Genomic DNA, 57,211 nt, shown 5'->3' on the forward strand with positions numbered 1-57,211 from the left:
TACGCCGCTCATGCGGCGCTCCTGCCGAATAGAAGCGCGATCACGACCAGCCCTCACGCGACAGCCATCGTCGCCTCCGTATAACCGAAGCCCGATACCACGCCGCATGAACAAGACGCTCGCAGGCTGCCTGCTCGCCATGACCCTGTCCGCCGCCACGTCCCCCGCTGCCGCCCGGACATCCGCCGCCGCACCGCAGAAGCTGACCCTGGAGGCGCTGGCCGGCGACGCGCCGCTGTCCGGGCCGAGCCTGACCAAGCCGAAGATCGCACCGGACGGCTCGAAGGTGACTTTCCTGCGCGGCAAGCCCGACGACCGCAACCGCCTCGATCTGTGGGCCTACGACATCGCCAGCGGCGAGACCGTGCGCCTGGTCGATGCCGACGACGTGCTGCCGCCGGGGCAGGAGGTGCTCAGCGACGAGGAGAAGGCCCGCCGCGAGCGGCAGCGCATCGCCGCGCTGAGCGGCATCGTCGACTACCAGTGGTCGCCCGACGGCCGCCAGCTGCTGTTTCCGCTCGGCGGCGAACTGTATCTGTACGACCTGGCCGCCGCCGCGAGCGGTTCCGGCAAGGACGCGGTGCGCCAGCTGACCCGCGGCGAGGGTTTTGCGACCGATCCGAAGATCTCGCCGAAGGGCGGCTACGTCAGCTTCATCCGCGACCGCAACCTGTGGGTGATCGACCTGGCCAGCGGCAAGGCCGCGCAGCTGACCCGCGACGGCAGTGACGTCATCGGCAACGGCGTCGCCGAGTTCGTCGCCGACGAGGAAATGGCCCGCCATACCGGCTACTGGTGGGCGCCGGACGACTCGGCGATCGCGTTCGCGCGCATCGACGAATCGCCGGTACCGGTGCAGAAGCGCTACGAGGTCTACCCGGACCGCACCGAGGTCGTCGAGCAGCGCTACCCCGCGGCCGGCGATCCCAACGTGCTGGTCCAGCTCGGCGTGATCGCGCCGAAGGCCGGCACCGCGCCGCGCTGGATCGACCTCGGTGCCGATCCGGACATCTATCTCGCCCGGGTCGACTGGCGCGATGCCCGTCACCTGGGTTTCCAGCGCCAGTCGCGCGACCAGAAGACGCTGGAACTGGTCGAGGTCGACCTCGACAGCGGCCGCGAACGCGTGCTGGTCACAGAGACCTCGAAGACCTGGGTGCCGCTGCACGACAACCTGCGCTTCCTCGACGACGGCCGGCTGCTGTGGTCGAGCGAACGCAGCGGTTACGAGCACCTCTACCTGATCGGTACCGGCGGCGACGCCGTCGCGCTGACCTCCGGCGACTGGGCGATCGACAGCGTGCTGTCGGTCGACGAGACGGCCGGCCTGGTCTACTTCGCTGCCGGCAAGGACTCGCCGACCGAGAGCGCGGTCTACCGCGTGCCGCTGGCCGGCGGCGCGATCGAACGCCTGTCCGATGTCGAGGGCTGGCATTCGGCGACCTTCGCGAAGAACGCCAGCGTCTACGTCGACAACTGGTCGAACCCGACCACGCCGCCGCAGCTGAGCCTGCACCGCAACGACGGCACCCGCATCGCCGACCTGGTCGCGAACGACCTCGACGACGCCGACCACCCGTACGCGCCGTACCGCGCCGCGCACCGGCCGATCGAGTACGGCACCCTGACCGCCGCCGACGGCAAGACCACCCTGCACTACAGCGTGCTCAAGCCGGCCGGCTTCGACCCGGGCCGACGCCATCCGGTCGTGGTCTTCGTCTATGGCGGCCCGGCCGCGCAGACGGTCAAGCGGATCTGGGCGCCGGACTTCAACCAGTATCTGGCCCAGCACGGCTACGTGGTGTTCTCGATCGACAACCGCGGCACCCCGCGTCGCGGCGCGGCCTTCGGCGGCGCGCTGTACGGCCGCCAGGGCACGGTCGAAGTCGAGGACCAGGTCGCCGGCGTGGAATGGCTGAAGACGCAGCCGTGGGTCGACGGCGACCGCATCGGCGTCCACGGCTGGTCCAATGGCGGCTACATGACCCTGATGCTGCTGGCCAAGGCATCCGAACATTACGCCTGCGGCGTTGCCGGTGCGCCGGTCACCGACTGGGCGCTGTACGACACCCACTACACCGAGCGCTACATGAACCTGCCCGACGCCAACCCGGACGGCTACCGCGAGGCGCGCGTGATCGAACACATCGACGGACTGGTCGGCGAACAGGCAGCTCCGCTGCTGCTGATCCACGGCATGGCCGACGACAACGTGCTGTTCAGCAACTCCACCGCACTGATGAGCGCCTTGCAGCAGCGCGGACAGCCGTTCGAGATGATGACCTATCCGGGCGCCAAGCACGGCTTGAAGGGTGCCGACCTGCTGCACCGGCTGCGGATCACCGAAGACTTCTTCGCCCACTGCCTGAAGCCGTCGGAGTAGGCCTTGCGCCCGCGCTCATGGCCGCTGGGACTGGCGCTGCTGCTGACGTCCATCGATACCGCCGCAACTCAGCCGATCGCGACCGATCAGGAAGCCCGTCGCTGGGCGCAGGCCTTGAGCGTGGCCTCGCCGTACAAGATCGGGGCGGCCGCACTGGCCGGTCAGATCCGCTACCGGATCGCCTTCGACGGCATTGATGGCGACCTGCCGGAAACCGGCGAACAGCGAATCGGAGGCACCGACGGTACCGGACACGAGTTGATCGTCTGTGTCGACTGCGGGCGGGAAGCTGCACCGACGCCGCGGGTACTGGCCGGCTACACCCGTGCCAATGCCTGGATTGAGAGCGAGGATCCGCGACTGCGCCGTTTCGCCGCACGCAACGACCGCGGCCGCAGCGTCGAGCAACGGATGAAGCGGCTGGCCGATGCGGTCCGCCGTCACCTGGACGCGGGCATCGACTTCCGCCACTACGACTCGGCCGCGACCGCGTGGGAAAAGCGCAGCGGCGACTGCACCGAGGCCGCACTGCTGCTGGCGGCGCTGGCGCGCGCCCGCGGCATCCCGACACGGGTCGCATCGGGACTGGCCTACTCCAGCCGCTTCACCGGCCGCTCGCACGTGTTCAGCCCGCACGTCTGGGTGCAGGCTTGGGATGGCGAGCGCTGGCGCAGCTACGACGCCGGCCTGTCGGGTTTCGATGCCGGCCACATCGCGGTGCACATCGGCGACGGTACCCCGGCCGACTTCCCGCGGATCATCGCGTCATTACGCGCACTGCGGATCGTGGATGCCACCGGCGTCCGCGCGCGGCCGGCGACGGCGGACTAGCCGGTCGTCTCCGGCGTCGGATCGATCATCGGCAGCTCCGGCAAATCGCTGTCGTCGACCCAGTCGACATCGCCCGGATCATCGACTCCCCCGACCAGGATGTACTCCAGCTCGAGCGACTGTACCGCCTCCCCATTCGGCTCGACCGGGGAACTGGCCGCGCTGGGTACCGCCGGCAAGGTCAGCGCTGGGTGCTGCTCGCCGGCCATCGCCGTGCCCGCGACCAGGGTCAGCGCGATCGCGGCGAGGCCTGCCGTGCGGCGCGGCACCCGATAGGCGATGCAGACCGGTCCTTGCTGACGTGACAGCAACGCACGACGGCCCGCTTCATCGAGACCGTCGAGCGAATGCATCCGCGATCCGCAGTGACCGCAATGCCCACCTATTCCTTCCTGCTCCTGCCGCGACAACGGACAGGGCCTGTCGATCCTCGGAAACTTCGCCATGATCGGGCTCCCCTTCTGTCTGTCGACGGTTCTAGCACGCACCGGGGCGGCCCGGTACTTTTGTCGCTTGGTTTCCTCCGCGGGGCGGATCGATGATGGCCACCCCGACCGTCAATGGAACCGACATGACCAAGCCCCTCGTCCTCGCCATCGCCCTCGCTTTCGCCGTCCCGTCGCCGGCGCTGGCCCAGCAAGCGCCCGCCGGCGCCGCGCAGCCGTCCAGCCCGGCCTGGGTTGAGCGCAGCAACGAACTGGCGCAGATCCTGGTCAGGGCGCAGGCTGGGTTCGCCCCTGAGGGCTTCTCGTACATGGGCATCCCGGGCTACGACGAGAAGGTATCCGACCTCGGCCCGGACGTCGGCGAGCGCTTCCGCAAGGCGATGGCCGACGCGCGTACGCAGCTGCAGGGCAAGCTGCGGCTCGAACGCGACCCGCAGGTCCGCCAGGATCTGGAGCTGCTGGTGAAAGCCGCCGACGAAGCCGCCGAATCCTCGCGCGTGTACGAAACCTTGACCCTGCCATGGACCGACGTCGCCCAGTTGGAGTTCAGCGGTCTGCAGAGCCTGCTGTCCGATCAGGTGCAGCCGGAGCGCCGGCAGCACGCGCTGGGGCGGCTCAAGGCCTACGTCGGCATGACCGAAGGCCACGTGCCGATCACCGAGCAGGCGATGGCGCGCTACACCGCACGTACCGGCGACGGGACGCTGCTGCGGCCGACGAAGCTCGAGGTCGAGCAGGCGCTGGGCAACAGCGAGACCTACGTCGAAGGCATCCGCAAGCTGTTCGCAAAGTACGAAATCGCCGATGCGGGCCCCGCGCTGGACGAGATGGAACGCCAGCTCGATGCCTACGCCGACTGGATGCGCGAGACTGTGCTGCCGGAAGCGCGCACCGACACCGTGTTGCCGCCCGAGCTGTACGCGCTCAACCTCAAGCAGGTCGGCATCGACATCGATCCGAACGTGCTGATCCAGCGTGCGCAGCTGGAATTCATGGAGACCCGCGCCGCGATGCAGGCGCTGGCGCCGCGGGTGGTGGAGGCGCGCGGCCTGAAGGTCGCCGATCCCGGCGACTACGTGGCGGTGATCGATGCGCTGAAGCAGGACGTGATCCCGAACGACCAGCTGGAGGCGCGCTATCGCACGGTGATCGACGCGATCGACCCGATCATCCGCAGGGAAGGCATCGTCGACGTGCCGAACCGGCCGATGGTGATGCGGCTGGGCACCGAGGCCGAATCCGCCGCCCAGCCGGCGCCGCACTTCAAGCCCGCACCGCTGGTCGGCAACACCGGCCAGCAGGGCCAGTTCGTGCTACCGGTGACGGTGCCGACCGCCGACGGCGAGGGGCTGGCCTACGACGACTTCAACTTCGACGCGGTGCGCTGGACGCTGTCGGCTCACGAGGGCCGGCCGGGCCACGAGCTGCAGTTCACCGCGATGGTCGAGCGCGGCGTGTCGCTGGCGCGCTCGATATTCGCGTTCAACTCGGTCAACGTCGAAGGCTGGGCGCTGTACGCGGAGGCCGAGATGGTCCCGTACGAGCCGGTCGACGGCCAGCTGATCGCCTTGCAGTTCCGCCTGCTGCGCGCCGCGCGCGCGATCCTCGACCCGATGCTGAACCTGGGCCTGATCGACCGCGAGCGTGCCGGCGAGGTGCTGCGCGAGAAGGTCGGGCTGTCGGAGGCGATGACCAAGCAGGAGCTGGACCGGTATACCTTCAACGCGCCGGGCCAGGCGGGCAGCTATTTCTACGGCTACTCGCGGATCCTCGAGCTGCGGATGGCGACCGAGCTCGCGCTGGGCGACCGCTTCGACCGCCTCGCCTTCAACAACTTCCTGCTCGACCAGGGCCTGCTGCCGCCGGACCTGCTGGCCGATGCGGTCAACCGGACCTTCATCCCGGCCCAGCGCAGCAGTCGCTAGGCCCGCGCCGCGACGGAGCGGGGCCGGGGCCGGGGCCGGGACGGCACCGTTGCGGCGGCGTAAAGGGCCTGCGGGACTGCTCGCTATACTCGTCCTCCATGCCCGCGCCGGCCCCGCCCTTGCGAACCGATCCACGCCCCGTGCCGTCCCTGGCGATCCTCGCCTACACCGCCACCACGGCATTGGGCCGCGGATGCGGGGCCCAGGCGGACGCGCTGGCGGCCGGCCGCAGTGGGCTGCGCCACAACGACTTCCCCACCACCGCCCCTGGCGAGCCGCCGCTGGACTGCTGGATCGGCCGCGTCGATGGCCTGGAATCGGCGCCGCTACCGGCGCAGCTCGCGCAGTGGGAGTGCCGCAACAACCGGCTCGCCTGGATGACCCTGCAGCAGGACGGCGTCGCCGCCGCGGTCGAGGAGGCGATTGCCCGCCACGGCCCCGCGCGCGTCGCGCTGGTGGTCGGCACCTCGACCGCGAGCATCGGCGCCAGCGAGGAGGCCTATGCGCGGCTGCAACCCGGCATCGACGGCGCCCTGCACTTTCCCGACGACCTCGCCCGCCCCCAGATCCACACGCCGCATTCGCTGGGCGCGTTCCTGCAGGAAGCCACCGGCGCGCGCGGGCCGTGCCTGACCGTCGCCACCGCCTGTTCTTCGAGCGCCAAGGTGTTCGCGCTGGCCGCGCGGCTGGTCCAGGCCGATCTGGTCGACGCCGCGCTGGTCGGGGGCGTCGACACCCTGTGCGGCAGCGTGCTGTTCGGCTTCAACGCGTTGCAGCTGGTGTCGCCGACGCCGTGCCGGCCGTTCGATCTCCACCGCGACGGCCTGTCGCTGGGCGAGGCCGGCGGCTTCGCCCTGCTCGAACGTGGTCCTGACGCCGCGGCGCTGAGCCTGCGCGGCTACGGAGAGTCCAGCGACGCACACCACATGTCCGCACCGCATCCCGACGGCCTGGGCGCACGCATGGCCATGCACGACGCGATCGCCCGTGCCGGCATCGACGCCGGCGAGATCGGCTATCTGAACCTGCACGGCACCGCCACGCCGGCCAACGACCGTGTCGAGGCCGCCGCCGTCGCGGCACTGTTCCCCGACACCCTGCATGCGAGCTCGACCAAGGGCTGGACCGGACACACGCTGGGCGCGGCCGGCGTCGTCGAATCGGTGTTCGCCCTGCTCGCGCTCGAGCGCGGCCTGCTGCCGGGCACGCTCAACAGCGACAGCCCGGATCCGACCTGCGGCCCACAGATCCGCTTTAACAACGTGGAGCGCCCGATCCGCTACGCGATGAACAATTCCTTCGGCTTCGGCGGCAACAACGCCTCGCTGGTGTTCGCACGCGCATGAAGACACTGGCCGCCCGCATCGAGGGGATCGGCTTCTGGACCGACGGGCTGCCGTCCTGGCAGGCCGCGCGCACGTATGCACGCACCGGCATGCTGCCTGGATCGGCACCGGCGCGTCCGTCGCCGCAGCTGCTGGCCGCCAACGAGCGCAGGCGCGCGCCGCAGACCGTCGCGATCGCGCTGGAAGCGGGGCTGGCGGCCTGCATCGCTGCCGGCCGCGATCCGGCGACACTGCCGTCGGTGTTCGCTTCCAGCTACGGCGATCTCGCGATCACCGACTACATGTGCAGCACGCTGGCGACCCAGCCGCGCTCCGTGTCGCCGACCCGCTTCCACAACTCGGTCCACAACGCCGCCGCCGGCTACTGGACGATCGGTACCGGCGCGATGCAGCCGGCCTCCGCGATCTGTGCAGCGAGGGCGACCTTCGCGCTCGGCCTGGTGGAGGCGCTGGCGCAGCTGGCCACCGGCGAGGAGGCCGTACTGCTGGTCGCCTACGATGCCGATGCATCCGGCCCGATCGGCGAGCAGGCGCGCAGTGCCGGCCTGCTCGGCGGCGCGCTGGTGCTGTCGGAGGAGGGCCCGGAAACCGGACCGGTGCTGCAGGCCACGCTGACCGACGGCTCGCCGTCGCCCCCGGACGGTCCACTCGCCCGGCATGCTGCGGCCAACGCGATGGCGCCGATGCTGCCGCTGTTCGACGCGCTGGCCTGCGGCGTTCCCGGAACGACCGCTTCGGTTCCGATCAGGCTCGATGCCGGCGCCGGCCGGGTGCTGTCGATCCGCCTGCTGCCTGGTGCGACCGCGATGGAGTCGGTGGATGCCTGATCCGCGTCGTATCGCCGTCGTCATCCCGGCGCTGAACGAGGCGTTGCGCATCCGCGAGGTGGCCGAAGGCGCACTCGCCGAGTGCCCGAACGTGATCATCGTCGACGACGGCTCCGACGACGCGACCGTCGAATGCGTCGCCGATCTGCCGGTCACACTGCTGCGCCATGCCGACCGCATGGGCAAGGGTGCGAGCCTGCGTGACGGTTTTGCCGAGGCGATGCGGAGCGGCTTCGAGGGCGTGTTGAGCATGGACGGCGACGGCCAGCACGCCGCGGACGACATCCCCCGCCTGCTCGATGCCGCGCGTCGCCACCCCGGCGACATCGTGATCGGCGCGCGCCTGCGCAAGCGGGCGCGACAGCCGGCCTACCGGCGCCTGGCGAACGAGTTTGGCGACTGGGGAATCGCTTGGGGCTGCGGCTTCCGCATCGCCGACAGCCAGAGCGGCCAGCGCTATTACCCGGCCGCCGTGTGCACGCTCGCGGATGTGCCCGGCGAGGACTTCGTGTTCGAGGCGCAGATCCTGATCTCGGCCGCGCGCCGGCTCGGGGTCGGCGTGGTCTCGGTGCCGGTGGAGTCGCGCTACGGATTGGGTGCCGATCCGGATTCATCGCCTCCGGGGGCGACGGTCCCCGCGTTCCGGCGCAGTCATTTCCGCCCGCTGCACGACCTGTACCGGATCACCTCGCACGTGGTCGTCCAGGTCTGGCGCCATGGCGACGTGATCGCCGAGTACCGCCGCACCCGTGCCAATCCGCCGCGGATCCACGACCCCGACAGCGACGTCCGGCGGCCGGAAGAGGCCTTCTAGGGCGTGGGCGCCGGCGGCGTGCTCACCGGCGGCGGATTCGGCACATGGATCGCGATGCCGGTCGCATGCTTGGTCCGCGGCGAGATGCTGACGCCGATGCCACCGCTGCTGTAGGTGTGGCCGCCGTAGCGGCCGACCCCGGTACCGACGCCGACACTGGTGCCGCCGTAACCGTCGCCGGTGCCCTGCAGCAGCACGCCGTTGGCGCCGAGCTTGGCGGCCTCCTTGCGCAGGTTGTTGAGCACGGCATTGAGCTTGTTCTGCTCGCCATAGGTGACCGGCCCGCTGGCGGTCTCGATCACCGCGATCTGCTCGTAACGCCCCGGCGGCGGCGCGTGGTAGATGCGTACCTGCGACGCATCGATCGGCGGTCGGGGCTGTCCGACCAGCATGTGCGAGGTCGCGCATGCGGACAGCAGCAGGGCGGTGGCGGCGACAACGCTCGCGCGGATCATCGCGGTTCTCCTCGATTGGCCATTTGGCGAAGTATGCGCCCGGCACGCGGGGTGGCGGGTGAACCGTGCCACACACTGGCTACCGGGAGGTCGGCCGTTCCGGCGGACATCGCCGGCCATGCTGCGGCCGCTCATGGCCAACCGTGGATTCAAGAGCAGGATCAAAGACTTCCGCCCTGTCAGGGGCGGGTAACTTTTCTTTGCCGGCCCAAAGAAAAGTCACCAGAAGACAAGGGCCTTCCCGACGAAGCTCAATCGTGAACGGCGGGGATTCCAGGATTTTTCGACACGGCATCCATGCCGTGGTCGAAAAACGGCGTGCGTCCTTGCGCGCCGCCCTCCGGGTCTGCACATACTCCCGGCCCGTCATTGCCCAGCAAGGCCGTTGCCGTTGATCTTGGCTTTGACCTTGACCTTGACCTTGACCTTCAGCGACTTAAAGCCCGCCGAGCACCGCAGAGAACGGCGGCCGCAGAGGCGCTCATGTCCGAGCGACGCGAGTTTGGGCGCCGTGCTGCCGTTCTTGAGGAGCACAGGGAACCGGGGCGGCGCAGCCGGCCCGGCGGGCGTCAGGAGCGGGCGGTTTTGGTTACTCCAAGACAAAAGTAACCCGCCGAAGGCGGAAGCCTTTGATCCTGGCTCCATAAAGACCGGAATCAACGGCTTCCGCCGCCGAAGCGGCGGGTAACTTTTCTTTGCCGGCCCAAAGAAAAGTCACCAAAAGAAAGGGCCTTCCCCGGCACACCTCCATCGCGAACGGACAGTCTGCCGGGATTTTTCGACACGACATCCTGTCGTGATCGAAAAACGGCGCGCGTCCATGCGCGCCGCCCTCCGGGTCTGCAGTCGATACCGGCTACCAGTGATCAGGAAAAGCCAACGTCCGCAGTGCGGCAGTCATACAAACACTTTCATCGGCGTTCGAGCGGGCGCGAGCCAGTGGCTCGCAAACACCCTCCCCCGGCCCTCGCGCACAGCGCTCGGGCGTTCGAGCGGGCGCGAGCCAGTGGCTCGCAAACACCCTCCCCCGGCCCTCGCGCACAGCGCTCGGGCGTTCGAGCGGGCGCGAGCCAGTGGCTCGCAAACACCCGCTCTCACCCCATCCCGCCGTTGATGCCTATCACCTGGCCGTTGACGTAGCCGGCCGCGTCGGAACACAGGAACCCCACCAGCGCCGCGACCTCGTCGGGGCGGCCGGCGCGACCCGCCGGCACCATCTGCCGGATCGCATCGGGCGGGAACGCGTCGGCGGTCATCCGGCCCTCGACCACCCCCGGGGCGACCACGTTGGCGGTGATCCCGCGGCTGCCCATTTCGCGCGCCAGCGAACGGGTCGCGCCATGCAGTGCGGCCTTGGCCGCGGCGTAGTTGGTCTGGCCACGATTGCCGAGCACCGCAGCGACCGAAGAGACGCTGACGATGCGGCCCCAGCGCGTGCGCGCCATCGGCAACAACAGCGGCTGGGTGACGTGGAAGAAACCGTGCAGCGACACGTCGATCACCCGCTTCCACTGCGCATCGGACATCCCCGCCAGTGGCGCGTCGTCGTGGATGCCGGCGTTGTTGATCACGATCTGGACCGCCCCCGCCCGCAGCAGGCCTTCGATCGCAGCCTGCGTCTCCTCGCCGTCGGCGACATCGAACGCGACCGCTTCGGCATCGCCGCCATCGGCACGGATCGCGTCGGCGATCGCGTCCGCCCGCGCGCGGTTGCGGTTCGCATGGACGATGACCCGGCAGCCGTCGGCGGCGAGACGACGGCAGATCGCACTGCCGATGTCGCCGCTGCCGCCGGTGACGAGGGCACGGCGCGGCGTCGGATTGGGCTCGGACATGCGGGACCTGCGGAACTTGCGGCGACGGAGTCCCGATTGTCGTCATCGGGCGCGGCGCTGCAAGCATGTCTTCGCCGGTGGCCGCCGTGGAGCCGCGCAGGTCATGCGAGGAAAGGTGGACCGGCTTCAGTACGGCCGATAGCCCTCCGGATATGGCGGGTCGCCATCGCTGCCGGTGCGATCGTCGGTGATCACGAACAGCTGTTCGACGATCCGGCCCTCGCCATCGCAGCGCAGCGTCTGCCGCGCCTGCCACACCCCCCAGCATTCGCCACCGTCGCCCTCCTCGTCCTCACCGTCGAGCGCAACGATCCAGAAGTCGAGCACGCGCATCGCGTTCGGCTCCCGACGGATCGACGGGGGATCGTGGAACACCAGTGTCGCCTGTCCGGTCTCGCCTTCGCTGTCCTGCCAGGGCTCGAACACGAGGGACTCCGGCGCGAGCCGAAGCATGTTCACCCATTCGCCGACCGGCATGCCTTCGACGTACGGACGGTTGGTGCGCTCCAGCCAGTCCAGGCGTGCGCCGTCGCGGTTCGGTACCACCACCTGCAGTTGGATGCGATGGCCGAACTGGCCGTCCTCTTCATAATTTATCGCTTCAAGCAGTTCGATGCTGACCGGCATGGCGGCTTCCTCGCGTTCCGGGGGGCGTGCAAACAAGAACGCGCGGGCGGCGGCTCCGTGAACCGTTGTCGCCGCGGAGGCCGGCCCGAGGCCACGGCATGTCGGAATCCGGGACGGATCAAGCGCCGCCGCAGGAGCGCCCCGTAGAATGCGCAGCATGGACAACTTCCAACGCGTACGCACCTACCTGTCCGGTCTGCAGGACCGCATCTGCCACGCCGTCGAGACCGTGGACGGCCAGGCCCGCTTCCATGAGGACGCATGGACGCGGAGCGCGGACGACAATGCGGCGGCGAGCCTGGGCGGCGGCGGACGGACCCGCGTACTGCGGGAGGGCGCGGTGTTCGAGCAGGCCGGGATCGGCTTTTCCGACGTGTCCGGCACCCGGCTGCCGCCGTCGGCGACCGCGGCCCGTCCGGAACTGGCCGGCGCATCGTGGCGTGCGATCGGCGTGTCACTCGTGTTCCATCCGCGCAACCCCTATGTGCCGACCACCCATGCCAACGTCCGCCATTTCACCGCCGAGCGCGACGGCGAAACCGTGGCATGGTGGTTCGGCGGGGGCTTCGACCTGACCCCGTTCTACCCGTTCGACGAGGACGTGCTGCACTGGCACCGGGTCGCGCGACGGGTCTGCGAGCCGTTCGGCGGGCAGACGCGCTACGACGCGCACAAGCGGTGGTGCGACGACTACTTCTTCCTCAGGCACCGCGACGAGACGCGCGGCGTCGGCGGGCTGTTCTTCGACGACCTGCATGGCGACTTCGACCGCGAGTTCGACTACCTGCGCGCGGTCGGCGACGGCTTCCTGGAAGCCTACCTGCCGATCGTCGAGCGTCGCCGCGAAGCCGCCTGGGGCGAGCGCGAGCGGCAATTCCAGCTGTACCGCCGCGGGCGCTACGTCGAATTCAACCTGGTGTTCGACCGCGGTACCCTGTTCGGCTTGCAGTCCGGCGGCCGCACCGAGTCGATCCTGATGAGCATGCCACCGCTGGTACGCTGGGAGTACGGCTACCGGCCCGAACCCGGCAGCCCCGAAGCGCGCCTGGCCGACTATCTCCGACCGCGCGACTGGCTGGCGGAGCTGGGCTGAATCCTCCTCATCGACAGGACGCTTCAGTCACGGATTGCACGAATGAACCCGGATAAAGCCATCCAATCGCGCTTTATCCATGTATATCCGCGTGATCCGCGGCCTGCTCTTCCCTAACCGAACAGGCCGACCGGGTATTCCGGCTTCTGCTCGCGCGCGAGCAGCTGGCGCAGGCCGTCGGCCGGGGTGATCTCGCCGTGCAGGACGGCGCGGACCGCGCTGGAGATCGGCAGCTCGACACCGTGACGTTCGGCCTGGCGCATCACCTCGTCGGCGGTCTGCACCGACTCGACCACCTGGCCGATCTCGCGCACCGCGTCGGCGATGCTCTGGCCGCGGCCGAGCGCGAGGCCGAGCCGGCGATTGCGCGACAGGTCGCCGGTGCAGGTCAGCACCAGATCGCCGAGACCGGCGAGACCCATCAGGGTTTCCGCCTTGCCGCCGATCGCCTGGTTCAGTCGCAGCATCTCGTTGAGGCCGCGGGTGATCAGGCCGGCGCGCGCGTTCAGGCCCAACTCCATGCCGTCGGCGACGCCGGTGGCGACGGCGAGCACGTTCTTCATCGCGCCGCCGAGCTCGGCGCCGACCATGTCGTCGCCGGTGTAGGCGCGGAACGCGGGCCCGTGCAGGGTGTCGGCGACCTGCTGGGCGAAGCCGGCGTCGTCCGAATGCACGGTCAGCGCGGTCGGCAGACCGGCGACGACCTCTTTCGCGAACGACGGCCCGGTGACCACCGCCAGCGGCACGCCGGGGCCGAGCACCTCCCCGGCGACCTCGTGCAGGAAACGGCCGCTGCCGGGTTCGAAGCCCTTGGTCGCCCATGCCACGCCGGCACCGTCGGGACGGTGCGGTGCGAGCGCGCGCAGGATCTCGGCGAAGGCATGCGAGGGCACCACCACGAGCACCATTCCGGCGCCGTGCAGTGCCCGGGCGATGTCGGTGGTGGCGCTCAGGTTGTCCGGCAGCGGATGGCCGGGCAGGTAGCGCGGATTCTCGTGGCGCTCGTTGATCGCGGCGACGGCGTCGGCGTCGCGCCCCCACAGCACGGTCGGATGGCCGTGCCGGGCGGCGAGCGAAGCCAGCGCGGTGCCCCAGGAGCCCGCGCCCAGCACCGCGATCGGCGCCTTGCCGGCGCCCGTTCCGTTATCGGCTCCGGTCATGACGCCGGATCAGGCGTTGCCGGCCGCCTCGGCGTCGGCCAGACCGTCGCCGTTCTGCTGCTGGGCCTGGCGCTGGCGCAGGCCTTCGGCGTACAGCGCGTCGAAGTTGACCGGCTGCAGATAGAAGGGCGGGAAACCGCCGGCCTGGATCAGATCGCTGATCAGCTGGCGGGCATACGGGTAGAGGATGCTCGGGCAGTGGCTGCCGAGCAGGCCGTCGAGGGTCTGCGGATCGAAGCCGGCCACGCCGAACACGCCAGCCTGCTTGACCTCGGCCAGATAGACCGACTTCTCGCCGATCTTGCAGGTCAGGGTGATGCCGAGCACGACCTCGAAAGCGTTCTCGCCCAGGCGCTGCACGCTCTGGTTCATGTTCATCTGCAGCTGCGGCTGGGCCTGCTCGTTGAACACCGCCGGTGCGCCCGGCACCTCGAACGAGACGTCCTTGACGTAGATCTTCTCGACCGAGAAGGTCGGGGCGGTCTGCGCGGCGGCGTCGGCCGGCGCGGCGGCGCCGTTGTTCTGCTCTTCGGACATCTCGTTACTCCAGGATAAACAGTTATCGGATCAAGGAATTGAAGCTCAGGTGCGGGAGTATCGCACGCGATGATGACCGCTCCGGGCCGGCCCGTGATACGACACGCGCGCCCTTCGCGACTCCCCCTGCCCTGCCCACGTTGGGGCGAATGTCGCGTTCGCAAGGCCCGCCGGACGGCGCAGACGGAATTTGTGACCGCCGGACGCCCGGCCTGCGGGCGGCCGCAGGCCGGAACAGAGCGGTACTACTTGCGCCCCTTCACCAGCGGCAGGTCGGCCTGCTGCCAGGCGGCGATGCCGCCGTCGAGCCAGTAGACCTGCTCGAACCCGGCCTTCTTCAACCGCTTCGCGGCCGCGGCCGACGCGATGCCGTTGCGGCAGACCACCACCACCGGCAGCTGCTTCACGTTCGCCAGCAGCTTGCTTTCGGGGTCGAACTGGCTCGGCGCGACCGACTTGCTGCCGACGATATGGCCCTTCTCGAAGTCGCTGCTGGAGGACAGGTCGACGACCAGCGCATTGTCGCGGTTGATCAGGCCGGTCAGCTCGGCCGGGCGCAGCGCCTTGTAGCCGCGGAACAGGCGCGCGATCTCGGTGTAGACCAGGGCGACGGTCAGGCCGGCCAGGCCCATGGAGAGGTAGGGATGGCGGCCGAGGAAGGCCAGCAGTTCTTCAAGGTTCACGGATCACGGCCACGAATGAGGGGGCGGCCCGCATCGCGTCGCGGCGCGAGGCGCACGGGGGCGGGGATTGTCGCCCAGCCCCGGCGATGGCGCAAAACGCGGCGATGAGGGACCGCGGTCCGACGCTCACTGGCCTTGCCAGAAATCCGGCATGCCGCTGGTCAGCCACCAGCGCTTGGCCTCCTCGTCCCAGCGCCAGGTTTCCTGGTAGCGGGCGGTGCGCTCGGCGAGCGTGTGCCGGTTGACCACGCCGATCTCGACGTCACGCGCCGCGGTGCCGGCCTCGAGATCGCTCAGGCCGCCGTTGTCCCGGTAGTACGAGACCTGGACCTGGTTGTAGCGCTCCATTTCCAGCGCGGTCATCGGGTGCTCTTCGCGGTACTCGGGCTCGAGCATGCCCCAGGCCCCTTCGAAATCGCCCCAGCGGATCGCGCCCGACCAGGCGTACTGGCTGCGCTGGAGTGCATCGGCCTTGGGCCCGGCGCTGGCGCAGCCGCCGATCGCGGCGACCACCGCCGCGAGACAGGCGAACACGGCGGCACGGTATAGCGGATTCGGCAGGCGCATCGGTTTCCCCGGCAGTTGCGGACACCCGCGCATCGTAGCCGGGAACGCGGCTCAGCGCCGCCGTATCGCGACGTAGCGGGCGGTGAATTCGGTCGCGCTGCCGCCTTCGGGCAGCCGCGCGTGCGCGACCACGCCGATCCGCGCACGGCCGCGCGCGCGCAAGGTGGCGATGAAGGTCGCCCAGTCGGCGCCGGGTGCGGCCTCGGCCTCGACGTCGAGATCGGCGAACAGCGGCGCGAGATAGCCGATCTGGCTGTCGGCGACGAACACGTCCGCGTCCAGGCCGGCGGCCTCGACATGCAGCGACACCAGCCCCCATGACGCCAGCGTCATCATCGACGCCAGGCTGCCGCCGAACGCACAGCCCTTGTCGTTGACGTGGCGTGCGAGCGGCGCGTGCAGCCGCAGGCGACGGCCGTCGTAACCGGCGATCGACAGGTCCATGACCGCGACCGGCGGCATCGAATCGTAGTGGGTCTTGAGGCGGACGAGCGCGTCGTCGTCCAGATGCAGCGCGGCGGGAGGCGGGGGAGCGATCGTTTCCAGGGACATTTCGGTATCGGGGGAAAGGGGCGGCGGGGAAGACGCAGGTCATCCGGCCTGCGAGCCGGCGCAGGGTACAGGCATTGTGTGGCGACGACGACGCTGCGCCGGCGTATGGTCGCGGCGGGGCAGGGCTGGGGTGCAGGGACTTGACGCAGTGGCGACTGTGCCAAGCTGTGCGCCATGTCCGCTCCCGATTCCGTCACCGATCGCGGCCATCGCTGGCATCTGGTCTCGCTGCGCCCCCGCGGCCGGCACGAGGCATTGCGTCGCGCCGCCGCCCGCCACGACGGCGGACTGATCGCGCTATCGAGCTGCCGGCTGCGACGGCTCGACGACGATGCCAGCCGGCAGCGGCTGGACACTGCACTGGCCGCCGATCGGGTCGTCTTCACCAGTCCGGAGGCGGTACGCGCCGCAACCGCGCTGCGCCCGTTGCACGAGATCGACGGCGGGGGCTGGTTCGCGGTCGGCGCCGGCACCGCGGCCGCGTTGAAGCGTGCCGGGGCGCACGACGTCGCGTTCCCGGCACGGATGGACAGCGAGGGCCTGCTCGACCTGCCGGCCCTGCGCGCACTGGACGGCAGCACGCTCGGCCTGGTGACCGCCCCCGGCGGCCGCGGCATGCTGCTGCCCGCGCTGCAGGCGCGCGGCGCCCAGGTGATACGTGCCGATGTCTACGCGCGCGAGCCGTTGCCGCCGCCGGCCCGTGCGATCGCGATGTTGCGTGCGCTCCGCACGCCGCTGGCGATCGCGGTCAGCAGCGGCGAAGCGCTGGCGCAGGTGCTGGCGCAGGTGCCCGCCGACGTCGCCGACCGCCTGCGTGGCGCCCGAACGGTCGTCGCGAGCGCACGGCTGGCCGTCATCGCCCGCGGGCTGGGGCTGCACGACATCGTCGTCGCCGCCGGACCGCGACCGGCACAGCTGGTCGCCGCCGTCGGCCTCGGCGCCACCCCCTCACGAGCCGCATCGGTGCCGCCGGGGCCTATCTGAACCGGTCCCCGCCGACGTTCCGGTAGCATGAAGCACCCCCGCCGCGACCCGACGCCGTGTCCGATCCCAGCCCCACGCCCGCATCCGCCGCTCCCAGGACTTCGCCCCGCCGTGCCGCGCGCTGGCCGTGGTTCCTGCTGGTGTTCCTCGCCGCGCTTGCCGCCGCGGGCTGGTACGGGTGGCACTGGTGGCAGGCGCGCGAGGCCGACGCGCGCGCGCAGGTCGCCAGCGCCGACCACCGCCTCGACGCCCTCGCCCAGCGCCTCGATGCGATCCGCGACGACCAGCGCGCACAGGTCCAGCGCCTGCAGCAGGCCGAGGCCACCAACCGCGTGCTGCGCGACGAACTGCTCGGGATCGGCCAGCGCGCGGCGCTGCTGGAGGAAAGCGTCACCCGTCTCGCCGACCCGAACCGCGATGGCGTGCAGGCGCTGCGGCTGGAAGAAGTGGAGATGCTGCTGGTGTTCGGCCAGCAGCGGCTCGAGATCGCCGGCGACCTGACCGGCGCCCAGCGCAGCTATGCGATGGCCGACGCGGTGCTGACCGCAGTCAAGGATCCGGCCTATGTGAACCTGCGCCAGGCCCTGATCCAGGAACGCGCGGCGATCGATGCACTCGGCGCCGACCCGCGCGCGGCGGCGCTCGCCCGCATCGACGCCTTCGCCCGCGGGCTGTCGGAGGCGCCGCCGGTCGCGGCCGGGCCGGCGCCGGCGGCCGACGCGCCATGGTGGAAGCGCGCATTCGCCAACGTGTTCGACATCCAGCCACGCGATCGCGTGGTCGCCGAGCTGCCGTCCGACCGGGCCGCCGCACTGGCCGCGCTGCAGCTCGAACTGACCCTGGCCCGGGCGGCCGCCGAACGCCGCGATGAGGCCGGCTTCGGGGATGCGCTGGCTCGCGCACGTGGCTGGCTGGAAAGGCTCTGGCCCGAGTCCGCCGCACTGGACGCGCGCCGTGCCGGACTCGACGAGATCGCCGCGCTGCCGCTTTCACTCTCGGTTCCCACCCTCGGCAGCACACTGCAACAGCTGCGGCAGCTGCGCGCCGCCGCAGACGTCCTGCCATCGGAGCGTCCATGAACCTGTTCCGCAGCCTGCTCTTCTGGATCGTCCTCGCCCTGCTCGGCGCGCTGGTCGCGCAGCTGATGGCGCAGGATCCGGGGCTGGTGATCGTCAGTTTCGGCGACTGGACCTACCGCAAGTCACTGTCGTACACGCTGCTGCTGCTGATCGCCGCCACGGTGCTGTTGTGGGTGGCCTGGCGCGTGCTCAGCGCACCGTTCGCGATGCTGCGCCGGCGCCGCAAGAGGGCCGCGCGCGCGCGCCTGCTCGACGGCTTGCAGGCCACCCACCTGGGCCAATGGAGCCGCGCCGAGAAGCTGCTCGGCGAAGCCGCGGGCAACCGCGAAACCGCGACCGTCGCGCGCATCGCCGCGGCGCATGCGGCGACCGGACGCGGGGACGTGGAAGCCGGTCGCGCTCATCTGGCAGCGCTGGCCGAGAGTCAGCCCGCGGCGTTCGCGGTCGCCACTGCCGAACTCGCGCTGGCCGACGCGCGTCCCGCCGACGCGCTCGCCGCCCTGGATGCAGCCGCCGCACAACCGCTGCCGCCGCGTGGCCTCGCCCTGCGCGCCGAGGCCCTCGCGGCTCTGGGCCGGGCCGCCGAAGCCTACGGCCTGCTGGGCGCGCTGCGCCAACAGCATGCGCTGCCGACCCGCCGGCTCGAGGCGCTGGAAGCGCGCTGGGCCGAAGCCGGCCTGCGTGAAGCGGCAGACGCCAACGTTCTCGCCGATTGCTGGGAGGCACTGCCCAAGGCGCTGCGCAGCGATCCCGCCGCCGTCGCCGCCTATGCCGAGCGCGCCGCCGCGTTGCGCTGGGAGGACGCCGCCGCACGCAGCATCGAACAGGCGCTCGACAGCCGCTGGAGCGACGAGCTCGCCAGCCTTTACGGTCGTCTGCCGATCGGCCGCCTGGACGCGCGCCTCGCCCATGCCGAGCGCTGGCTGCAGGCGCACCCGGCCAGCCCGGGCCTGCTGCTGAGCCTGGCCCGGCTGCACCGGGCCCGGGGCCAGTGGTCGCAGGCGGAAACCTACCTGCACCGCGCGCTGGCCCAGGGCGGCAACGCCGAAGCCTGGGAAGAGCTGGGCAACGGCTTCGCCCAGGCCGGCGATAGCGCCCATGCCAGCCAGTGCTACGCCAACGCGCTGCGGGTCGCCCGCGGCGAGGCCCCGACCGAGATCCCGGGCCGCGATCTCAAGCAGCGGATCTACGACCAGGCCGCGATCGAGGAACGCGACGAGCACGGCCTGCCGCGGCTGCGGGGGTGACCCGCCTCGGCGCCCCTGCGCTCACCCCACCACCGTGCGCACGAACCATTGCCATGCCCCGGTGGAAGTCAGGGCCAGGCGGGCGGGCCAAGACACGACGACCAGTGCCGCACCCCAGCCCAGCGCCGGGTGCAGGCGGCGGTTGCGCGCCGTGTCCCACGCCACGCAGCCGAGCACGATCGCGCAAGTGGCGATGAAATAGGCCGGCAGCCCAAGCTGCGTCCAGCCCTGGAGCGGGATGCGGGCGAGCCCGGGGGTCAGCATGGCCACGCACGACAGCAGCATCATCCGCTTGTGGACGTCGCGGCGGCGGCGAAACGCGAGTCCGATGCCGACGAAGATCGCAAACAACAGCATGTCTCCCAGCGGCACCGCCAGGAACACCTCCGGCGGTGGACCGGGCGGCGCGCGGCCGAGCCGTGCCGCGGCGATTGCCGTCGCGGTGCCCACCACCAGCACCGCCACCGCGAGCATCGCGCCCACGATGCCAAGCCGGCGATGCAGATCGACCCGGCGGCGTTCGACCAGCACGGCCTGCACCGCGAACAGCACGAACCACCCGCTCATCACCAGCCCGTGCAGATGCACGAGCAGGGTCAGGGGCCTGGGATCGAACGCGAGCTTCAGGTAATAGGTGCGGGCGAATCCCACGAACACGACCAGCAGCGCCAGCCACGCGGCGCGGGTGTAGAGCGGTCGTTCGGGACCGCCCCGGGACGGCAGGACGCTCATGCAGGGACTCCGCGGATAATGTCGTCTGGAACGACAACGCGGATCCGCGGCGGAACCTGCCAATGCACGTGCTGCCGGCAGGGCCGGCCATGCCAGGGCGGGTCAGCGCTCCAGGATCGCGACCACGCCCATGCCGCCGGCGGTGCAGATCGAGATCAGGCAGCGGCCACCGCCACGCTGCTTCAGTTCCTTGGCGGCGGTGGCGACGATGCGCGCGCCGGTCGCGGCGAACGGGTGGCCGGTGGCCAGCGAGGAGCCGTTCGGATTGATCTTGGCCGGGTCGATGCGGCCCAACGGCGCGTCCAGGCCCAGCCGCGACCTGCAGTACTCCTCGCTCTCCCACGCGCGCAGCGTGCACAGCACCTGCGCGGCGAAGGCTTCATGGATCTCGTAGAAGTCGAAGTCCTGCAGGCTCAGGCCGTTGCGCGCGAGCATCTCCGGCACCGCCACGGTCGGCGCCATCAGCAGGCCCTCGCCGTGGACGAAGTCGACCGCGGCGACATGCGCGTCGCGCAGATGGCACAGCACCTCGTGGCCGTGCGCCTGTGCCCATCCGTCGCTGGCCAGCAGGCAGGCGGCGGCGCCATCGGTGAGCGGGGTCGAGTTGGCCGCGGTCAGGGTGCCGCGTCCGGATACCTTGTCGAAGGCCGGCTTCAGCGTCGCCAGTTTCTCCAGGGTCGAGTCCGGGCGCAGGATGTTGTCGCGGGATACGCCGCGGAAGCTCACCACCAGGTCGTCGAAGAAGCCCCGCTCGTAGGCAGCGGCCAGCTTCTGGTGCGAGGACAGCGCCCATTCGTCCTGCGAGTCGCGGCTGATGTTCCATTCCTTGGCCATGTCCTCGCAGTGCTCGCCCATGCTCTTGCCGGTACGCGGTTCGGCCACGCCCGGGAACTCGGGCTTGAGCTCACGCAGCGAGAAGCCCTTGAACGCGGCCAGCCTGCCCTTGAGGTCGCGCGCGGCGTTGGCGGCGAGCAGGCGCCGGCGCAGCGCCTTGCCGTAGACGATCGGCACGTCGGAAGTGGTGTCTGAACCGCCGCCGATGCCGGCCTCGATCTGGCCGGTGGCGATCTTGTTGGCGACGGTGACGATCGAATCCAGCGAAGTGCCGCAGGCGCGCTGCAGGGTGATGCCCGGCGTCAGCGACGACAGCCCCGACGACAGCGCGGCCTCGCGGCCCAGATTCCAGTCGCTGCTGTGCTTGATCACCGCGCCCATCGCCACCTCGCCCAGCTGCTGCCCGTGCAGGCCGAACTTCTCGACCAACGCACCGAGCGTGCGCACCGACATGCCGAGATTGCCGACGTCCGCGTAGGCGGTGTTCTGGCGGCAGAACGGAATGCGGACGCCACCAAGCACGGCGACGGGACGGGTTGGGCGCATCGGTACACCTCGTGGGGGGACTGGTCGAGCGCGCGGCTCGGGTAACGGGGGGCGGGATCGTCCACCGGGGCGGACGGGCATAATGGATGCGGCATCGGTGCCGTCGTTCGGCGGCACCCGCGACCGCAATGGGCTGCCCCGAGTGTAGCGCCGCCCCCGCGCACAACCAAACGCCACCGTATCCTTCGATGACCACTCCCGATCCGACCGCCGCCGACCCGCACACTCCAGGCCCGCACGCTCCAGACCTGCACGTGCTCGGTGCGCTGGCGCTCGAGCTGACCGCCGGCGCCGACGTCGGCCGCACCGAACTGCCGCAGGACGGTGCCGGTGCGCTGGCCACGCTTGTCGCGCACGACCTCGCCAACTTCGAGCCTGATGCCGCGCGGCTGCAGCTGGTCACCGTCGGCGCTCATTACGACCCGGTCGAGCTGTTGCGGCCGGGTTGGCCACTGCATCAGGAACTGGGCGAACTGGCGGCGCGCGCACCGGGCGGCCAGCGACCGCGAGAGGACCATGGCCGGATCATCGCGTTCGGCAGCCACGAGGGCCGGCTGCCCGGCGCATTGACGCCTTCGCCAGACTACGGTGGCGGTACTTTCCGGCTTGTACCGTTCCTGCTGTCGGGCGACCGTGTCGATGTCGTCCGCATCGGCGGCGCGTTCGAGAGCGGTCTGCTCGAACGCGGCATGGCCGGCGCCGGGACCGCGCTGCAGGCCCAGGCGGCGTTCGGCCTGCAGGTCGAGCACGCGCGCTATCTGACCGTCCACGACCTCGCCGCGATGACGGCAATGCAATACGAGCACGCCGGCCTGGCCCCGTTGTGGCCTCTGCTGGAAACCGCGCTGCTGGAGCCTGGCGGCGAAGCCTGGCTCGACGCGCTACCCGAACCGCTGCTGCGCTACGTCGACGGCGAGGCGCGCATCGCCCTGTTCTCGCCGCGCGCCTGGCACGCGCGCTACGCCCCCGAAGCTCCTTGCGACAGCGACGCATGCCGCGAGCAGCTGGAGCGCCGCTATCAACAGTTCCAGGCCCGCCAGCGGCAGTTCGCCGCGGTGCTCGGCGCGCACGGCGTGGCGGTGAATTTCGTCGATTGCCAGGATGCCGAGAACGCCCGCGGGGCCCTGGCCTGACCCCAACACCGTACGGTCGAACCCTCGCTCAGAAGCCCGCTTCGAACATGCGGTATCCGGCATCGTCCATGCCCAGCGCGCGGTAGCGGCGCTGGGCATTCTCGTTGTCGCGCTCGACGTACAGGCGCAGGCCGACCACGCCGGCGGTGGCGCGCGCCCGCGCCTCGACCTCGCGGTACAACGCCGCGAACACGCCCTGGCGACGGTGGGCCTCGGGTACGTAGACGCTCTGGATCCACCACCACTCGCCGTTGCGCCAGTCGCTCCATTCGCGGGTCAGCATCAAGGTGCCGACCGGTACCGACACCAGTTCGTCGCCGGCCAGCGGTGCGTCGTGCATCGCGATCAGGTAACGGGCCTTGCCCGGGTCGGCGATGCCGGCCTGGACGCCGGCGAGTACGGTGTCCGGGTCGAGACGCTTGTGCTCGGTTTCCCACGCCATCGCCGCCGCCCACTGCGCCAGCAACGGAGCGTCGGCGGCGGTCGCGTCGCGGATGCGCAGGGTCGACATCGCAGCCGGACGCGCGGTCAGCGGGTGATCCTGATGATGCCGCAGGCCACGCGCTTGCCGGCGTTGCCGGCAGGCTGGCTGACATAGTCGTCGGCCGCGCCGTGGACGATCACCGCGCGACCGGCGACATCGTTGACCGCGCCTCCGCCCAGGGTCACGCCGACCGCACCCACGTCGACCTGCGCGACACCCTCGCCATCGGCGTGGATGTTGTCCATGTCGCCGCCGTGATGGGGGCCTTGGCCGACCCGGCCGTGCGGATTGCTCCCCGGGCTGAAATGGCCGCCGGCACTGGATGCATCGACCGCACTGCAGTCGCCGTTCTCGTGGATGTGGATCGCATGCGGGCCGGGACTCAGGCCGCCGATCTCGCCGGTCAGACGGACGCCGTCCGGCACCGGGCGGACGGCGAGTTTTCCACTGACCAGGCTGGCCGACGCCGCGGTCAGGATCACCTCGGCGGCCTGCGCGGTCGACACCGGCTTCGGCGGTTCCGGCGTCGGGGCCGGCGCCGGACGCGGCGTGGACGTGGTGCAGGCCGCGATCGCTGTCAGCATGGCGGCAGCCAGACCGGCTCTGGTCAGGGGGCCGATCGGGTGCCGGGCGGCAATGGTCGTCGATGCGTTCATGGTTGAGCTCCGTGGGAGTGTGGCTTGCGCCGGCCCTGCGTGGCCGGCGATCGGGAAGGGGCCGAAGGCGGCCGATCCTCCGGGGGAACGCCGGCACCGGGGCTTGCGATCGGCTCCGCGACGGCCTGCGTCCGCTGTGCGAAGACCGGGCCCGCGCCGCCACACCGGGCTTATTCTAAGGTCCGGGCCTGTCGGAATGGATAACCGACCCTAATGCGGAACAGGTCCAGAGCGGGTGAACCGGTGACCGCGCGATACCGTTCAGCCTCGGGGGCGCTTGGCGCGCAGTTTGCGCGCCACGGTGTTGCGGCCCAGGCCCAGGCGCGCAGCGGCCTCGGCCTGGCGGCCGGCGGTATGTTCGAGCGCGGCGTCCAGCAACAGCATGTCCATCCTCTGCACGACCCGCGCGTGGATGTCGTTGCCGCCGGCGGCGAGCTCGTCGCGCACCCACGCAGCCAGCATCGCCTCCCACGCGGGCGTGCCGTCCATGTCCCCGGCGGCGGTATCGGCGGATTCGCGCGCGATCACCGCGTCGACATCGGCGGCAGCGATCGTCTCGCCCGGCGCCAGCGCCGACAGTCGCCAGCACAGGTTTTCCAGCTCGCGGACGTTGCCGGGCCAGTCGTGCGCGAGCAGGCGGTCGAGCGCGGCCCGCGACAGCCGCTTGGGCGGCGCCTGGAAACGCGCGGCGGCGGCGGCGAGAAAGCGCTCGGCCAGGCGTGGCACGTCGGCGCGGCGTTCGCGCAGTGGCGGCAGGTGCAGGCGGACGACGTCGAGCCGGTGCAACAGGTCGGCGCGGAAACGGCCTTCGGCCACCAGGGCATCCAGCGCCTGGTGGGTGGCCGCGATCACCCGCACGTCGACGCGGATCAGCTCGCGGCCACCGACACGGAAGAACTCGCCCTCGGCCAGCACCCGCAGCAGCCGGGTCTGCAGCGGCAACGGCATGTCGCCGATCTCGTCCAGGAACAGGGTGCCCCCGTTGGCCTGTTCGAAACGGCCGATATGACGTTTGCTGGCGCCGGTGAACGCGCCGGCCTCGTGGCCGAACAACTCGCTTTCGAGCAGCTCGGCGGGAATTGCGGCGGTGTTGAGCGCGACGAACGGCTTGTGCGCACGCGGCGACTCGCGATGCAGCGCGCGGGCGACCAGTTCCTTGCCGGTACCGGTCTCGCCGGTGATCAGCACCGACAGCGGCGCCTGGGCCAGACGGCCGATCGCGCGGAACAGCGTCCGCATCGCCGGGGTGTCGCCGATCAGCGCGTCGGCAGCCGGCGCATCGGCGCCGGGCGACGCGTCGGCCTCGTCGGCCTGCTCTCCGGCGATACCGAGCGCCTGCGTCGCCAGCCCGACGGCCTCATCCAGATCGAACGGTTTGGACAGGAACTCGTGGGCGCCGCCGCGGAACGCACCGGCGGTACTGGCCACGTCGGTGTAGGCGCTCATCACGATCACAGGCAAGGCGGGATGCGCCTGCTTGAGCCGCTCCAGCAGCACCAGACCGTCGTCGCCGGGCATGCGGACGTCGGTGAACAGCAGATCGGGAGGCCCGCGCAGTTCCAGCGCCTGCAGCGCCTCGGCCGCGCCGGCGAAATCCTCGGTCGCATGCCCGGCCTGGCGCAGCGCCGCGGCCAGCACGTAGCGCACGCTGCGGTCGTCGTCGACCACCCAGACGCGCGCACTCACGTCGCAGCCTCCGGGCCCTCGGCGGGCGCCGCCGCATCGGTTTCCACTGCCGCCACCATCGGCAGCAGCAGCGTGAACACGGTGTGCCCGGGCCGCGAGCGGTACGCCAGCGAGCCCCGGTGTTCGCGGGCGACCTGCTGCGCAAGCGCCAGGCCGAGCCCGCTGCCCTCGGCGCGACCGGATACCAGCGGCAGGAACAGGCGTTCGGCCAGTTCGTCGGGAATGCCGTGGCCGTCGTCGACGATCTCCAGCCGCAGCGCGACCGGATGCAGTTCCTCGCCGATGCGCACGCCGTGCTCGGCGCGGGTGCGCAGGCTCACGTGGGTGGCACCGGCCTCGATCGCGTTGCGGACCAGGTTCCAGACCGCCTGCACCAGGCGGTCGGCGTCACCCATCAGTTCGGGCAGGCTCGGGTCGTAGTCGCGCAGCAACCGCACCGCCCAGCCGGCGTCGCTCTCGGCGAGCCGCAGCACGCGCTCCAGTACCGCGTGGATGTTCAGCGCCGCGTGCGGCCGCGGCGGCGCCGGGCTCAACAGCTGGTCGAGCAGACCGGTCAGGCGCGCGACCTCGTCCTCGATCAGGGTCACCAGCTCCCGCGACTCGGCATCGCCGGCCCGGCGGGACAGCAACTGCGCCGCTCCCTTCAGCCCGGCCAGAGGGTTGCGCAGCTCGTGGGCCAGCCCCTTCAGCGAGGCCGACAGCGCCGACGGCAGCAGCAGGGCCGGATCGTCGCCGGGAAACTCGTCGACCGGATGCGCCTCCAGCTGCCAGCCGCCGTCGCCGGTGCGGCTGAGCCAGACGTCGGCGAAGCACTCCTCGTGATCGGTGAAGCGCAATCGCGCGCGGCGCACGCGCAAGGGCGCGTCGTCGCCGTTGCGTGCCAGCGCGTCCGCAAGGCGGCCGTCGCCGGCGTCGAGCGCCGCCATCGGCCAGCCCTGCAGGCGTCGCACGCTGACGCCGAGCCAGCCCGACATCGCCGCATTGCTGGCGACGATCGCGCCCGAGCCGTCGCACCACGCGATCGGCGTGGTCAGGCTGTCGAACGGGCTCTCGGTCGCGGCTGCGGATGGCATACCGGCATGGTAGAGCAAGTGCCTGCCGCCAGGACCGGACGCCGGTTCTTCGTGAGCTTGCCGCGGCGCCGATGTCCGCGGCCGCATCTCTGGACGGAGGTACGCACGGTGGGCGACCTGTTCTTGGCGTTCCATCCTCCGGCGGCGCATGCCGATGGCGGCCCGGAGGGTACGGGCCTGTTGGACGCTGCCGACAGGACCTAGACTGCGGCGATGGATGCACAGACCGTCGAGCAGGCCCACACGTTGCTGCGCCGGGGCGATGTCGCCGGCGCCATCGGCCGGCTGCAGGCGGCGCTCGGCGCGACGCCGCCGCAGCCGCAGTCGCTTAAGTTGCTGGCACGGCTGGCGTTGCGCGAGCAGCAGTCCGCGTTGGCCGGACGGGCGCTCGAGCAGGCGCTGGCCGCGCTGCCGGACGATGCCGAGATCCATGCCTTGCTGGCCGCTGCGGCCAGGATCGCGGGCGACGCCGATGCGCTGGTCACCGCCGCGCGCCGTGCGCTGGCGCTGGACGCCGGCGAGCCGCTGGCCGCGGCACTGCTTACCGAGACCTTGCGCGACCGCCTGCAGCTCGGCGAGGCGCTCGCGGTCGCCGATGCCTGTCTGGCACGTCGGCCGCAGGACTGGGGAACCCGGCTGGCGCGCGCCGACGCGCTGCAGTTCGCTGGCGAGGCGGAATCCGCGGCCGCGGACGCACGACAGACGCTGGAGCACGCGCCTTCGCTGCAGGCGATCACCTTCGCCTGCCAGAGCCTCCTGTACCTGGATGAGCACGCGCCGGACGAGCGCGCACGGGATGAGCGCACATCGGACGAGCGCTCGCAAGGCGGGCTGGTACCGGACGAAATCGTCCGGGCGCAAACATATCCGTCCGGCCCCGGCGCAATGCCGGCCGCCGCGGTGCTGGCCCGGCACTGCGAACTGGCGTCGCGGGTTCCGGCATTGCGATTGCCACCGCCGACGATGTCCGGCTGGCGACCAGGACAACGCCCGTTGCGGGTCGCACTGCTGTCGGCCGATCTGCGCCGCCACCCGGTCGGCCTGTTCGTCGAGCCGCTGCTGGCGGGCTGGGACCGGCGCCGCATCGCGCCGATCTGCTACAGCGACGGTCGCCCCGATGCCACGACCGCTCGCCTGCGCGGACTGTGTCCGCAATGGCGCGATCTGCACGGCCTGCCCGACGAAGCGGTCGCACGGCAGCTGCGCGACGACGGCGTCGACATCCTGCTCGACCTGGGCGGGCACACCCATGGCAGCCGGCCGCGCCTGCTGGCCTCCCGCTGCGTAGCGGTCCAGCTGGGCTGGCTCGGCTATCTGTTCGACACCGGTTACGCCAGTTGCGATGGCGTGATCGGCGATGCCGCGACCCTGCCCGACGGGACGGCCAGCGCGCGGAGGCCATGGCGGCTTCCCGGCAGCCTGTTGTGCCTGCCGCCGATGCAGGACGCGCCGCAGGTGACCGCCCGGCCATCCGCGGCCGCGCCGACTTTCGGCAGCTTCAGCCACCTGGCCAAGCTGTCGCCGCACACGGTCGCGCTGTGGGCACGGGTACTGGACGCGGTGCCCGGTTCGCGGCTGCTGCTGTGCGCGCTCGGGCTCGCCGACGCCTCGATCCGCGAACGGATCCGCGCCCGCTTCACCGCGGCCGGACTGGATCCGGCACGACTGGAACTGCGGCCGCCGGTGCTCGATCCGCATGCGTTCCTGTCGCAATACGGCGACGTCGACATCGCGCTGGACCCGCTGCCGTTCAACGGTGGCACGACCACCCTGCAAGCGCTGTGGCAGGGGGTGCCGGTGATCACCCTGCCCGGCGAACGGATGGCCGCGCGCACCGGTCTGTCGATCCTCGGCACGGCCGGCCTGGGCAGCGGACCGGGATCGCTGGTCGCGCGCGACGCCGACGACTACGTCCGCCTCGCCGCCGACCTCGCGGCGGATGGCGATCGCCGCGTGCGGCTGCGCGGCTCGATGCGTGCGCGACTGCTCGATTCGGGCCTGGCCGATGGCAGGCGGTTCGCCGACGGCTTCGCCACGCTGCTGGAGTCGGCGGCGGCAACGGGTTGATCGATTCGCGCCGGCGGGCGATCAGCTCGCCATCGGCGCGACCGCGCGGGGCGGGGAAGGACTCGCGGCATCGGCAGGCGAGGCCTTGCCCGCGATCACCGCGGTCATCGCGAAAATCGCCCACAGGCAGATCCAGCCGATGATCCGCCAGCGCCGAAGGCGACGGCGGCGCCCCGGACGATCGACCTCACCGGCATCCTGCATCTGCTTTTCCACGGCTGCGACCGTCATTCCGGAACGACATCCGAACGTTACGCCCCGCCGGAGTGGAAACGGCGTGAAGCGGCGCCGGGCCGGTTCACGCTGGTCCTGCCGGTTCCCGGACGCGCGGCCCCCGGGCGGATTCCGCCCCGGGGGCCCGTGCGTCCGGCTCGGCCACGGTCCGTCCGATCGTACTCAGCTCTCGTAGGCCGATTCGCCGTGCGAGGTGATGTCCAGACCTTCGCGCTCGGCCTCCTCGGGCACGCGCAGCCCGACCGCCAGCTTCACCAGCGCGAACGCGGCTGCGGCAACGACACCCGACCAGACGAGGGTGATGACCACGCCCTCGGCCTGCACCAGCACCTGGGAAACGATCGAGAAATCGTCGCCCCCGGTACCGCCCAGGTGCGGCGCGGTGAACACGCCGGTCAGCAACGCACCGATGATGCCGCCCAGGCCGTGCACGCCGAACACGTCGAGCGAATCATCCGCCTTCAGCAGCCGCTTCAACCCGGTCACACCCCACACGCACAGCGCGCCGCAGGCAAGGCCGATCACGATCGCGCCCATCGGCCCGACCGAGCCGCAGGCCGGGGTGATGCCGACCAGGCCGGCGACCACGCCCGAAGCCGCGCCAAGCATCGATGGCTTGCCCTTCAGCAGCGCCTCGACCGCGCTCCATGCCAGCGCCGCCGCGGCCGGGGCAAGCAGGGTGTTGAGGAAGGCGAGCGCCGCGCCCGACGTCGCTTCCAGGTTGGAGCCGGCGTTGAAGCCGAACCAGCCCACCCACAGCAGCGACGCGCCGACCATGCAGAAGGTCAGGCTGTGCGGCTTGATCGCCTCGCGGCCATAGCCGGTCCGCCTGCCGACCAGCCAGGCGCCGACCAGGCCAGCGACGCCGGCGTTGATGTGCACCACCGTGCCGCCGGCGAAGTCGAGCGCACCCTTGCCGAGCAGGTAGCCGCCCTCGCCCCAGACCATGTGCGCGATCGGCAGGTAGGCGAAGGTGAACCACAGCATCGAGAACAGCAGCACCGCGCGGAACAGGATGCGCTCGGCGAACGCGCCGACGATCAATGCGGCGGTGATGCCGGCGAAGGTCGCCTGGAATGCGACGAACGCGTACTCGGGCAGCGCCACGCCATCGGTGAAGGTCGCCGCCAGGCTGTCGGGCGTGATCCCGGCCAGGAACAGCTTGTCGAAGCCGCCGATCACCGGTCCGGCCCCACCGAACGCCAGCGAGTAGCCATACACCGCCCACAGCAGCACGATCACCGAGAACACCACCAGCACCTGCATCAGCACCGACAGCACGTTCTTGGCCCGCACCAGGCCGCCGTAGAACAGCGCCAGTCCCGGTACCGTCATCAGCAGCACCAGCAGGGTCGAGGTCAGGATCCAGGCGACATCGCCTTTCTCGACGACCGGAGCGACCGCTTCAGCCGCGGATCCGGCGGCGTCGGCGGCCTGGATGAGGCCGTCCTGGGCGTGCGCTGCGCCGGCCAGCATCAGCGCGGACAACGGCAGCGCGAACGCCGGCAACGTCCGGGCGGCAGCCCGCGCCCATGCGCGGCCGCGGGAGAAGTCATGGATCTGTGTGTTCATCGCGTGCCTCGCAGTCGTGTCAAAGCGCGTCATCGTCGAGCTCCCCGGTGCGGATGCGGATGGTCGCCTCCAGATGGCTGACGAAGATCTTGCCGTCGCCGACCTTGCCGGTGCGGGCGCCGGCCAGCAGCGCCTCCAACGCGGCATCGAGCATCGCGTCGGGGACGGCGCACTCGACCTTCAGCTTGGGCAGGAAGTCGACGACGTATTCGGCTCCGCGGTAAAGCTCGGTGTGGCCCTTCTGGCGACCGAAGCCCTTGACCTCGGTGACGGTGATGCCGGACACGCCGACTTCGGTGAGCGCCTCGCGCACCTCGTCGAGCTTGAACGGCCGGATGATGGCGGTGATCAGTTTCATGCAGTGCTCCGTAGCGAGATTGCTGCGACCGGACGGTGGTCAGAACGACTTGGTGATCGCGACCGTCCAGGTCTCGTCCGGGCCGATCAGGTCGTTGTCGTTGTAGGCGAGCGCGATGTCGAAGCCGCTCTCGAAGCTCTTGCCGACGCCGAGCTTCCAGTACGCGTAGTCGCCGCCGTCGAGGTTCTCGACCCACTGTTTTCCGACCGCCGCGTCCACGGTCCAGCTGGGTACGAACTCCCAGCTCGCCCCCAGGTCGAGCGCGCTGCTGCCGTCGGAATCGGGAATCCCGAACAGATCGGTGACCGCGTAGGAATACTTGGCCGAGAGGAATTCCCAGCCCAGGCCGAAGTAGACCTCGGTGGTGTCGGCACTGTTGAAGCCGCCCGGATAGTCGCCCGGGTACCAGTAGTAGATCGCACCGACGTCCCAGCCCACGCCGCTGTCGCCGAACTCGCCGCGATAGCCGAGGTAGCCGTCGAGTTCGACCTGGCTGGAGATGTCGGGATCGGAGTCGGACAACCAGCTGATGCTGCTGCCCCAGGCACCGGCGTAGAAGCCGCTGTCGGCGGCGTACTCGATGCCGCCCTGCAGCGCGGGCTCCTCGTTGGTCTGGGTGATGCCGCGGAACAGGTAGTCGCTGGTCAGCGTGACCGAGCCCGACACCTCCCCTGCCCGCACGTGACCGGCCACCAGCGACGCGGCGGTCGCGACGAAGACGGCCGTGAGCACCGCGAACGGTGCCGGCGTTTTTCCCCTGGTCCCCGGGACGTGCCGCGTGGACGCATGAACTTCAGTGATCTGAGACGACATGACGCAGGCTCCTCATAAGCGGTGGCCCCTCCCCGGTCATTGATTCCGTGCTCTTGCGCTCGGGTCGCACTACGCGTCCCGCTTTCGCCGGGCAAAAAGCCGCCTCGCGGCGGGCATCGGCCCGTCGTTGTGGTCCTCCTCTTCGGTGTTGGCCCGTCCGCTGGGCACGGGCGGTTCGCCCGTTGGTGCGGCGGCCGGCCTTGTGCCGGCCGGTCCGCCGCTGGCGGTCTACGCGATCAGTTCGCGCAGCGAATTCGTTCGCGCCCCGTCGCGTGCATCAGTTCGCGTAGTACAGCTGGCATTCGAGCGGGTGAGGACGGGATGCCTGCGCGGCATTGCCGCGCATCCCTTCCGAACGCCCGCCGCGCTGCGGCGGGCCGGACATCCGCCCCTCCGCAGTGCAGCCGTTCGCGCCCCGTCGCGTGCATCAGTTCGCGTAGTACAGCTGGTATTCGAGCGGGTGAGGACGGGATGCCTGCGCGGCATTGCCGCGCATCCCTTCCGAACGCCCGCCGCGCTGCGGCGGGCCGGACATCCGCCCCTCCGCAGTACAGCCGTTCGCGCCCTGTCGCGTGCATCAGTTCGCGTAGTACAGCTGGTATTCGAGCGGATGGGTCGCCGCGCGGAACTTGGTGACCTCCTGCATCTTCAGCGCGATGTAGCCGTCGATGAAGTCGTCGGAGAACACGCCGCCGGCCTTGAGGAAGTCGCGATCCTTGTCGAGCGCTTCCAGCGCCTGGTCGAGGCTGTGGCAGACGGTCGGGATGTTCTTCTCTTCCTCCGGCGGCAGGTCGTAGAGATCCTTGTCGCTGGGCGCGCCCGGGTCGATCTGGTTCTTGATGCCGTCCAGGCCGGCCATCATCAGCGCGGCGAAGGTCAGGTAGCCGGACTGCATCGGATCCGGGAAACGGAATTCGATGCGGCGCGCCTTCGGGTTCGACACGAACGGAATGCGGCAGCTCGCCGAGCGGTTGCGGGCCGAATAGGCCAGCATCACCGGCGCCTCGAAGCCCGGCACCAGGCGCTTGTAGCTGTTGGTGGTCGAGTTGGTGAAGGCGTTGATCGCGCGCGCATGCTTGAACACGCCGCCGATGTACCACAGCGCCATCTGGCTCAGGCCGCCGTAGCCGTCGCCGGAGAACAGGTTCTTGCCGTCCTTCGCCAGCGACTGGTGCACGTGCATGCCGCTGCCGTTGTCGCCGACGATCGGCTTGGGCATGAAGGTCGCGGTCTTGCCGTTGCGGAAGGCGACGTTCTTGACGATGTACTTGAGCATCAACAGCTCGTCGGCCTTCTTGACCAGCGAGTTGAACTTGGTGCCGATCTCGCACTGGCCGGCGTTGGCGACCTCGTGATGATGGACCTCGACCTCGATGCCGACCGCCTCCAGCGTCTTGCACATCTCGGCGCGGATGTCGTGCAGCGAATCGACCGGCGGCACCGGGAAGTAGCCGCCCTTGATGCCCGGACGATAGCCGCTGTTGCCGCCCTCGTATTCGCGCGCCGAGTTCCAGTGCGCTTCCTCGGAGTCGATGTGGAAGAAGGTGTGGCCCATCTCGTTGCCGTAGCGGACCGAGTCGAAGATGAAGAACTCGGGCTCGGGGCCGAAGAACGCCTGTTCGGCGATGCCGCTGGCCTTGAGGTAGGCCTCGGCGCGCTTGGCGACGCCGCGCGGATCGCGCGAGTACGCCTGCATCGTGGTCGGGTCGAGCACGTCGCAGGTCATCACCAGGGTCGGATCGGCGGCGAACGGATCCAGGAACGCCGTCGACGCGTCCGGCATCAGCACCATGTCGGACTCGTTGATGCCCTTCCAGCCGCTGATCGAAGAGCCGTCGAACATCTTTCCGTCCTCGAACAGAGCGGCGTCGACGATCGACTTGGGATAGGTGACGTGGTGCTGCACGCCACGCATGTCGGCGAAGCGCAGGTCGACGAATTCGACCTTGTGGTCACGGATGAGCTTTTCGACGTTCTCGAGCGACATGGAAGTGCGGCCTTTCCGGTTTGAGGGACTGTCTTTTGTATAGCAAGGGCTGTGCCAACGCCGCGAACGAGCCAACTTGCTGATTTCATTGATCTTCACTTGCTCGCCTCCACCGCACCGCACCAAATTGGTGCGCTTTCGGCGGAGCAATGCACCACGTTGGTGCGAAATCGTTACCGGGTTCCGGGCCCTCGGAAGCCGGCCTGATTACACTAGCCACCAGACCCTAGGGAGGAGGGCCCGATGGGCAGGCGCTCGAAGACCACATCCATCGACATCGCACATCGCGCCGGCGTGTCGCAGGCGACGGTGTCGCGCGTGCTGCGCGGCAGCCCGCTGGTCAACGCCGAGACCCGCCGCCGGGTCGAGGAGGCGGTCCGCGAGCTGAACTACAAGGTCGACCGCCACGCCTCCAGCCTGCGCACCCAGCGCTCGGGCACCCTGGCCCTGCTGCTGTTCGAGGACCCGACCCCGGACGACTCGCACATCAACCCGTTCTTCCTCTCGATGCTCGGCTCGATCACCCGTGCCTGCGCACGCCACGGCCACGACCTGCTGGTCTCGTTCCAGCAGCTGTCCGACGACTGGCACGCCGACTACGAGGACAGCATGAAGGCCGACGGCCTGATCCTGCTCGGCTATGGCGACTATCTCGCCTATCGCGGCAAGCTCGAGACCCTGGTCGAGCAGGGCACGCGCTTCGTCCGCTGGGGCGCGGTGCTGCCCGGCCAGCCCGGCATTTCGATCGGCTGCGACAATCACCACGGCGGCCGCCTGATCGGCGAGCACCTGACCGGCCTGGGCCGCCGGCGGATCGCGTTCCTGGGCGATGCCTCCAGCCATTACCCGGAGTTCTTTGATCGCTACCGCGGCTGCGACGCCGCGCTGCACGCGATCGGCCTGGGCATGGACGAAGGCCTGCAGGTGGATGCGGTCAGCTCGGAGGAGGCCGGCTACGACGCCGCGCGCACCCTGCTCGCACGCAAGGTGCCGTTCGACGCGGTGTTCGCCGCCAGCGACCTGATCGCGATCGGCGCAATGCGCGCCCTGACCGAGGCGGGCCTGCGCGTGCCCGAGGACGTCGCCGTCGCCGGCTTCGACGACATCCCGATGGCGCGCTTCGCCCAGCCGGCGCTGACGACGGTGTTCCAGGACACCTCGCGCGCCGGCGCGATGCTGGTCGAATCGCTGCTCGCGCAGATCCGCGACGAACCGGTCGAGAGCATCACCCTGCCGGCCTCGCTGGTCGTGCGGCGTTCCAGCGGCGCCGGGTCCGCAGGCATCGCGTAGCAGCGGCGCCGGCCGCGACGGGCGTTCCCAGGACTCCGGTCGCGGCTGTCGGGATGGCGCGCTTCAGCCCGGTCCGCCGAGCCGCCCGGCCATCGCCGCATCCAGGGCCTGGCGCAGGTCGTCGCGTCGCACCGGTGCGTTCAGCATCCAGACCTGGACGCCGTGCGCCGGCACGCTCGTGCGCAATGCTCCTGCCTCGCCGACTTCGCGGATCTCGCCGCCGACCGCCTCCTGCCAGCGGCCGGGCTGCAGCCAGCGCGACACCTCGAAATCCGCAGCCGCATCGCCCTTGTTCAGCAGCACCAGCGCGATCTGGGCGAAGTCGCCGTCCTGCAGCACGCGATAGAACGCGGCGCGATCGCCGGCCATTTCCACGTTCAACTGCAGGCCGCGCTGCAGCGCCGGGGTCGTCGCGCGCACGCGCGCGATCCGTCGCAGCGCGTCGTGGATCGGGTGTCCCGAGGCGGCGTCGATCCGCGCCTGGCCGAAGTAGTTGCGGTTGCCGGCGTGCTCGGCCGCGCCCCGCATGAAGCCGACCTCCGAGCCCTGGTAGATCACCGGGATGCCGCGCGCGGTGAACAGGAAGTTGTGCGCGTCGATGAAGCCGGCGTCATCGGCATCCATCCGCGGCATGTCGTGGTTGTCGTAGAACGTCATCAGCTCGTACGGGTTCCGGTACGGGCCCCCGATCAGGTACAGCCGCTCGGCGATGCGTTCGTAACCAGGGCTTTCGCCACCGCCGGCACGGCGTGCGAACACCTCGTCCATGCGCTCCTTCAGCGGGAAATCGAGCACGCTGACGGCGCCATTCTCGGGCCAGGTGAAGGGGGCGATCTTCGCCGGATCGTGGTCGAAGGCTTCGCCGAACATGAAGAAGCCCGGATGATCGGCGCGGATGCAGTCGCTGAAGCCCTTCCAGAACGCACCCGGCACGTGACGGATGGTGTCGATCCGGAACGCCGCCGCGCCCTGGTCGATCCACTGCCGGTACGCGCGGCAGAAATAGTCCAGCACCGCCGGATTGGTGTCGTCGTTGTTGGACAGCTGGGCGAGATCGGGCTCGGTATGGAAGAAGCGGTGCAGCGACTCGTTCGCCGGATCCAGATCGGCCGGTGCCAGGTTCTGGTGATCGGCGACCAGGCGGCCGTCGGCATCGTATATCTCGCCGAAGCCGGGCTGGTCGGCCGGCATCGTGAACGACGGGGAGCCATGGTTGGCGACGATGTCGAGCACGGTCTTCAGCCCGTACTGCCGCAACCCGGCGGTCAGGCCGGCGAAATCGAGTCCGGGGCTGGGCAGGTGCTCGTCCAGGCGGAAGAAGTTCACGCCCCAGTAACCGTGATAGCCCGCCTTGCCACGGTCCTTGAAGAACGCGTCGGATCCGACCGGGTCGCCACCGGTGAAGGCCTCGTCGGGGTTGTCGACGATCGGTGTCAGCCAGACCGCGCCGAAGCCGAGGTCGGCGATGTAGCCGGCATTGTCGAGCAGGCCCCGGAAATCGCCCCCGAGATAGCCGATGTTGGCGTCATTGGCGTCCGCGCCCGGAACCGGCCGGTCGAAAGTGCGCCGTGCGGGATCGGGTCCGCCCTGGTCGCGGTGGTCGTTGGACGGATCGCCGTTGACGAAGCGGTCGGTCATCACGAAATAGACCGCATCGGACGCGAACGGCTCCAGGGTGCCGTAGTACTGCGGCCGCAACGTCGGTGCCGGCGGTTGCGATGCCGGTGGGACGACGTGCGCGCAGCCGGCGGCCATGGCGAGCGCGAGCGCGAGCGAACGTTTCATCGTGCCGCCTCCGCGATCCCGGCGGGGTGGGCCACCGCCGGCTCGCGCACCCGCAGCACGCACAGGCCGGCGATGATCATGCTGACGCCGCCCACCGCCAGCGCATTGACCGGCTCGCCGCCGAGGAAGGCCCTGAGCAGGAAACCGAGCAGGCTGGCGGCGACCAGTTGCGGGATGACGATGAAGAAGTTGAAGATGCCCATGTACACGCCCATCTTGTCCGCCGGCAGGCTGTCGGACAACAGCGCGTAGGGCAGCGACAGGATCGATGCCCAGGCGAAGCCGACGCCGAGCATCGACAGCAGCAGCCAATGCGGGTCGCGGATCCACAGGAACGACAGCAGGCCGAGCCCGCCAAGGCCGACGTTGACCAGGTGGCTCACGCGCAGGCCCCAGCGGGCGACCATCCACGGAATCACGATCGCCGCCAGCGCGGCGAAGCCGTTGTAGGCCGCGAACAGCACGCCGACCCAGTTCGCGCCTTCGTTGTACGCGGCCGAGGCGGTGTCGCTGCTGCCGAAGTGGACGTCGGCGACCGCGTCGGTGGTGAAGATCCACATCGCGAACAGCGCGAACCAGGAGAAGAACTGCACCACCGCCAGCCGCCGCATCATGATCGGCATCGCGCGCAGGTCGCGGACGATGCTCACCGGCATCCACTCCGGCGGCATGAACCGCACCAGCTGCTGCAGCAAGCCGTACGCGAGCAGCATGCCGGCCAGCACGTACAGCATCCGGTCCCAGCCGAACCAGGCGATCGCGGCGATGCCGGCGGCGCCGGCCACCACCCAACCCAGTCCCGCGGCGGGGCCGGCGGCGGGCGCGGAGACCGGCCCGTCCACCACCGGTCGCGCATCGGCGAAGGCCAGCAGCTGCTCGGGCGGATATTCGCGGGTACGCAGCACGGTCCATCCGATCGCGAGGAACAGCACCGCGCCGCCGAAATAGAACGCGTACCGCACCGTGTCCGGCACCTCGCCCGGATCGGCTGTATTGGACACGCCGACCTGCGTCAGCAGCCACGGCAGCATGCTCGCGACCACCGCGCCGACGCCGATGAAGAAGCTCTGCATCGCATAGCCGGCCGGCCGCTGCGGCGGCGGCAGCTGATCGCCGACGAAGGCGCGGAAGGGCTCCATCGCGACGTTGATCGAGGCGTCCAGCACCCACAGCGTGCCGGCGGCGATCCACAGCCCCGGCGAGTTGGGCATCACGAACAGGGCCAGCGAAGCGAGGATCGCTCCGGCGAGGAAGTACGGCCGCCGCCGGCCGAGGCGCGGGTGCCAGGTGCGGTCGCTGAGGTAACCGATCACCGGCTGGATCAGCAGCCCGGTCAGCGGCGCCGCGATCCACAGTCCCGGCACCAGGTCCATGTCCGCGCCGAGGGTCCGGAAGATCCGACTGACGTTGGCGTTCTGCAGGGCGAAACCGAACTGGATGCCGAGGAAGCCGAAGCACATGTTCCAGATATGCCAGAACGACAGCGTCGGCTTGCGGGCGGATGGTGAAGGTGCGGAAGCGGCGGTTGTCGCGGAAGTCATTCAGTGTCCCTGGCGGGTGGGTGCATGCCCGCGTTCGCTCGCGGCATGCCGGATCGTGGCGCCATTCGCGGGCAGGCGCCACGGCGTCGCCGCACCAGTCGCGCAATCGCCTGCCGCGATGCGGCGGACGGCGCTCCGGCCATTCCGCCACCCGCGCACGGGCGATGCCGCCAAGTCTGGCAAAGGCAGGGACGCATGCTAGTCAGGCATCGCACTGCAACATGGACAGGTGCAAACGTATTCACCGGCCGAGGCCTCCAAACGCCTGTTCCCACGGGCTCCGGCCGTGGAATAGTTGCCGCCGGATCGGAACGGCTGGGGACGGGAATGAAGACGGCTTCATGGTGGCACGGCGCGGTGATCTACCAGGTCTACCCGCGCAGCTTCCTCGACACCAACGGCGATGGCGTCGGCGATCTGCCGGGCATCGTCGAGAAGCTCGACTACATCGCCAGCCTCGGGGTGGACGCGATCTGGATCTCGCCGTTCTTCAAGTCGCCGATGGCGGACTTCGGCTACGACATCGCCGACTACCGCGACGTCGACCCGTTGTTCGGCACCCTCGACGACTTCGACAGGCTGCTGAAGAAGGCGCACTCGCTCGACATCAAGGTGATGATCGACCAGGTGCTCAGCCACACCTCGGCGCAGCACGCGTGGTTCCAGGAAAGCCGCGAGAGCCGCGACAACGCGAAGGCCGACTGGTACGTCTGGGCCGATGCGCGCGAGGACGGCACCCCGCCGAACAACTGGCTGTCGATCTTCGGCGGCGTCGCCTGGCAGTGGGAGCCGCGCCGCGAACAGTACTACCTGCACAACTTCCTGACCTCGCAGCCGGACCTGAACTTCCACTGCGCCGACGTGCGCGAGGCGACCCTGGACAACGTCGCGTTCTGGCTCGACCGCGGCGTCGACGGCCTGCGCCTGGACGCGATCAACTTCTGCTACCACGACGCCCAGCTGCGCGACAATCCGCCCAAGCCCGCGCACCTGCGGGTCGGCCGCGGCTTCAGCGCCGACAATCCGTACGCATACCAGTACCACTACTACAACAACACCCAGCCCGAGACGCTGGTCTTCATGGAAGAGCTGCGCCGGCTGATGGACCGCTACCGCGACGTCGCCGCGCTGGGCGAGTTCTCGTCGGAGGACTCACTGGCGACCATGGCCGAGTACGTCGGCGACCGGCGCCTGCACATGGGCTACAGCTTCGAACTGCTGACCGACGACTTCAGCGTCGACTACATCCGAGGCACCGTCGAGAACCTGGAATCGAAGATGCCGCACGGCTGGCCGTGCTGGGCGATCTCCAACCACGACGTCGAACGCGCGGTCAGCCGCTGGGGCCGCGAACAGGCCTCCGACGCGCTCGCCGCCCAGCTGGTCGCGCTGGTCTGTTCGCTGCGCGGCTCGGTCTGCCTGTACCAGGGCGAGGAACTCGGCCTGCCGGAGGCCGAGGTGCCGTTCGAGGCGCTGCAGGACCCGTACGGCATCTCGTTCTGGCCGAACTTCAAGGGCCGCGACGGTTGCCGCACGCCGCTGCCGTGGACCGATGCCGAGGGTGCGGGCTTCTCCTCGGGCGCGCCGTGGCTGCCGATTCCGGATGCCCACCGCGCGCGCAGCGTGCAGGCGCAGGAGGCCGATCCCGCGTCGGTGCTGAACCTCACCCGCCGCTTCCTGCGCTGGCGCAAGTCGCTGCCGGCCCTGGTCCACGGCGACATCCGTTTCCTCGACAGCCACGAGCCGGTGCTCGCCTTCACCCGCAGCCACGGCGACGAGCGGCTGCTGGTCGTGTTCAACCTGTCGGCGACGGCGGTCGACTGGCGGCTGCCCGACGGCCTGGACCCGGTGCCGCTCGAGGGCCACGGCCTGCTCGCCGGCACCGTCGCCGACGGCGAGTTGCGGCTGCCGGCGCGCGGCGTCCATTTCGCCCGGCTGGGGTGAAACGGACCGCGGCGGTGCGGATGGCGGATGCCACCCCTGACGACCGTGGGGGCGGCGTTAGGAGCGGCGCAAGCCGCGATCGCTTTTTCCGGCAAACTCCCATCGCGGCTAGTGCCGCTCCCGCGGTCAGCTCTTCGATCGGGTCCATGGCCGGCGCCCTAGCCGGCGCTGGCGCAGTACCGGGCGATGAATGCGGCGTGGTCGGGCATCGCCTCCGCGCAGCTGTGCAGCACCTTGTGCACGCCGGCGAGCATGGCTGCGCACTCCGCGTCGTCGAGCAGATCGACCATCGGGTGATAGCTTCGCGGCAGCACGCCCTGCCCGACCAGCACCTGCACCCAGCTGGCCTCGGTGAACAGTTCCTCGTGCTCGCGGTGGACGCGCCCATGGCTGCGGAACAGCGCGATCCTGTCCGCCAACGTGTCCGGCACCGGCATCGTCCGGCACGCCTGCCAGAACGGCTCGGGCCGCTCGTTGGCGAGGTAGTGCAGGATCAGGAAATCGCGCGCCCGGACGTACTCGAACTGGACCTGCCGGTTGTACTCGGCGATGTCGACCGCATCGAAACCGCGGTCGGGAAAGAAGCTGACCAGTTTCGACAGGCTCTGCTGGATGAAATGGATGCTGGTCGACTCCAGCGGCTCCATGAAGCCGCTGGCCAGCCCGACCGCGACGCAGTTGCGATGCCAGAACCGGCGCCGCATGCCGGTGGTGAAGCGCAGCGGACGCGGATCGTCGAGCGCTTCGCCGTCGAGGTTCGCCAGCAGGGTCGCGGCGGCTTCGTCGTCGCTGACGTGGGCGCTGCTGTAGACCATGCCATTGCCGGTCCGGTGCTGCAGCGGGATCCGCCACTGCCAGCCCGCGGCGCGCGCGGTCGAGCGCGTGTACGGCGTCAGCGGCTCGACCGGTGCGCACGGCACCGCCAGCGCGCGATCGCAGGGCAGCCAGTGGCTCCAGTCCTCGTAGCCGGCCCGCAGCGTCTGCTCGATCAACAGGCCGCGGAACCCGGAACAGTCGAGGAACAGCTCGCCTCCGACGACCTGGCCATCCTCCAGCGCCACCGATTCGATGAAACCGTCGTCGCCGCGCAGGCGTACGTCGGCGACCTTGCCCTCGATCCGCCGCACCCCGCGCGCCTCGGCGTACTCGCGCAGGTAGCGCGCGTACAGGCTCGCATCGAAATGGAACGCGTAGGCGACATTCGACAGCGGCGAATCCTTCAGCTCGCTGCCGCGCAGGAAGCGGTTGCGCCAGGCCGCGACCGCGTTGAACACGTACTCGTCCAGCGCGGGCGCACGCCCGGTCAGGCGCTCGCGCAGCCAGTAATGGTGGAAGGGCACCGCCCCGAGGTCGCGCCCGCCCACCGCACCGAATGCGTGCATGTAGCGGTGGCCGGGCCGCAGCCAGCCGTCGAATTCGATGCCGAGCTTGAAGGTGCCGCGGGTCCGGTGGACGAACGCGTTCTCGTCCAGGCCGAGGGTGCGGTTGAACAGGCGGATCTGCGGGATCGTCGCCTCGCCGACCCCGACCGTGCCGATCTGCTCGGACTCGACCAGGCAGATGTCCAGCCGCCGCTCGCCGGCCGGTGCCCCCATCAGCCGCGCCAGCACCGCCGCCGCCATCCAGCCCGCGGTGCCGCCACCGACGATCACCACCTTGCCGATCCGCCCGTCTTCCATCGCGCCCCCCGCGGAATGCCTGCCCGGAGCAAGCCTAGGCCATCCCGCCACGTGCCGGAGACCGCTCATGCGGCTGAATGCGTCTACATGCCCATTTCCAACCGTCCGACCCATCCCTGCGGAGGCCACGATGAACATGCCTGAGCCGTCGCGCGGGCTCGCGCTCGCCTGCCTGGCGCCGCTGTTGTTCGCGGCCGGCCTGGCCCGGGCCGCCGACGTCGACGACGTGCTGGCCGACTGCAACGACGACGCCCCGGCCCGCACCCTGCACGCTTCTGCCGCGAATCCGGCCGCCCGCGCGCACTGGCTCGACCGCCGCCACCTGCTGTGGCCCGGCCAGCCGGCCGACGGGCGCTACCGGCTGCTGCACGCCGCTGCCGGCGGCCTGGTCGCCGACAGCGGACAGGCGCCTTCCGGCGCCGACGACGCGATGATCCTCACCGGCGCCGGCAACCGCCTGCCGGCCGCGCTGGCGGCACGGTTCCCGCACCTGCGCGGCGACGGCGCGGTGTTGCGCGTGGATGCGGACGACGCGACCCTGCAGCGCCTGCTGCGCGGCGAGTTGCGGCTGGTGCGCGAGGACGCTACCGGGCGCGTGCTCGACGCCACCCGGCTGCAGATCCCGGGCGTGCTCGACGACCTCTACGCCGCCGCGATGACCGCTCCCGCGCTCGGCGCGATACCCGCGCACGACCACACTTCGCTGCGGGTCTGGGCGCCGACCGCGCAGGCGGTCCACGCCTGCCTGTATCCGGACGGCATCGCCGCCTCCGCGGCCGCGGTGCCGCTGACGCGCGACGACGCGACCGGCGTCTGGTCGGCGACGCTGGACGGCGACCGCAGCGGGCAGTACTACCGCTACCTGGTCGACGTGTTCGCACCCGGCGCCGGCCTCGTCCGCAACCGCGTCACCGACCCCTACGCATTGAGCCTGTCGGCCGACTCGAAGCGCGGCTACATCGCCGACATGGACGCCGACGCGCTCGAGCCCGACGGCTGGGACGACGCGCCGCGGCCGGACGCGCTGGCCGCGGCCACCGACCTGGCCGTCTACGAGCTGCACGTGCGCGACTTCTCGCGCGACGACCCGACGGTGCCGCCTGCCCATCGCGGCCGCTACCAGGCCTTCACCGGCGGCGACAGCGACGGCATGCGCCACCTGCGCGCACTGGCTGCCGCCGGCATCACCGACATCCACCTGCTGCCGGTGTTCGACCTGGCGACGATCCCGGAGCAGGGCTGCATCGAACCGGTCATTCCCGACGCCGCCGCCGACAGCGAGGCGCAGCAGTCCGCGGTGGCGGCGGTCGCCGCACGCGACTGCTTCAACTGGGGTTACGACCCGTTCCACTACACCGCGCCGGAGGGCAGCTACGCCAGCGACGCGATGGACGGCGCGGTCCGCGTGCGCGAGTTCCGCGCGATGGTGCAGGCGCTGCATGCGGCCGGGCTGCGGGTCGGGATGGACGTGGTCTACAACCACACCAGCGCCTCGGGCCAGGACCCCCGCTCGGTGCTCGACCGCATCGTGCCCGGCTACTACCACCGGCTGGACGCCGACGGCGCGGTCGAACGCTCGACCTGCTGCGACAACACCGCGACCGAGCACCGGATGATGGAGCGGCTGATGATCGATTCGGCGGTGGCCTGGGTCCGCCACTACCGGATCGATTCGTTCCGCTTCGACCTGATGGGCCATCAGCCGCGCGCGGCGATGCAACGCCTGCAGGCCGCGGTGAATGCCGCCGCCGGCCGCCACGTGCCGCTGATCGGCGAGGGCTGGAACTTCGGCGAGGTCGCCGACGGCGCCCGCTTCGTGCAGGCCTCGCAGGGCTCGCTGCAGGGCTCCGGCATCGGCACCTTCAGCGACCGCGCCCGCGACGCGATCCGCGGCGGCGGCCCGGCCGACCACGGCGACGCGCTGCGCGCGCCGGGCTACGTCAACGGCCTGGCCGAGGGCGACGACCGCGACGCCCTGCTGCATGCCGCCGACCTGGTCCGCACCGGCCTCGCCGGCACCCTGCGCGACTACCGCATGGTCGCCGCCGACGGCAGCGAGAAGCCGCTGTCGACGATCGACTACAAGGGCCAGCCGGCCGGCTACGCCGCGCAGCCGGGCGAGGTCGTCAACTACGTCGAGAACCACGACAACCAGACCCTGTTCGACATCAACGCGATCAAGCTGCCACCCTCCACCGGTCCGGAGGAACGCGCACGGGTGCAGCTGCTGGCGCTCGCGCTGAACGCCTTCAGCCAGGGCATCGCCTATTTCCATGCCGGCGGCGAGCTGCTGCGCTCCAAGTCGCTGGACCGCAACAGCTACGACTCCGGCGACTGGTTCAACCGCATCGACTGGAGCGGCCACGACAACCATTTCGGTACCGGACTGCCGCCGGCCACCGACAACCGCGACGACTGGCCGTGGATGCGGCCGCTGCTGCGCGAAACCGGCGTCCGGCCGCGGCCCGACGACATCGCCTTCGTCCGCGACGCCTTCCTCGACCTGCTGCGCATCCGTGCCGGCTCGACGATGCTACGGTTGCGGACGGCGGCCGACGTGCGCGAGCGGCTGCGCTTCGCCAACACCGGTCCCGCACAGAATCCGGCGGTGATCGCCGGCCATGTCGACGGCCGCGGCTACCCCGGGGCGCGCTTCGACGCGATGCTGTACCTGGTCAACGTGTCGGCGTCGCCGCAGCAGCTGGTGCTCGCCGGGGAAGCGGGCAAGCCGTACCGGCTGCATCCGGTATTGCGCGACGGCACCGACCCGCGCCCGCGCCAGGCCCGCTTCGACATCGCGAGCGGCCGCTTCGAACTGCCGGCGCGCACCGCCGTCGTCTACGTCCTGCCCAACGAACAGAACGGGAGTCCATGATGCCGATCACCACGCCGATCATCCCACCGGACGGCATGCGAGCCGCCCGGCGTCCGCTGCGCTCGCTCGCCGCCGCACTGGCCCTGGCCGCGACCGCGGCCCTTGCCCCGCTTCAGCGGGTTCATGCCGAGACCGTCGCCCGGGTCGAGTCGCCCGGCAAGGTGCTCGCGGTCGAGCTCGACATCAGCGAGGGCCGCCTCGCCTATCGCGTGCTGCGTTTCGGCGAGCCGGTGATCGACGACTCCCGGCTCGGCTTCAGGCTGCGCGGCGCGGAGAAGCTGGAGCGCAACCTCGCGCTGGCCTCGCAGTCCACTCGCGGCCATGACGAGACCTGGGAGCAGCCCTGGGGCGAGAGCCGCTTCGTCCGCGACCACCACAACGAACTGCGCGCGCGCTTCACCGAGACGCTCGGCGCCCGGCGCAGCTTCGACGTGGTGGTGCGGGTGTTCGACGACGGCCTGGGCTTCCGCTACGAGTTCCCCGAGCAGCCCGGAGCCGGCGAACTGATCATCGACGACGAACTGACCGAATTCGCCGTCCACGACCCGGCGACCGCGTGGTGGATCCCCGCCGGCGAATGGAACCGCTACGAGTACCTGTACCAGCGCACGCCGCTGGAGCAGGTGACCCAGGCGCATACGACGATGACCGTGCGCACCGAAGGTGGCCTGCACATCGCCTTCCACGAGGCGGCGCTGGTCGACTATTCGGGCATGTGGCTGCGCCGCACCGAGGGCCAGCGCTTCCGCGCGCAGCTGGCGCCGGCCTCGGAAGGCTGGAAGGTCCGTCGCCGCCTGCCGTTCCACACGCCGTGGCGGACGCTGCAGATCACCGACACCGCGGCGAAGCTGTACGAATCCTCCGACCTGATCCTCAACCTCAACGAGCCGAACCGGCTCGGCGACGTGAGCTGGTTCGAGCCGGCCAAGTACATCGGCATCTGGTGGTCGCTGCACCTGGATACCGAGACCTGGGCGACCGGGAAGAAACATGGCGCGACCACGGCCAACACCCGCCGCTACATCGACTTCGCCGCCGAGCACGGCTTCCGCGGCGTGCTGGTCGAGGGCTGGAATCCCGGCTGGGACGGCAACTGGTTCGGCAACGGCTACGACTTCGACTTCACCCGCGCCACGCCCGACTTCGACATCGAGGCGCTGTCCGCCCATGCCGCGTCGAAGGGCGTGCACCTGATCGGCCACCACGAGACCGCCTGCGCGGTCAGCCACTACGAGGACCAGATGGAGGACGCGTTCGCGATGAACGCACGGCTCGGCATCGACGCGGTCAAGACCGGTTACGTCTGCGACGCCGGCGGGATCGAGCGCCGCCTCGACGATGGCAGCATCGTGCGCGAATGGCACGACGGCCAGTGGAACAGCAACCACCACCTGCGCGTGCTCGAAGCCGCCGCCCGTCACAAGGTCGCGATCAACGCACACGAACCGATCAAGGACACCGGCCTGCGCCGCACCTACCCGAACTGGGTCTCGCGCGAGGGCGCGCGCGGCATGGAGTACGCCGCCTGGGGCGACCCGCCCAATCCGCCCGAGCATGAGACCAACCTGGTGTTCACCCGCATGCTGTCCGGGCCGATGGACTTCACCCCCGGCATCCTCAGCCTGCAGGGCCGCGGCCAGGCGATCCAGACCACCCTGGCCAAGCAGCTCGCACTGTACGTGGTGCTGTACAGCCCCGTGCAGATGGCCGCCGATCTGCCCGAGAACTACGCCAGGCACATGGACGCGTTCCAGTTCATCAAGGACGTGCCGGCCGACTGGGCCGAAACCCGCGTGCTCGACGGCGAGGTCGGCGACTTCGTGACCTTCGCGCGCAAGGACCGCGACAGCGACGACTGGTACCTGGGCAGCATCAGCGACGAGCACGGCCGCCTGCTGGAGGTGCCGCTGTCCTTCCTCGAGCCCGGCCGCCGCTACACCGCGCAGATCTACCGCGACGGCGACGGCGCCCACTGGCGCGACAAGCCGTTCGCGTTCGAACGCGAGCAGCGCGAGGTCACCAGCGCCGATGTGCTGACGCTGAAGCTCGCCGCCGGCGGCGGCCAGGCGATCCGCTTCGTCGCGCACTGAGTCGCACCGCGCCGGCCTCACGCAGGCCGGCGTGGCGCAGCGGGACCGGCGGGCCGGTCCGCTAGACTGGGCGCATCGTTGAACGGAGCCGCACGATGCACCCCCTGCAGGCGATCGCCGGCATCGAACTGCCGGTCATCCAGGCACCGATGGCCGGCGTGCAGGACGAGGCGCTGGCGATCGCGGTCGCGAACGCGGGCGGACTCGGCTCGATGCCCTGCGCGATGCTCGGGCCGGAGCGGCTTGAGGTGGCACTGCAGCGCTTCGCGACGCTGCCGCGGCCGATCAACCTGAACTTCTTCTGCCACACGATGGCCGCGCCCGATCCCGCCCGCGAGCGGCGCTGGCGGCAGGCGCTGGCGCCCTACTACGCGGAACTGGGCATCGCGATGCCGGAGCCGACGACCGCAGGCGCACGACGGCCGATCGACGCCGCCACCGTCGACCTCATCGAGCACTATCGCCCGCGCATCCTCAGCTTCCACTTCGGGCTGCCGGCACCGGAACTGCTGCAACGGATCAAGGCCTGGGGCGCGACCGTGCTGGCCTCGGCGACCACGCCGGACGAGGGGCAGTGGCTGCAGCGCAACGGCGCCGACTTCGTGATCGCGCAAGGCATCGAGGCCGGCGGCCATCGCGGCCACTTCCTCGCCGACGATCTGTCCGGCCAGCGCCCCACCGCCGAGCTGGTCGCGGCACTGGTATCGACGCTGACGGTACCGGTGATCGCCGCCGGCGGCATCGGCGGCCGCGCCGATGTCGAAGCGCTGCACGCCGCCGGCGCCTGCGCCGTACAGGCCGGCACCGCCTACCTGCTGTGCCCGGAAGCGACCACCGGCGCCGTGCACCGCGCGGCACTGCGGCAGGCAGGCCGCGACGCCGCGATCACCAATCTGTTCAGCGGCCGCCCCGCGCGCGGCCTGGTCAACCGGCTGATCCGCGAACTGGGCCCGATGTCCGACCTGCCCCCGCCCTTCCCCTGGGCCTCGCAGGCCCTGGCCCCGTTACGCGCCGCTGCCGAAGCCCGGGACCACGACGACTTCACCCCGTTGTGGGCGGGCAGTCAGCCTGGAGGCTTCGATGGACTCGACGCGGCGGCGGTGACACGGATGTTGGCAGGGGTCGAATGAGGGACGCGACAGCCGGTGCGTTTGTGTGGCGGCTATCGGCCAAGAGCGGACGTTCCCTGACTTGCGCTGTGTCGCTTCTGGTGCCTGGGGCTCACCGCTACTCAGGATCAGGGGGACGCCGCTGGACCCGCGTGCAGCGTGCAGCCGCCGACCTAGTCGGCATTCCGTGGCACCGCATCCGCATCGACCGGCGGCGTCTTGAGCGTCGCCACCTTGCGTCCGGCGTGCGGTCCGGTGGCGATGCAGACAGGCACCTCGGCAGAACTCTGCCTTGATAGGCCAGATTCCCTGCCCCATGTGAATCCAGTCAGGAACAAGGAGTACGGCATGCACTTCTTCTACTTGGATGAGTCGGGTGACACGGGCGCGAATCTGGAGGACGCCCAGCAGCCGATATTTGTGCTTGGCGGGGTCAACCTCCGCGATGAGGGATGGAACACCACCTACGCCGCCTTGTCCGACGTGATTACCGGCTACTTCGGAGGCACACTCCCGACGGGCTTCGAGCTACACGGGTGCGAATTACTCTCGCCAAACGGAGAGGGACCGTTCGCAGGGCACCCGATTGACCGCCGCCTGCAGCTTGTCTGAGACCTCCTCAGCGTCACCGAGCAGCGCAAGCATCACGTCCACTATCTCGCACTAGACAAGCAGAAGCTGGCGACCGCCCTCGCTACCAACACGCCCGGCATTCCTGCCCACGCCAGCACGCCCTACACCCTCGCGTACGACTACATGATTACCGAAGTCGACCAGAGGGTCGCTGAGGACCTAGGCCGGTCAGCAAGAGGGATGCTGATTATCGACAAGAAGGATGAGCACACCGATGCAATTACGGAAATCACCGAACGCCGCCGCTTCGGAGCCCCGGTTGCTTGCCGAACGAAGTGGATTGCCGAGTTCAGTTACCCCCTCGACTCGAGGCGCAACCTGCTAGTCCAGCTGTCGGACCTAGTCATTCTGTGCCTCAGGCGCTTCTTCGAGATTGAGGGCGGCTACAAGCCCGACGCTCCAGAAGTCGTGCGGCAGTTCTACGCCGAGTGCTTCCTGCGCCTACACCAGAGAACGCCGGTTAAGACACTTGCCCCGCACAAGGGCGCAGCCAACGCAGCGCTCAACGCCTTGATTGACTCCGCGTGCTGTCGTCCAGCTCGGAACGTTGCCAGAAGGTACGGACTCCCTGCCTAGGCCACGGGGCGGCACCACGGCCTGCGCCCCATTATTCACCATCAGTGAATTTTTATTGACTCTTGGCGGCGGACCCGCTAGGCTGTGTTCCAAGGCCGAGTGCTACCGCTCGGTTGAGTTCTCGCAGCAGCGTTTGTCACTTCAATTTCAGCAGCAAGAGCTAGTTATCCGGCCCAGCAGCATCGGGCCGCCCCCAGACCATTGATGGGGCTTTGCCGCTTGGCGACGTCGGACTTCGGCCCGCGTCGTCGTTAGACCTCGGACCGTCGATGACGGCGTCGAGCAAGAGCGTCGAATGGTGATTGGCTTGTTGTATCGAGTTGGCCCCTTCCGGCTACTTGCTACTGACGGCGGGCAATGTCGCCCGGATTGAAGAGACAGTTATGAACGCCAATGCGCGTGAGAACAGCATCAGGGTGCTGAAGCAGCTTCTTGATGTGTACCAAGGCCAGCTCGATGCAGGTGTCGTAAGCGAAGTCCGTGAAGTGATTGCAGCGCTGGAACAGAGCCGAGACGGTTCACGCGGTACCCCCCGGGGCGACTTGGGGCTGAGTGTGCTGAGGGTGATGGGCGAAGTTTTGAAGCTCGTTACCAACATCACCAACCTGATGAACTGAACAGGTCAACCGGCAGGCACGTGACTAAGACTGACACAACAAGCCTTTCATGTTTGGAGCCACGTAGATGAACCTCGGCAGCGCCATCCAGATGTGCAGAACCAGACGCCAGCTGAGTCAGGCAGAACTCGCCCGACTGGCTGGCTGCTCGGTCTCGTACCTCTCGATGCTGGAGAACTCGAAGAGAGACCCAACTCTGTCGATGGTCCAGAGCATTGCGAACGGCCTTCAGGTTCCACTCGAAATCCTCTTCTTCCTCGGCGCAGAGAAGGGCGAGCTGTCAGGCATCGACCGAGAGCTGGCTGGCCAATTGGCCATGACGGCACTGGAAATCCTGAATGAGCGACCCGCAGCGAAGGCCTAGGTACCCACATCAGCGTATCCAGAGCGTGGCAAGTCTCTCTGCCGCGCTGAATGTGCCCGAAGGCGAGCTTGCAGCCATCGCCAAGATTGCCTCCTCGCAGTACCGGAAAGCCAAGCCCATCACCAAAGCGGATGGCAGTGTTCGGCAGCCTTGGGATGCTCTACCGCCGCTCAAGCGCGTGCAAAAGCAGATTCAAGCCAAGCTTCTTCGCAGAGTCGAGTACCCATACTACTTGACCGGAAGCCTCCCGGGGAAAAGCCCCCGGGAGAACGCGAGCCTTCACACCAAGCCCGCGATAATCATCACCGAGGACATAGCCCGCTTCTTTCCAACGACCCGGGCTGAGCTTGTTCACGGGGTCTGGGCGGGACTCTTCGGCTTCTCGGAGGAAGTCGCAGGAATCCTCACCGCACTGACCACGAAGGATGGATTTCTCCCCGAGGGTGCCCCAACCAGCTCCTACCTCGCCAACCTGGTCTTCTGGGACTGCGAACCGCGAATAGTCGACCAGCTTGCTCAACTGGACGCGACTTACTCCCGATACGTCGATGATGTGACGGTCTCGTCATCGAAAGCCCTGACTCCTGTCGAGATTGCGCGATGCATGGCGATTGTCTACGGCATGTTCGGCTCTCGGGGCTACAAGGCCAAGAGGAGGAAGCACGAGATTGTCCGTGCTAACGCCCCTATGCGTGTCACCAAGCTTGTGGTCAACAAGCGGCCCGCCCTTCCAAAGGCAGACCGGAAGGCAGTTCGAGCCGCTGTCTACAAGCTTGAGGGAATAGTCAACAGCGGGCAGCCATTGCCTGATGACATTCAAACCCTGCTGAACAGCGCGAGCGGGCGCGTCTCACGACTGGGCCAGTTCCACCCGACCCAAGCTGCTCCACTGAAGGCCAGAATCGCGACGATCCGTGAGCGTCTTGCTCATCTCAACGATTCCTTAGCGCTTACTGGTCACGGACAGAAGACTCCATCGAAAAGCTGAGCCGAGCGGCTCGAAGAGCAGCATCAGCTTTGGACAAAGCGCGTTTCCGCGCGTCTGCTATCCCCCGCTACTGATTTGCGAGCTCGACTTCGGCGCAGCGATCTCGAAGTCCGCTTTGGGCCGAAAGCGACCGCACTTACAACCCCAGTTCCACCTCCACCCCGTCCATCACCCGCGGCGCATCCGCGTCCCCACCACCAAAACTCATCGGCCCTGCCTCGGGGGCGAGCGGACGGTAGCCGCCGTCGTAGTCCCAGGTGGTGAGGTGGAGGATGGCGCCGTCGAGGCTGTCGATCGAGCCGAACGCGGTTGCGGGGAAGGTCGCGGTGACGGTGTTCGCGGCGCGGTCGACCGCAATCGTCGGCACCGGGGTGACGGCTGCGCCTTCGTTGTCGGCATCGGCGCCTTGTGCGCGTGTCAGCACGTTCGACCAGCCATGCGCGCGCCAGCGGTAGTGCCAGCGGCGGCCGTCGGGCAGGGTCGCGTGCTGCTGCGGCATCGCGGTGGCGCCGCCGTCGCGGCCGGGCAGCGACAGGTAGGCGGTGAACGCGACATGGTCGAAGCCGTTGGCCGGGTGCCAGGCGTCGCTGAGGCCGGCCATCGTGATCTCGATGCGCAACGCACCGCCCGCGCTCCACGTGCGGACGCGGCGGATGTCGGCCGGGCGCAGCTCGCGCCAGCCGGGGTCGGTCGGATAGCGGTAGCCGCCATCCGGGCCGTGGTCGTCGCCGGCCGGATCGGTCCGGTCGGCGAGCAGCCGCCAGTCGAGGGCGACGCGGAATTCGCCGGCGGCACTGGTCGCGCCGCTGACCGGGTCGTAGGCGACCACGCGGTGGACGATCGCCGGGTCGACCATCGCGTCGGTGCGGATGCGGGCCTGCCAGCGGCCGTCCCTGGCGACCGCGACCGGCTGCGCGGCGCCGAGGTCGCCGTCGACGACCAGGCGGATGGATTCCAGCCCCGGCGCGGTGCCATGCACCTCGAAATCCCTCGTGACTGCTTGCTGGGGCAGCGGATGCAACTGGAGGCACGGTGCGGCGTCGCCGGCATTCCCATCCTTCCCTCCCGACGGCCCGGCCCGGTGGCACGGCCATCGGGCGTTCGCCGGGCCGCGAGCCGATGGCTCGCAGTCGGCTCTTCTCTCCCGTCCGCAAACGGCGGGATGTACAGAGCGGTCGTGCGCGGCATGAGGCGCAGGAGCGGAATCGGCAGAAGAAACAGGCGGTGACGCAACCCGCCAGACCTCGCCGCTGCGCGCGGGCAGCACCAGGGTGACCGTGCCGTCGGCGCCGACGATCAGGTCGCGCGGCGCGCCGTCGATCGCGAACGCGCCCTGCAGTCGGGTGCCGGACGGAAGGCTGGTGTCGAGATTGTCGACCAGCACCTCGTGGTCGGCGCTGTTGAGAATGACGAGGGCGGTCTCCTCGTTCGGAGCGGCTGCGTCGTCTCCCGAAGCGCCGGGATCCAGCGCCAGCCGCCATGCGATCGCGCCGGCGCGCGCCGGGTTGGACGCCAGCACCGTCGGCGTGCCGCGCGAGAACACCCGGTCGCCACGGCGCAGTGCGATCGCGCGTTGCAGGTAGCGGTACAGCGGCGTATCGGTGGCGAAGCGGTCGCGGCCGCCGCTGCCGTGGCCGGCCGCGAACATCGCCGGGCGCTGCGTGTCGAATCCCTGTTCGGTGCCGTAGTAGATCACCGGGATGCCGGGCAGGGTCAGCATCGCCAGCAGCGCCTGCTTCAGCCCGGCCTCGCTGCCGCCGGCGAGGAAGCGATCGACGTCGTGGTTGTCGACGAAACTCGGCATCCGCCACGGGTCGGCGTGCACGGCCATCATCGAACCGATCCGGTGGGCGAGCTCCGCGCTCGGCCTCCCGCGCGCGAACACGTCGCCGAGGCTGCCGTACAGCGGAAAGTTGATCATCGACGGCAGCCCGCCGGGCGTGCGCATGTAGGCATCGAGCTTGCGCGCCTGCGCGTCGGCGAACGGCTTGTCGGTGCCGAAGCCCTCGCCGAACGCGAGGAATCCGTCGCGGCCGGTATCGGCGGCGACGCGGACGACGCCCGGCACCTGGACATCGTCGGCGTGCAGGAAATCGGCGAAGAATCCCGCCGGCACGTGGAACGCGGTATCGACGCGGAACGCATCCACGCCGATATCGCGGATCCAGTCGCCGTAGGTCTCGCGCAGCGCGCGGCGCACGGCCGGGTTCTCCGTGTCCAGATCGTCGAGGTCGGCCAGCTGGTGGTCGAGCTCCTGGCCGCGGTCGGTGTAGTCGGCGATCGGCGGCGTCCAGTGGTAGATCGCGGCTTCGCGGTCGCCGGCATCGCCGGGGTCGTTGCGGTCGAATGGCGGCTGCGTCGGCGCGCGCCGGCCCTGCGCGTCCTCGCGCAGGCGGCAGCGGTCGGCCGCGGTGTCCGCGGGTCCGGCCGCGTCGCAGGCGATCCAGTCGCCGGTGTGGTTCACCACCACGTCCTGGATCAGATACATGCCACGGGCATGCAGCGCGCGCGACAGCGCCTTGTAGTCGTCGCGGGTGCCGTAGTGCGCGTCGACCTCGGAAAAGTCGCTCGCCCAGTAGCCGTGGTAGCCGCTGAAGCTGCGCGACGGGTTCAGCCACTGGTTCGCGACCGGCGGGGTGATCCACAACGCGGTCGCGCCCAGCCCCTGGATGTAGTCCAGCCGCCGCGCCAGCCCGCGCAGGTCGCCACCGCTGTAGCGGCTGCCGTCGGCCGGGTCGTACTCGCCCGCGCCCTGGTCGTTGTTGGACGGATCGCCGTCGTCGAAGCGGTCGATCATCGCGAAATAGACGACCTGGTCGCGCCAGTCCGGCGACGGCACGTGCAGGCCGTCCGACGCCGCGGCCGGCGCCGCCAGCGCGGCGGCCAGCAGTACGAGCGGAAGTCCCGGCATCCGCTTGCGTGCCCGACGGGTCGCACCGTCGGCGGATGCGGCAGATTTGGATCGATCCTGCATTCCCTTCTCCTCCGATGCCGGCCGCCGTGCGCCTGCCGGAACGGTCAGGCTCGGCGGATGCCCGTCGCGGCGTGCGGCCGCCACATATTCCATAGCGGCGCCATCGCGGAACGGCTGCAAACGTCTGCAGGATCGGTGAATACGTTTGCAACGCCGATTGTGCAGCTGCACCCGCGTCTACTATCGCCCAACGCCAGATCCCGGACCGGCCTCGACGCCGGGTCCGCGATGCCGCCGGGGGCGGCGTCCGAGGCGATTTTTCGGGCCTGCCGGAACAAGGACGCGCAGACGTCCGCCGTTCAACCCACCGGCGGCCATTACCAACCGTGTGGAGGGGAAGCATGTTGCAACTCAGGCGTAATCTACTCAGCGTGGCGCTGGCCTCGGCGACCGCGCTGATGGCGACGGGCGTGCACGCACAGTCCGCCGCGGAGCCTGCCAACGATCAGGAAACCGGCAACGACACCGCGACCCAGTCGCCCGACGCCACCACGCTCGACAGCGTCGTCGTCACCGGCATCCGCGCCGGCATCGAGCGTGCGATCGACGCCAAGCGCGAATCGACCAGCATCGTCGAGGCGATCTCGGCCGAGGACATCGGCAAGCTGCCCGACGTCAGCATCGCCGACTCGATCAACCGCCTGCCCGGCCTGGCCATGCAGCGCGTCGCCGGCCGCTCCTCCACCGTCAGCATCCGCGGCCTGTCCGGCGACTACGGCACCACCCTGCTGAACGGCCGCGAACAGGTCAGCGTCAGCGACAACCGCACCGTCGAGTACGACCAGTACCCGGCCGAGCTGATCAACGGCGTGGTGGTCTACAAGACCCCGGACGCGTCGCTGGTCGGCCAGGGCCTGTCCGGCACGGTCGACCTGCGCACGGTGCGCCCGCTCGCGTTCTCCGAGCGCGTGGTGTCGCTGAACGCGCGCTACGAGGACAACTCGCTGGGTGAGCTGAACCCCGGCACCGACGACACCGGCTACCGCGCCAGCGCGTCCTACATCGACCAGTTCCTCGACGACCGCCTCGGCGTCGCGCTGGGCTACTCGCGCTACACCGCGCCCGGCCAGGCCAACCGCTGGGAGGCCTGGGGCTATCCGACCGACGGGACCCACCACGTGCTCGGCGGCAGCAAGTCGCTGGCCTCGTCCACCGACAACACCCGCCAGGGCCTGATGGGCGTGGTGCAGTTCCGTCCGAACGACCGCTACGAGACCACTCTCGACCTGTTCTACTCGGAGTTCGAGAAATCCGAGACCACCCGCTTCCTCGAGGTCGGCCTGGGCTGGTCCGGCGCGACCCTGAGCAACCCGGTCGTCGACGAGGACGGCGTGGTGGTCGGCGGCACCTTCACCGGCGTGCGCCCGGTGCTGCGCAACGACCTCAACGAGGGCGACGACGAGCTGTTCGCGGTCGGCTGGAACCACAAGTTCAACTTCGGCGACTACTGGTCGGCCGAGGCCGACCTGAGCTATTCCAGTGCCGACCGCCGGGAAAGCATCCTGGAAACCTATTCCGGCTATCGCGCCGGCATCACCGACACCGTCGACTTCACCCTCGACCGCAAGACCGGCAAGCCGACCTTCTCGTTCGGCCTCGACTACACCGATCCGGCGCAGGTCGTGCTGACCGATCCCGGCGGCTGGGGCCAGGACGGCTACATCAAGACCCCGGAGGTCGAGGACACGCTGAAGTCGTTCCGGCTCAACGCCGAGCGCCTGTTCGACACCGGCATGTTCAGCAGCGTCGAGTTCGGCGCCAACTACTCCGAGCGCGAGAAGTCCCGCAGCGTGCCGGAGGCCTTCCTCGAACTGATCGGCGGGCCGGACCGCGGCGCCGGGTTCGACGAGGTCGCGATCGATCCGCGCTTCATCCTGTCGCCGGTCGACCTGTCGTTCACCGGCATCCCCGGCAGCTTCAGCTACGACATCAACGGCGTTCTGGACCAGTACTACCAGCAGGTCGGCAATGTCCATGCGGACATCTCCAACAAGCAGTGGACGATCAACGAGGAGGTCTCGACCTTCTACGTGCAGGGCAACATCAACACCGACATCGGTTCGGTTGGCATCCGCGGCAACGTCGGCGTGCAGGTGGTCAGGACCGATCAGAGCTCGCAGGGCTTCCTGGTCGTGCAGGGCGACGCCGCCAACGCCGTCCCCAACGACGGTGGCGCGACCTACACCAACGTGCTGCCCAGCCTGAACCTGTCGTTCCTGTTGCCGCACGACCAGGTGCTGCGCACCGCCGTCGCCAAGCAGATGGCGCGCCCGCGCATCGACCAGCTGCGCGCGAACAGCAACATGTCGCTGGAGTTCGCCGGCCAGAACATCGGCGACTGGACCGGCAGCGGCGGCAACCCGGAGCTGGATCCGTGGGAGGCCGATGCCTTCGACGTGTCCTACGAGAAGTACTTCGGCGACCGCGGCTATGTCAGCGCGGCCTGGTTCTTCAAGGACCTGACCAGCTACATCTACGACCAGCAGATCGCCGTCGACGCGTCCGACTTCCCGATTCCGCCCGGCTATGTCGGCCCGACGCCCGACCCGGTCGGCTTCTATACCGCTCCGGCCAACGGCAAGGGCGGCCGCCTGAGCGGCTTCGAGTTCGCGGTGTCGATCCCGTTCGACCTGTTCACCCCCGCGCTGGAAGGCTTCGGCCTGCAGGCCAACCACTCCAACACCAACAGCTCGATCAAGCCCAACGGTCCGGACCAGCCGTCCGGTCCGATCCCGGGCCTGTCCGACGAGGTCACCAACATCACGCTGTACTACGAGCGTGCCGGCTTCCAGGCCCGCCTCAGCCAGCGCAAGCGTTCGGACTTCCTCGGCGAGATCCAGGGCTTCGGCGCCGACCGTACCCCGCGCTACATCAAGGGCGAGGAAGTGCTGGACGCGCAGATCGGTTACAGCTTCGCCGACGGCACCGCGCTGGAAGGGCTGTCGCTGCTGCTGCAGGTCAACAACCTGACCGACGAACCGTATCGCGAGTACTTCTTCGACAACGGCCTCGCGCAACGCTACGAGGAGTACGGCCGCCAGGTGCTGTTCGGCGTCTCCTACCGGTTCTGAGCCCTCCAAGACCGGATATCCCTGCCCCGCCGGCCTCCGGCGGGGTTTTTTTATGATCGCGGGCCGTGGCCCGGACGGCGGATCAGTCGGCCGGGTTCCCGCGCATCGA

Annotated in this window: 48 protein-coding genes and 2 pseudogenes (1 of these 50 cut by a window edge); 23 read left to right on the plus strand and 27 right to left on the minus strand. The window is 69.8% G+C overall.

Going from position 1 to position 57,211, the window contains the following annotated elements; all coding sequences use genetic code 11:
• The first annotated feature begins 139 nt into the window (after positions 1–139).
• A complete protein-coding gene (locus tag L3V18_RS13775; RefSeq protein ID WP_237055957.1) occupies positions 140–2,383 on the plus strand; it encodes a S9 family peptidase in 2,244 nt (747 codons plus the stop codon).
• 3 nt (positions 2,384–2,386) lie between these two features.
• Complete coding sequence (locus tag L3V18_RS13780; protein ID WP_237055798.1) at positions 2,387–3,214, plus strand: transglutaminase-like domain-containing protein; 828 nt, start codon at positions 2,387–2,389, stop codon at positions 3,212–3,214.
• Here the strand turns inward: L3V18_RS13780 and L3V18_RS13785 are convergent.
• Complete coding sequence (locus L3V18_RS13785) at positions 3,211–3,567, minus strand: hypothetical protein (protein WP_237055799.1); 357 nt, start codon at positions 3,565–3,567, stop codon at positions 3,211–3,213. The genes L3V18_RS13780 and L3V18_RS13785 overlap by 4 nt on opposite strands.
• Before the next feature lie 218 nt (positions 3,568–3,785).
• Here L3V18_RS13785 and L3V18_RS13790 point away from each other — a divergent pair, with 218 nt between their 5' ends.
• The 4 genes from L3V18_RS13790 to L3V18_RS13805 all read left to right on the plus strand — a co-directional run bounded on the left by L3V18_RS13790 (position 3,786) and on the right by L3V18_RS13805 (position 8,572).
• Positions 3,786–5,585, plus strand: coding sequence for a DUF885 domain-containing protein (locus tag L3V18_RS13790; RefSeq protein ID WP_237055800.1), 1,800 nt, complete (start codon positions 3,786–3,788; stop codon positions 5,583–5,585).
• Positions 5,586–5,725: 140 nt separating this feature from the next.
• On the plus strand, positions 5,726–6,931 hold the full coding sequence (locus tag L3V18_RS13795; RefSeq protein ID WP_237055801.1) for a beta-ketoacyl-[acyl-carrier-protein] synthase family protein: 1,206 nt from the start codon (positions 5,726–5,728) through the stop codon (positions 6,929–6,931).
• On the plus strand, positions 6,928–7,758 hold the full coding sequence (locus L3V18_RS13800; RefSeq protein WP_237055803.1) for a beta-ketoacyl synthase chain length factor: 831 nt from the start codon (positions 6,928–6,930) through the stop codon (positions 7,756–7,758). The genes L3V18_RS13795 and L3V18_RS13800 overlap by 4 nt, the downstream gene beginning before the upstream one ends.
• Complete coding sequence (locus L3V18_RS13805) at positions 7,751–8,572, plus strand: glycosyltransferase family 2 protein (protein WP_237055805.1); 822 nt, start codon at positions 7,751–7,753, stop codon at positions 8,570–8,572. The genes L3V18_RS13800 and L3V18_RS13805 overlap by 8 nt, the downstream gene beginning before the upstream one ends.
• Here the strand turns inward: L3V18_RS13805 and L3V18_RS13810 are convergent.
• The 4 genes from L3V18_RS13810 to L3V18_RS13825 all read right to left on the minus strand — a co-directional run bounded on the left by L3V18_RS13810 (position 8,569) and on the right by L3V18_RS13825 (position 11,489).
• Positions 8,569–9,027 (minus strand): DUF4156 domain-containing protein, encoded by a 459-nt coding sequence (locus L3V18_RS13810; RefSeq protein ID WP_237055807.1) that lies wholly within the window; start codon positions 9,025–9,027, stop codon positions 8,569–8,571. The two genes, L3V18_RS13805 and L3V18_RS13810, sit on opposite strands and share 4 nt — an antisense overlap.
• A gap of 366 nt (positions 9,028–9,393) precedes the next feature.
• Positions 9,394–9,561: a hypothetical protein gene (locus L3V18_RS13815; RefSeq protein WP_237055808.1), complete on the minus strand. Its 168-nt coding sequence runs from the start codon at positions 9,559–9,561 to the stop codon at positions 9,394–9,396.
• Between the two features lie 560 nt (positions 9,562–10,121).
• A complete protein-coding gene (fabG, locus tag L3V18_RS13820) occupies positions 10,122–10,862 on the minus strand; it encodes a 3-oxoacyl-ACP reductase FabG (protein ID WP_237055809.1) in 741 nt (246 codons plus the stop codon).
• A gap of 126 nt (positions 10,863–10,988) precedes the next feature.
• Complete coding sequence (locus tag L3V18_RS13825; RefSeq protein ID WP_237055810.1) at positions 10,989–11,489, minus strand: thioredoxin domain-containing protein; 501 nt, start codon at positions 11,487–11,489, stop codon at positions 10,989–10,991.
• 157 nt (positions 11,490–11,646) lie between these two features.
• Here L3V18_RS13825 and hemF point away from each other — a divergent pair, with 157 nt between their 5' ends.
• Positions 11,647–12,582, plus strand: a complete 936-nt coding sequence (hemF, locus tag L3V18_RS13830; protein ID WP_237055811.1) for an oxygen-dependent coproporphyrinogen oxidase — start codon at positions 11,647–11,649, stop codon at positions 12,580–12,582.
• A 113-nt stretch (positions 12,583–12,695) separates the two neighbouring features.
• On the opposite strand, the gene L3V18_RS13835 is transcribed toward hemF, so the two are convergent.
• The 5 genes from L3V18_RS13835 to L3V18_RS13855 all read right to left on the minus strand — a co-directional run bounded on the left by L3V18_RS13835 (position 12,696) and on the right by L3V18_RS13855 (position 16,081).
• Positions 12,696–13,742, minus strand: a complete 1,047-nt coding sequence (locus L3V18_RS13835) for an NAD(P)H-dependent glycerol-3-phosphate dehydrogenase (protein ID WP_237055812.1) — start codon at positions 13,740–13,742, stop codon at positions 12,696–12,698.
• Between the two features lie 9 nt (positions 13,743–13,751).
• The gene (gene secB, locus L3V18_RS13840; protein ID WP_237055813.1) at positions 13,752–14,279 is read right to left on the minus strand and encodes a protein-export chaperone SecB; all 528 of its coding nucleotides are present in this window, start codon (positions 14,277–14,279) and stop codon (positions 13,752–13,754) included.
• 245 nt (positions 14,280–14,524) lie between these two features.
• Positions 14,525–14,962: a rhodanese-like domain-containing protein gene (locus L3V18_RS13845; RefSeq protein ID WP_237055815.1), complete on the minus strand. Its 438-nt coding sequence runs from the start codon at positions 14,960–14,962 to the stop codon at positions 14,525–14,527.
• Positions 14,963–15,088: 126 nt separating this feature from the next.
• Complete coding sequence (locus tag L3V18_RS13850) at positions 15,089–15,529, minus strand: hypothetical protein (RefSeq protein ID WP_237055817.1); 441 nt, start codon at positions 15,527–15,529, stop codon at positions 15,089–15,091.
• A gap of 51 nt (positions 15,530–15,580) precedes the next feature.
• Positions 15,581–16,081, minus strand: coding sequence for a YiiD C-terminal domain-containing protein (locus L3V18_RS13855; RefSeq protein WP_237055819.1), 501 nt, complete (start codon positions 16,079–16,081; stop codon positions 15,581–15,583).
• Positions 16,082–16,255: 174 nt separating this feature from the next.
• Between L3V18_RS13855 and L3V18_RS13860 the strand changes: the two genes are divergently transcribed.
• From L3V18_RS13860 to L3V18_RS13870, 3 genes are read left to right on the plus strand one after another with little or no spacing between them, the layout of a single operon-like run.
• Positions 16,256–17,065, plus strand: a complete 810-nt coding sequence (locus tag L3V18_RS13860) for a uroporphyrinogen-III synthase (RefSeq protein WP_237055821.1) — start codon at positions 16,256–16,258, stop codon at positions 17,063–17,065.
• A 56-nt stretch (positions 17,066–17,121) separates the two neighbouring features.
• Entirely contained in the window at positions 17,122–18,144 is a 1,023-nt protein-coding gene (locus tag L3V18_RS13865) for a uroporphyrinogen-III C-methyltransferase (RefSeq protein WP_237055823.1), read from the plus strand.
• Entirely contained in the window at positions 18,141–19,391 is a 1,251-nt protein-coding gene (locus L3V18_RS13870) for a heme biosynthesis protein HemY (RefSeq protein ID WP_237055825.1), read from the plus strand. The genes L3V18_RS13865 and L3V18_RS13870 overlap by 4 nt, the downstream gene beginning before the upstream one ends.
• Positions 19,392–19,412: 21 nt before the next feature.
• Here the strand turns inward: L3V18_RS13870 and L3V18_RS13875 are convergent, their stop codons facing one another.
• Both L3V18_RS13875 and L3V18_RS13880 read right to left on the minus strand, forming a co-directional pair.
• Entirely contained in the window at positions 19,413–20,123 is a 711-nt protein-coding gene (locus L3V18_RS13875) for a hypothetical protein (RefSeq protein ID WP_237055826.1), read from the minus strand.
• A 102-nt stretch (positions 20,124–20,225) separates the two neighbouring features.
• Positions 20,226–21,503, minus strand: coding sequence for an acetyl-CoA C-acetyltransferase (locus tag L3V18_RS13880; protein WP_237055827.1), 1,278 nt, complete (start codon positions 21,501–21,503; stop codon positions 20,226–20,228).
• Positions 21,504–21,691: 188 nt separating this feature from the next.
• Here L3V18_RS13880 and L3V18_RS13885 point away from each other — a divergent pair, with 188 nt between their 5' ends.
• Positions 21,692–22,636, plus strand: a complete 945-nt coding sequence (locus L3V18_RS13885) for a hypothetical protein (RefSeq protein ID WP_237055828.1) — start codon at positions 21,692–21,694, stop codon at positions 22,634–22,636.
• A gap of 28 nt (positions 22,637–22,664) precedes the next feature.
• Here L3V18_RS13885 and L3V18_RS13890 read toward each other — a convergent pair whose 3' ends face one another.
• The 4 genes from L3V18_RS13890 to L3V18_RS13905 all read right to left on the minus strand — a co-directional run bounded on the left by L3V18_RS13890 (position 22,665) and on the right by L3V18_RS13905 (position 26,535).
• Positions 22,665–23,147 (minus strand): GNAT family N-acetyltransferase, encoded by a 483-nt coding sequence (locus tag L3V18_RS13890; RefSeq protein ID WP_237055829.1) that lies wholly within the window; start codon positions 23,145–23,147, stop codon positions 22,665–22,667.
• A 17-nt stretch (positions 23,148–23,164) separates the two neighbouring features.
• The gene (locus L3V18_RS13895) at positions 23,165–23,776 is read right to left on the minus strand and encodes a superoxide dismutase family protein (RefSeq protein ID WP_425493534.1); all 612 of its coding nucleotides are present in this window, start codon (positions 23,774–23,776) and stop codon (positions 23,165–23,167) included.
• Between the two features lie 261 nt (positions 23,777–24,037).
• Positions 24,038–25,462, minus strand: coding sequence for a nitrogen regulation protein NR(I) (gene ntrC, locus L3V18_RS13900; RefSeq protein WP_237055830.1), 1,425 nt, complete (start codon positions 25,460–25,462; stop codon positions 24,038–24,040).
• The gene (locus L3V18_RS13905) at positions 25,459–26,535 is read right to left on the minus strand and encodes a two-component system sensor histidine kinase NtrB (RefSeq protein ID WP_237055831.1); all 1,077 of its coding nucleotides are present in this window, start codon (positions 26,533–26,535) and stop codon (positions 25,459–25,461) included. The genes ntrC and L3V18_RS13905 overlap by 4 nt, the downstream gene beginning before the upstream one ends.
• A 213-nt stretch (positions 26,536–26,748) precedes the next feature.
• Between L3V18_RS13905 and L3V18_RS13910 the strand changes: the two genes are divergently transcribed.
• Entirely contained in the window at positions 26,749–28,602 is a 1,854-nt protein-coding gene (locus tag L3V18_RS13910) for an O-linked N-acetylglucosamine transferase, SPINDLY family protein (RefSeq protein ID WP_237055832.1), read from the plus strand.
• A 21-nt stretch (positions 28,603–28,623) separates the two neighbouring features.
• Here L3V18_RS13910 and L3V18_RS13915 read toward each other — a convergent pair whose 3' ends face one another.
• The 5 genes from L3V18_RS13915 to glnA form a co-directional block, all read right to left on the minus strand.
• Positions 28,624–28,833 carry a hypothetical protein gene (locus L3V18_RS13915; RefSeq protein WP_237055833.1) on the minus strand — a complete coding sequence of 70 codons (210 nt, stop codon included), beginning with the start codon at positions 28,831–28,833 and terminating at the stop codon, positions 28,624–28,626.
• A gap of 165 nt (positions 28,834–28,998) precedes the next feature.
• Positions 28,999–30,408, minus strand: a complete 1,410-nt coding sequence (locus tag L3V18_RS13920; RefSeq protein WP_425493535.1) for an ammonium transporter — start codon at positions 30,406–30,408, stop codon at positions 28,999–29,001.
• 19 nt (positions 30,409–30,427) lie between these two features.
• Positions 30,428–30,766 (minus strand): P-II family nitrogen regulator, encoded by a 339-nt coding sequence (locus L3V18_RS13925; protein WP_237055834.1) that lies wholly within the window; start codon positions 30,764–30,766, stop codon positions 30,428–30,430.
• 39 nt (positions 30,767–30,805) lie between these two features.
• On the minus strand, positions 30,806–31,498 hold the full coding sequence (locus tag L3V18_RS13930) for a TorF family putative porin (RefSeq protein ID WP_237055835.1): 693 nt from the start codon (positions 31,496–31,498) through the stop codon (positions 30,806–30,808).
• A 658-nt stretch (positions 31,499–32,156) separates the two neighbouring features.
• Positions 32,157–33,566, minus strand: coding sequence for a type I glutamate--ammonia ligase (gene glnA, locus L3V18_RS13935; RefSeq protein ID WP_237055836.1), 1,410 nt, complete (start codon positions 33,564–33,566; stop codon positions 32,157–32,159).
• A gap of 243 nt (positions 33,567–33,809) precedes the next feature.
• On the opposite strand from glnA, the gene L3V18_RS13940 reads away from it, so the two are divergent.
• Positions 33,810–34,856, plus strand: coding sequence for a LacI family DNA-binding transcriptional regulator (locus tag L3V18_RS13940; RefSeq protein ID WP_237055837.1), 1,047 nt, complete (start codon positions 33,810–33,812; stop codon positions 34,854–34,856).
• A 63-nt stretch (positions 34,857–34,919) separates the two neighbouring features.
• Here the strand turns inward: L3V18_RS13940 and L3V18_RS13945 are convergent, their stop codons facing one another.
• The 3 genes and pseudogenes from L3V18_RS13945 to L3V18_RS19500 all read right to left on the minus strand — a co-directional run.
• Positions 34,920–36,641, minus strand: coding sequence for an alpha-amylase family glycosyl hydrolase (locus tag L3V18_RS13945; protein ID WP_237055838.1), 1,722 nt, complete (start codon positions 36,639–36,641; stop codon positions 34,920–34,922).
• Positions 36,638–37,411 (minus strand): annotated as a pseudogene (locus L3V18_RS19495) (MFS transporter); the annotation flags it as partial. The pseudogene L3V18_RS19495 and the gene L3V18_RS13945, both read right to left, overlap by 4 nt.
• A gap of 18 nt (positions 37,412–37,429) precedes the next feature.
• Positions 37,430–38,182: pseudogene (locus L3V18_RS19500) on the minus strand (MFS transporter); the annotation flags it as partial.
• A gap of 327 nt (positions 38,183–38,509) precedes the next feature.
• On the opposite strand from L3V18_RS19500, the gene L3V18_RS13955 reads away from it, so the two are divergent.
• Positions 38,510–40,126 (plus strand): alpha-glucosidase family protein, encoded by a 1,617-nt coding sequence (locus tag L3V18_RS13955; protein WP_237055840.1) that lies wholly within the window; start codon positions 38,510–38,512, stop codon positions 40,124–40,126.
• Between the two features lie 158 nt (positions 40,127–40,284).
• Here the strand turns inward: L3V18_RS13955 and L3V18_RS13960 are convergent, their stop codons facing one another.
• The gene (locus L3V18_RS13960) at positions 40,285–41,805 is read right to left on the minus strand and encodes a tryptophan halogenase family protein (protein ID WP_237055843.1); all 1,521 of its coding nucleotides are present in this window, start codon (positions 41,803–41,805) and stop codon (positions 40,285–40,287) included.
• Between the two features lie 130 nt (positions 41,806–41,935).
• Here L3V18_RS13960 and L3V18_RS13965 point away from each other — a divergent pair, with 130 nt between their 5' ends.
• The 8 genes from L3V18_RS13965 to L3V18_RS14000 all read left to right on the plus strand — a co-directional run bounded on the left by L3V18_RS13965 (position 41,936) and on the right by L3V18_RS14000 (position 51,057).
• Entirely contained in the window at positions 41,936–44,680 is a 2,745-nt protein-coding gene (locus L3V18_RS13965; RefSeq protein WP_237055845.1) for an alpha-1,6-glucosidase domain-containing protein, read from the plus strand.
• Between the two features lie 35 nt (positions 44,681–44,715).
• Positions 44,716–46,770 (plus strand): glycoside hydrolase family 97 protein, encoded by a 2,055-nt coding sequence (locus L3V18_RS13970; RefSeq protein WP_237055962.1) that lies wholly within the window; start codon positions 44,716–44,718, stop codon positions 46,768–46,770.
• A 95-nt stretch (positions 46,771–46,865) separates the two neighbouring features.
• A complete protein-coding gene (locus tag L3V18_RS13975; protein WP_237055847.1) occupies positions 46,866–47,900 on the plus strand; it encodes an NAD(P)H-dependent flavin oxidoreductase in 1,035 nt (344 codons plus the stop codon).
• Between the two features lie 327 nt (positions 47,901–48,227).
• On the plus strand, positions 48,228–48,491 hold the full coding sequence (locus L3V18_RS13980; protein WP_237055850.1) for a DUF3800 domain-containing protein: 264 nt from the start codon (positions 48,228–48,230) through the stop codon (positions 48,489–48,491).
• Positions 48,492–48,692: 201 nt separating this feature from the next.
• Complete coding sequence (locus L3V18_RS13985) at positions 48,693–49,088, plus strand: hypothetical protein (RefSeq protein ID WP_237055852.1); 396 nt, start codon at positions 48,693–48,695, stop codon at positions 49,086–49,088.
• Between the two features lie 383 nt (positions 49,089–49,471).
• Complete coding sequence (locus L3V18_RS13990; protein WP_237055853.1) at positions 49,472–49,705, plus strand: hypothetical protein; 234 nt, start codon at positions 49,472–49,474, stop codon at positions 49,703–49,705.
• Between the two features lie 67 nt (positions 49,706–49,772).
• A complete protein-coding gene (locus L3V18_RS13995; protein WP_237055854.1) occupies positions 49,773–50,069 on the plus strand; it encodes a helix-turn-helix domain-containing protein in 297 nt (98 codons plus the stop codon).
• Positions 50,044–51,057 carry a reverse transcriptase family protein gene (locus L3V18_RS14000; protein WP_237055855.1) on the plus strand — a complete coding sequence of 338 codons (1,014 nt, stop codon included), beginning with the start codon at positions 50,044–50,046 and terminating at the stop codon, positions 51,055–51,057. Before L3V18_RS13995 ends, L3V18_RS14000 begins: the two co-directional genes overlap by 26 nt.
• A 136-nt stretch (positions 51,058–51,193) precedes the next feature.
• Here the strand turns inward: L3V18_RS14000 and L3V18_RS14005 are convergent, their stop codons facing one another.
• Positions 51,194–54,031 carry an alpha-amylase family glycosyl hydrolase gene (locus L3V18_RS14005; protein ID WP_237055856.1) on the minus strand — a complete coding sequence of 946 codons (2,838 nt, stop codon included), beginning with the start codon at positions 54,029–54,031 and terminating at the stop codon, positions 51,194–51,196.
• A gap of 341 nt (positions 54,032–54,372) precedes the next feature.
• Between L3V18_RS14005 and L3V18_RS14010 the strand changes: the two genes are divergently transcribed.
• On the plus strand, positions 54,373–57,102 hold the full coding sequence (locus L3V18_RS14010) for a TonB-dependent receptor (protein WP_237055858.1): 2,730 nt from the start codon (positions 54,373–54,375) through the stop codon (positions 57,100–57,102).
• 82 nt (positions 57,103–57,184) lie between these two features.
• Here L3V18_RS14010 and glk read toward each other — a convergent pair whose 3' ends face one another.
• A protein-coding gene (glk, locus tag L3V18_RS14015; protein ID WP_237055860.1) for a glucokinase crosses the window boundary here: on the minus strand, positions 57,185–57,211 show its end. 999 nt of this gene lie beyond the right edge of the window; the window shows 27 of its 1,026 coding nt (coding positions 1,000–1,026); its start codon lies beyond the right edge, outside the window; the stop codon is at positions 57,185–57,187.

It is taken from the genome of Marilutibacter chinensis (genome assembly GCF_021725675.1).
GTDB classification, from domain to species: domain Bacteria; phylum Pseudomonadota; class Gammaproteobacteria; order Xanthomonadales; family Xanthomonadaceae; genus Marilutibacter; species Marilutibacter chinensis.

Bases quoted from the DNA above. Each gene is read 5' to 3' on its own strand.
- L3V18_RS13975 (WP_237055847.1), top strand. From the start codon at position 46,866: ATGCACCCCCTGCAGGCGATCGCCGGCATCGAACTGCCGGTCATCCAG.
- L3V18_RS14000 (WP_237055855.1), top strand. From the start codon at position 50,044: ATGAGCGACCCGCAGCGAAGGCCTAGGTACCCACATCAGCGTATCCAG.
- L3V18_RS13960 (WP_237055843.1), bottom strand. From the start codon at position 41,805: ATGGAAGACGGGCGGATCGGCAAGGTGGTGATCGTCGGTGGCGGCACC.
- L3V18_RS13995 (WP_237055854.1), top strand. From the start codon at position 49,773: ATGAACCTCGGCAGCGCCATCCAGATGTGCAGAACCAGACGCCAGCTG.
- L3V18_RS13915 (WP_237055833.1), bottom strand. From the start codon at position 28,833: ATGACGGTCGCAGCCGTGGAAAAGCAGATGCAGGATGCCGGTGAGGTC.
- L3V18_RS13910 (WP_237055832.1), top strand. From the start codon at position 26,749: ATGGATGCACAGACCGTCGAGCAGGCCCACACGTTGCTGCGCCGGGGC.
- L3V18_RS13990 (WP_237055853.1), top strand. From the start codon at position 49,472: ATGAACGCCAATGCGCGTGAGAACAGCATCAGGGTGCTGAAGCAGCTT.
- L3V18_RS13905 (WP_237055831.1), bottom strand. From the start codon at position 26,535: ATGCCATCCGCAGCCGCGACCGAGAGCCCGTTCGACAGCCTGACCACG.
- L3V18_RS13890 (WP_237055829.1), bottom strand. From the start codon at position 23,147: ATGTCGACCCTGCGCATCCGCGACGCGACCGCCGCCGACGCTCCGTTG.
- L3V18_RS13785 (WP_237055799.1), bottom strand. From the start codon at position 3,567: ATGCATTCGCTCGACGGTCTCGATGAAGCGGGCCGTCGTGCGTTGCTG.
- L3V18_RS13805 (WP_237055805.1), top strand. From the start codon at position 7,751: ATGCCTGATCCGCGTCGTATCGCCGTCGTCATCCCGGCGCTGAACGAG.
- L3V18_RS13825 (WP_237055810.1), bottom strand. From the start codon at position 11,489: ATGCCGGTCAGCATCGAACTGCTTGAAGCGATAAATTATGAAGAGGAC.
- L3V18_RS13810 (WP_237055807.1), bottom strand. From the start codon at position 9,027: ATGATCCGCGCGAGCGTTGTCGCCGCCACCGCCCTGCTGCTGTCCGCA.
- L3V18_RS13835 (WP_237055812.1), bottom strand. From the start codon at position 13,742: ATGACCGGAGCCGATAACGGAACGGGCGCCGGCAAGGCGCCGATCGCG.
- L3V18_RS13885 (WP_237055828.1), top strand. From the start codon at position 21,692: ATGACCACTCCCGATCCGACCGCCGCCGACCCGCACACTCCAGGCCCG.
- secB (WP_237055813.1), bottom strand. From the start codon at position 14,279: ATGTCCGAAGAGCAGAACAACGGCGCCGCCGCGCCGGCCGACGCCGCC.
- L3V18_RS13790 (WP_237055800.1), top strand. From the start codon at position 3,786: ATGACCAAGCCCCTCGTCCTCGCCATCGCCCTCGCTTTCGCCGTCCCG.
- L3V18_RS13860 (WP_237055821.1), top strand. From the start codon at position 16,256: ATGTCCGCTCCCGATTCCGTCACCGATCGCGGCCATCGCTGGCATCTG.
- L3V18_RS13940 (WP_237055837.1), top strand. From the start codon at position 33,810: ATGGGCAGGCGCTCGAAGACCACATCCATCGACATCGCACATCGCGCC.
- hemF (WP_237055811.1), top strand. From the start codon at position 11,647: ATGGACAACTTCCAACGCGTACGCACCTACCTGTCCGGTCTGCAGGAC.
- L3V18_RS14010 (WP_237055858.1), top strand. From the start codon at position 54,373: ATGTTGCAACTCAGGCGTAATCTACTCAGCGTGGCGCTGGCCTCGGCG.
- L3V18_RS13800 (WP_237055803.1), top strand. From the start codon at position 6,928: ATGAAGACACTGGCCGCCCGCATCGAGGGGATCGGCTTCTGGACCGAC.
- L3V18_RS14005 (WP_237055856.1), bottom strand. From the start codon at position 54,031: ATGCAGGATCGATCCAAATCTGCCGCATCCGCCGACGGTGCGACCCGT.
- glnA (WP_237055836.1), bottom strand. From the start codon at position 33,566: ATGTCGCTCGAGAACGTCGAAAAGCTCATCCGTGACCACAAGGTCGAA.
- L3V18_RS13895 (WP_425493534.1), bottom strand. From the start codon at position 23,776: ATGAACGCATCGACGACCATTGCCGCCCGGCACCCGATCGGCCCCCTG.
- L3V18_RS13925 (WP_237055834.1), bottom strand. From the start codon at position 30,766: ATGAAACTGATCACCGCCATCATCCGGCCGTTCAAGCTCGACGAGGTG.
- L3V18_RS13870 (WP_237055825.1), top strand. From the start codon at position 18,141: ATGAACCTGTTCCGCAGCCTGCTCTTCTGGATCGTCCTCGCCCTGCTC.
- L3V18_RS13980 (WP_237055850.1), top strand. From the start codon at position 48,228: ATGCACTTCTTCTACTTGGATGAGTCGGGTGACACGGGCGCGAATCTG.
- L3V18_RS13955 (WP_237055840.1), top strand. From the start codon at position 38,510: ATGAAGACGGCTTCATGGTGGCACGGCGCGGTGATCTACCAGGTCTAC.
- L3V18_RS13855 (WP_237055819.1), bottom strand. From the start codon at position 16,081: ATGTCCCTGGAAACGATCGCTCCCCCGCCTCCCGCCGCGCTGCATCTG.
- L3V18_RS13775 (WP_237055957.1), top strand. From the start codon at position 140: ATGACCCTGTCCGCCGCCACGTCCCCCGCTGCCGCCCGGACATCCGCC.
- L3V18_RS13850 (WP_237055817.1), bottom strand. From the start codon at position 15,529: ATGCGCCTGCCGAATCCGCTATACCGTGCCGCCGTGTTCGCCTGTCTC.
- L3V18_RS13875 (WP_237055826.1), bottom strand. From the start codon at position 20,123: ATGAGCGTCCTGCCGTCCCGGGGCGGTCCCGAACGACCGCTCTACACC.
- L3V18_RS13920 (WP_425493535.1), bottom strand. From the start codon at position 30,408: ATGAACACACAGATCCATGACTTCTCCCGCGGCCGCGCATGGGCGCGG.
- L3V18_RS13985 (WP_237055852.1), top strand. From the start codon at position 48,693: ATGCTGATTATCGACAAGAAGGATGAGCACACCGATGCAATTACGGAA.
- fabG (WP_237055809.1), bottom strand. From the start codon at position 10,862: ATGTCCGAGCCCAATCCGACGCCGCGCCGTGCCCTCGTCACCGGCGGC.
- L3V18_RS13965 (WP_237055845.1), top strand. From the start codon at position 41,936: ATGAACATGCCTGAGCCGTCGCGCGGGCTCGCGCTCGCCTGCCTGGCG.
- L3V18_RS13880 (WP_237055827.1), bottom strand. From the start codon at position 21,503: ATGCGCCCAACCCGTCCCGTCGCCGTGCTTGGTGGCGTCCGCATTCCG.
- L3V18_RS13970 (WP_237055962.1), top strand. From the start codon at position 44,716: ATGCGAGCCGCCCGGCGTCCGCTGCGCTCGCTCGCCGCCGCACTGGCC.
- L3V18_RS13945 (WP_237055838.1), bottom strand. From the start codon at position 36,641: ATGAAACGTTCGCTCGCGCTCGCGCTCGCCATGGCCGCCGGCTGCGCG.